Source organism: Anaerococcus kampingae (assembly GCF_046365475.1).
Classification (GTDB): Bacteria; Bacillota; Clostridia; order Tissierellales; family Peptoniphilaceae; genus Anaerococcus; species Anaerococcus kampingae.
This window is the reverse complement of record NZ_JBGMEF010000011.1, coordinates 1-57,671: the sequence shown is the minus strand read 5'-3', so window position 1 is coordinate 57,671 and position 57,671 is coordinate 1. Positions and strand designations below refer to the sequence as shown.

The following is a 57,671-nucleotide window of genomic DNA, read 5'->3' as shown; positions in this document are numbered from 1 at the left end:
GTAGGTCGTGCTCCAAAGATGAAAAGAGCAGGCTCTGCTGCTAAATCAGGTCCAATCGCAGGCGTTCGTAAAGGCGAAATCTTCGAAGGAGACCCAAAAGAAGCAGTTAAAAACCTAGTAGCGGCCCTCAAAAAAGATGGCTACGACTTTACAATAGGCATCGACCCAATGACACCAATTGGCGAAGCACAAAGAGTAGTAGTAGCAGGCCGTGGTATAGGTGAAAAGAAAAACATGAAGTTAATAGAAGACTTAGCTTATCAAGCAGGAGCAGCTATTTCATCATCTAGACCAGTAGCAGAAACATTAAAATACGTACCACTAGATAGATACATCGGTATGTCTGGACAAAGCTTCAGAGGCAACCTATACATCGGTGTAGGTGTATCAGGAGCAGGCCAACACTTAAAAGGCATGAAAGATGCATCAACAATAGTAGCAATCAACAACAGCAAAAACGCTCCAATCTTCAATAACTGTGACTACGGTATAGTAGGCGATGCAATGGAAATTCTTCCACTATTAATCAAAGAACTTGATAATGGCCAAGAAAAGAAACCAGCACCACCACAACCAAAAATCAAAAGAAGTAAACCAAGAAAAATGGCTCCAAAAGAAGACGTTTATCTAGACCTAGGTTCAGGATATGAATACGACCCAGAAGTAGGCGATCCAAGCCAAGGAATAGAACCAGGAACACCATTTGACAAACTACCTGACAGCTGGGTAAGCCCAGTATCTGGCGAAGCAAAAGAAGAATTCATCAGAATGGAATTCCCAGAAGATAGAAAGTAGTAGGAGGAAATAATGTATACAGTTAGAAAAGTAACAGATGATTTATATTATGTAGGTGGCGATGATAGAAGACTTGCCTTATTTGAAAATATATTTCCAATACCTGAAGGCGTATCTTATAACTCCTACCTATTAATGGATGAAAAAACAGTTTTAATCGATGCAGTAGACTGGGCAATCACAAGAGAATACATGGTAAACGTAGCAAGAGTATTAGATGGCAGGGACCTAGACTACTTGATTGTTCACCACATGGAACCAGACCACTGCTCATCAATAGAATTGATGCTACAAAGATATCCAAACCTAAAGATAATTTCTTCTGAAAAAGGAGTTATGTTCATGAGACAATTTGGTTATCACGTAGACGATAGATACATCGAAGTAAAAGAAGGCGACACAGTAAGCTTTGGTAAACACGAATTCACCTTCGTAGAAGCACCAATGGTACACTGGCCAGAAGTATTAATGTCATATGACTCATACGACAAAGTCCTATTCTCAGCAGATGCCTTTGGATCATTTATCGCAAACAACGGTAGACTATTCGCAGACGAAGTAAACTGGGATAGAGACTACCTAGATGAAGGACGTAGATACTACACAAACATCGTAGGTAAATACGGTACATTCGTACAAAAGGCCCTAGCAAAAGCAGGTGGTCTAGACCTCAAATATATCTGCCCACTACACGGCCTAGTATGGAGAGATAACTTCGGCTACATCATCGACAAATACGTACACTGGGCAACCTACGAACCAGAAGAAGAAGGTGTCCTAATCGTATATGCATCAATGTATGGTAACACAGAATTTGCAGCCCAAGCCCTAGCAAGCAAGCTATGTGAAAAAGGCATGACCAACATCTCCCTAAGAGACGTATCAAGCACTCACGTATCAACCCTAATAGCAGAAAGCTTCAAATACTCAAACATAGTCCTAGCATCTGTAACCTACAACCTAGGAATCTATCCAGTAATGCTCAACTACCTAGAAGACATGAAAGCTCTAAACCTACAAAATAGAGCAATCTCAATCATAGGTAACGGAACATGGGCTCCACAAGCAGCAGAAAAAATGGAAAAATTCATAGACGAAGAACTAAGACTAATGGACGTTCTACCAGAAAGCTTAGACATAGTATCATCACTAAAGAAAGCAAAAGAACCAGACATGGATGCCATAGTAGATGGAATCTTCGACTCAATGAAGAAGAGAAGAGAAGAAAAAGCAAAAGCAGCTTCTCAAAAGAAGGGCAAAAAATAAGTAAAAATCTAAAAGGCGGGGAAATCCTCGCCTTTTTGCGTGGAATTTTTTTTCAAGCCTACTTATAGGAAATTGAAAGAAGGCTTGAAAAAATCAATCTTCTCCTTATAATGGTAAAAAGTAGAAGATGTCAATTACAATTTAAAATTAATAGTGATAAGTCAACATAAAATCATTTTAAAATTATAAATAGGAGAAAAAATGAACTTAAAATCACAAGAATCTAGAAAAATAGCGCCTGAGCTTGACCCCTTAAGAATAGGAATGGGCTGGGAAATTGATGACTTAGCCAAGGCTCAAATCTACATAGGCTCAACCTTTGGAGACTCCCATCCAGGATCAGCACATTTAGATAGCTTGGTTGAAATAGCTAGGAAGGAAATTTACGATAGAGGTGGATTTGGGTCAAGATATTATTACACAGATATGTGTGATGGCCAAAGCCAAGGAACAGACGGGATAAATTATTCCCTAGTCAGTAGGGAGATGATTGCAAATATGATTGAAATCCAAGCAAGTGCCCTACAATTTGACTCTGCAATTTTTGTAGCATCTTGTGATAAGGGAGCACCCGGCTCCTTGATGGGCATGTTAAGGGTAGATTTGCCAGGAGTATTTCTTCCGGGTGGAGTCATGGCGGCAGGGCCAGAAATGCTAACCTTAGAGCAACTTGGCATGTATTCTGCTCAATATGAACGAAGAGAAATCACCGAAGATAGACTAAACTGGGCCAAGCATAATGCCTGTCCATCTTGTGGGGCCTGCTCTTTTATAGGCACAGCCACAACCATGCAAATAATGGCAGAAGCCCTAGGTCTTGCCCTACCAGGAAGTGCAGTCTTACCTGCCATAGGAGATGATATAAAAAAATACGCTCAGATGGCAGGAGCTAGAGCCTTTGAAATAGCAGGCGATGAGTCTATGAGGCCGTCTAATATTTTAACAAAGAAAAGCTTTGAAAATGCCATCCTAATCCACGCAGCCATATCAGGATCAACCAATGCCATGATGCACCTTCCAGCCATAGCCCACGAACTAGGCATAGAAATAGATGGGGATGACTTTGATAGAATCCATAGAAAGGTAAACTTCCTACTAAATATAAGGCCAGCTGGCAGATGGCCTGCAGAATTATTTTATTACGCAGGAGGCCTTCCAGTCGTGATGAAAGAATGCTATGATCTACTAAATCTAGATGAGATGACCATAACAGGTAAAACAATCAGAGAAAACCTAAAAGATTTAGAAAGATATGGATATTTTGAAAAATGCCAGGACCTTCTTGATAAATTCAATGAGAAATTTAAGCTAAATATCAAAAAAGAAGATATAATATTTCCTTATTACAAACCAATAAGTGTGGGTGGGTCAGTCGCAGTTTTAAAGGGCAACCTAGCCCCAGAAGGAGCAGTCATAAAGCATACAGCCTGCCCAAAAGAGATGTTTGTGGCAGAACTTATCGCAAGGCCTTTTGATAGCGAAGAAGAATGCCTAAAAGCAGTCTTAAATAAAGAAATCAAAAAGGGTGAAGCAGTATTTATCAGGCACGAAGGTCCAGTTGGAAGTGGCATGCCAGAGATGTTTTACACATCAGAAGCAATTTCATCAGACAAGGACCTTGGAGCATCAATTGCCCTAATAACAGATGGTAGGTTTTCAGGAGCCTCAACAGGCCCAGTCATAGGCCATGTAAGCCCAGAAGCAGCCAAAGGAGGCCCTATTGGCCTAGTAGAAGAGGGAGATATAATCGAAATAAATATCCCTGAAAGAAGGCTAAATATAATAGGAATAAATAGGCAAAAATGCAGTAAGGAAGAAGTCGAAAAAACTTTAGAAAAAAGAAGAAAGAATTATATAAGCAAAGATCCAAAATACAAGAGGGGAGCCATCAAAATTTTGATGGAACATTCAGTAAGCCCAATGAAGGGTGCTTATTTGGAATTTGATGATTAGGAGTTTTCAAATACTTACAAAACTTGTAATTAAATTTTTTCTGATTTAATGTTACTATTTAATTAACAAAAATGAGGAGGATATTATGAAAAAAATATTCAAAATCCTAGCCCTAATTTTAATACTTGCTTCCTGCTCATCCCAAGGCAAAGTCAAAAATCCAGCCACCCAGGAATATATAGTAGGAACAGGTAATATAAAGGGCAATGTAGATGTAGATAAATATTTGAAAATAGATCAGAGATTTGAAATAGGGGCAGATAAAGAAGGCATGGCAGTATTCAAAGACCCCCACAAAGCCTACCAGGCCCTCATAGAAAAATACAAAGCTGGCATAAATCTAATCCAAAAAGAATTTGACCTAGAAGACTTAAGCGAAACATCCTATGAGGCCTACAAAACCTACGGCTGGCAAGTAGAAACAGGGACTCCAGAAGAAAAAGACCAAGCAAATTTTGTATCGAGATTTTTTGATATATATGAAAATAGTTTTGAGTAATATTTTTATGAAATTTTTGTTTTAATCTATGTAAAATATATGAAAATATAATATTTAAAAAAATGACCTCTAAGTCAAGTTGTAGAGGTCATTTTATGGTTTTGAAAAAAATATTTCCCAAAAATCATCTATGTTAGATGATTTTATAGATTTTAAAATCCTATTGTCATCATTTAGAAAATCACTCAGATATTTATAAAAATTCTCAATAGTGGATCTTTTTGCCTGATCATTTAAATTTAATAAAAAGACTATGTTTACTGGTTTTCCTTCCCAATCAATCTCACTAGGACTAATATACAAACCAAGGAAATTATTATCTATTACCTGGTTAAGTGGATGAGGAATAGCAACTCTATTTTCTAGGCCTGTACTAGCAAATTCTTCTCTTCTAATTAATTCTCTAAGAAAAATTTCCTTATCAATTATAACATCAATTTTATCGACCATTTCTTTAAGAAGTTCTCCTCTAGTGAATTTGTTGCATTTGTTAGGATTAAAGAAAATATTATTAGCAAAAAGATCCTTTATTTCTTGGATAGATTCTTCGCTTTTTAAAGCCATGAGGATCTTATCTACATCTTTTTTATATAGATAAGCACTTACCTCTATAATTGGGACCTCTGTTTTAAGTTTTATGGGAATTGTTGAAACTATTAAATCGTATGAACTTAAATCCATGCTTATTGCCATTAGATAGTCACTTGTATCCAGTATATTTATATATTTTGAAAATTCATGCATAAATCTATACTTTAGCACTCTTGCTGTAGCTCTACCACTAGCACAAATAAGAAGAATGTTCTTTTTGTTTAGATTATCCCTTATCTTAGCTAGGGAAGCGCTGAAGTGTAAGGCTATGTAACCAAGCTCATCTGGATTTATATTAATTTTGTAAATATCGTTAATATAGGATGCACAGAGTTTTGCACATTCCATAGCTATGTGATCTCTTTTTATATCATCTAAGAGAGGATTTTTAAGTTTGATACCGTATTTAATTCTCTTAATCATTGGTGTTAGGTGAATAGTGAGTGATGATTTTAAATCGGTATCGTTTGATAAGTCAATAGAGAGGGTGTTTCTAATTGCCATTAAGGATCGTTCAATGATTTGTTCAATGTTTTCGTTATATTCTGATGGAATATAGGAATCTATTTTACTAAGGAGATTTATATATAAGTACTCAATTTCTTTATTATCAAGCTTAAGATTAAAAAGTTTTTCTGCTTCTTTTGCTATACTTAGGCTCAATTTATATATTGATGAATATTTTTCATAAATTGGTTCATTTTTATTATCATTAGATATTAAAAATCCCATATTCACTCTTGAAATTGATATTATTAAATAGTTAATAAAGTTATTGTATTTAACGAGGTTTGTATCGAATCCATATTCCTTAAATTTATTTAGGACAAAGGAACTTATTTGATTAGTTCTATAAGTGCTTATTTTACTAACTTCTTGTAAGATGTTACTATTAAATTTAGAACTTTCTTCTATATATTTTACAATAAAAGATCTTACATCTATCTCTTGCGCTTCTATCTTCATTCCATAATGAGGTTTAGAAATTATATTTATGTTGTTTTCAGATAGAATTTCTCTAACAATTTTCAAATCTTGGTTTAATTGAGACCTGCTTATATATAATAAGTCTAGAAACTCATCAGATTTAAAATAAGATTTTTCTCTTGCCAAGGTTAAAATTATTTGATTAACTCTATATTCTTGATTGTTCAGATCATCATTAAAGGCATAATTAGGCCATTCTTCTTTGACAAACCTATAGAATTTATTTTTATCACTTAATATAAACCTATAACCAACACCTGATTTGGATTCAATACGTGCTCCGTTATTTTTTAAAAGTAAGTTTAATTCTTTGATATCTTCCCTAATCGTTTTACTAGAATACCCGACAAATTTAGAAATATCGTTTGCAGTATAAGCTTTAAAATCATCGGTTAGGATTTCAAATATCTTTTTAATTCTATTTTCTTTCATTTCCATCCTCTCTTTAGATATAAATAGCTCATTTAATCCTATTATATCATCTTTTTACTTATTTATTATTTACATTTCTTCCACAAGTCTACTTAACTTGTGGAAGAAATGAATAAGGACAAATATAAGTATTTGATATATGATATAAGCAACAGGAAAAGGTATTCTTAATCAGATATCATTTTTCAAAAAGTAATATAAGGGGGCGATATTTTAGAAATGAAAAAATATGAAGGGAGGTATTTATGTGTCTTATATTGAAAAATCAAATATCATATACAATCTAGAGGCTAAAAATAAGTATGAAGCTATCAAAGCTCTAGCAAAGAAATTAGATAATAACGGTTATTTAAATGATTTTGATGTATTTTTAGAAGATGTAATTGAAAGAGAAAACCAAATAACTACAGGAGTTGGTAATGGGATTGCTATACCACATGGAAAAAGCAAGGCTATAAAAAAATCAGCTATAGCAATGGCAACTTTAATCAATCCCATTAACTGGGAAAGCCTAGATGGTGAAGAAACAAAATATGTTTTTTTATTGGCCATAAAGGATGGAGATGGAACAGAACATTTAAAGGTTTTAGCGAACTTATCAGCTAAATTGATGGATGATGCTTATATATCATCCATAAAAGAATCAAAAAGTTTAGATCAATTATATGAAGCAATTAATATTTAGGGGGTAATAAATGAAAATAGTAGCAGTAAGTGCATGTATAGCAGGAATAGCTCATACTTATATGGCAAAGGCAAATCTAGAAAAATTTGCAAAGCAATTAGGTCATGAAATAAAAGTTGAGACCCAAGGAGCAATGGGATTTGAAGATAAGCTATCTGAGGATGATATTAATCAAGCGGACGTAGTGATTTTTGCTGTCGATACAGTGGTGAGTGAAAGAGATAGATTTGATGGTAAAAAAATTTATGAATTTGGCACTAATGAAGTAATTAAAGATGGTAAATCAGTTATAGAGAAGGCAACAAGCGAACTTTAATTATTAGGAGGAAAATTTATGAAAAATAAAGGTAAGGAAATTTTAAGGCATTTACAGACTGGCGTTTCTTATTTAATTCCACTTTTAACAGCGGCAGGTTTGTTAACATCAATTGCTGTTATATTTGGTGGCTTAAGCGTTTGGGATGAAACAGAAACATTCTGGGGAGTTCTCAGAATGATTGGACAAACAGGTTTGAATTTTATCGTTCCAATGATTTCAGCTTTTATAGCATTTTCAATTGCTGATAGACCGGGCTTAGCACCAGGATTTGTTACTGGTATTATAGCTTATAATATGGGAACAGGATTCTTAGGCGGAATGATTACTGGTTTACTATGTGGTTATCTAGCACAAGAATTAAAGAAAATTCCTATTCCAGCTAGAGTTCAAACTCTTAAAGTTTTATTTATTATCCCTATAATTACAACCTTCGTAACAGGTTTGCTTTTATGGTATGTAATAGGTACTCCAATTTCAATGATGACAGAAGGGGTTTCTAATTGGTTAAATGGACTCTCTGGTGTAAATAATGCTATTTTAGCAGCTGTAATCGGTGCAATGATGGCTTTTGATATGGGTGGTCCTATAAATAAAATAGCCTATGCTTTTGGAATGGCAGCATTTACTGATGGAAACTACGCTATAAGTACAGCTATGCTTATTGCAATAGGCCTACCTCCATTTGGTATGTTCTTAGCTACTCTTTTAGCACCAAAACTTTATTCTGACTCTGAAAAAGAAAATGCAAAATCTGCTATAGTAATGGGAATAGTAGGAATTACAGAAGGTACTATACCATTTGCTGTTGCAGACCCACTAAGAGTTATACCAAGCATAATGATTGGTACTGCTATATCAAGTAGTATGAATGCTCTATTTGGAATTACTCATGCCACAACAATGGCAACATTCTTTGCGATTCCATTTGTTAACAATATACCTTTATACCTAGTATCTATAGCAGCTGGTGGTATTGCTACAGCTCTAATAGTTAATTTCTTAAAAGGTAGAAGTCAAAAGAAGGAAGCTTAATGAAAAAAATACACTTAGTAAATCATACTCATTGGGACAGAGAGTGGTATTTTACTCTCCAAGATTCACTGGTATTAAGCGATATAGTTTTTTCGAAAGTTATAAATGAACTAGAAAACAATCCAAATATGAAATTTGAGATAGATGGTCAAGCGTCTGTAGTTGAAGAATATTTAAGATGTAATCCTAATGATATAGGAAGGGTTAAGAAGTTAATAGAGAATAAACAATTGTTCATCGGACCTTGGTATACACAAACTGATTGTTTATTAGTTACTGATGAATCTATCTTAAAAAACCTATTGATTGGTATTAGGGAAGCAAATAAAATGGGTGGGTCATCTATGTGTGGATATTTGCCGGATACTTTTGGCTTTAATGCTCAACTTCCTAGTCTATTAAATCATGCTGGAATAAACAACTTTTTCTCATGGAGGGGAATTGACTATGGTGTTAATGTTGATGCACCATATTATATTTGGAAGGGACTTAGCGGCAAAAAAGTAGTTGGTGCAAGCTTCCCATATGGATATTCTATTGGTGCTATTTTTAAAAAGGATTATGAAGATCCAGATTATTTTGCAAATACAAGAATAAAAAATTATGTGGATTTCATATGTCAGTGGAAAAATTTTAATAACATTTTAATGCCTGTAGGTGGAGATCAAAAAAATATTACACCGAATTTTGAGGAATATGTGGAAAAATTAAATGAACTATCTGATTATGAAATATTAATAAGCGATTATCAATCTTTTGCAGATGATTTAATTGAAGAGGATTCTTTAGTTGAATATGAAGGAGACTTAAGAGCACCTAGATTTTCTAGAATACACCGTACAATTGGTGGAATAAGAATGCCTCTAAAATTAGAGAATTTTGATATTGAACAAAAAATGATAAGAAGAATTGAGCCTTTAGCAGTAATAGCAAAAAGTTTAGGTATCCATTTATCAACTGAAATAATAGTTGAAATTTGGAAAAAAATTCTTCAAAACCATGCTCACGATAGCATTGGTGGATGCGTATCGGATGATGTTACAAAAGATATTTTGCAAAGGATAAAAGAAGCAAATGAATTAGCTGATGGCGTTGAAAATTATATTAAAAAATATATATCAGAATCATTAAAGTTAGAATATAATGAAATATTAGTATTTAATACTGATCCAATCCCTTTTGAGGGCTATAAAGAAATAGAATTCATTAGTAAAGAGGAAAATATAAGATTTTTAAACCATGGAAAATCAATCCTTATAGATAAAGAGTATATACCAGGTAGAAACAATATAAAGTTATGGAATTCTGATGGTGACACATATATTAATGAAGATGGATATTATAAAATAAAAGCTAAAATCTATTGTAAATTACCAGCTATGGGCTACAAAGTAATTAGCTTTGAAGAGTCAGATTCAAGTTTAGATAATCTTCAAAAAGTGACAGGTAAGAATTATATTGAAAATAGTAAATATAGATTTGAATTCAATGATGGATCTATAGATATGATCTGTGAATCAAATGTATATAAAGATTTTATTAGGTTAAAAGATATGGGAAATGGAGGAGATACATATGACTTCTCGCCTATACCAGAAGATAAAGAGATAATATTATCTTGGGAAAACTTTGAAGTTTATGAATATGATGATTATAAGATCATGGTGGTTAGAGGAAGTGAGAAACTTCCGAAAAATCTAGAAAATAGATTAAGTAATAACGAAATGGAAGAAGTTTCTTATGAGTTAAAAATCACCTTGATAGAAGGAGAAAATGCCAAGTTTAACTTAGTCTTCGATAATACTATATATTCTCATAGGCTAAGATTATCTGTTAATACTAATAGTGATTGTGGCAATTCTTATTCTCAAATTCAAAATGGATTCTATGAATATGATAATAAAATCATTGATGAAAATTGGAAAAATATTTATGAAGAAAAGCCAGTTAATATATACAATATGGATAAATCTGTATCTTGTACTAACGAAGAACAAACAGTAACCATATTTACTAATGGTTTGAAAGAATATGAAAAAAATGAGGATAGAATTGATATAACATTATTATCAACCACTAATCAACTTGGAAAACCAAATTTATTGTGGAGACCTGGAAGGGCCTCAGGGGATACAACAAATGCTGGTCACATCATGATGCCAACCCCATTAGCAGAAGAAATAGGATTAATTGAGTATAAGTTTGGCATTTTAGTAAATGATGGACCAATAGATGAGGAGTTAATATCAAAAGAAAGTGCGCTAAGGCTGTCACAAGATATAAGCTACCAAAAACAAGAACTAAATAAATTTGTAAATAGGTTAGATAATAAGATATGGTATGATTTTGAGTATTTAGAACTGCCAAGAGAGTATTCACTATTTGAAAATATAGATAATGTATTAATGACTTCAATATATCCTGCCTTTACAAATGATGATGGTTTTGTAATAAGATATTCTAACCCAACAAATAAAGATAAGAATCTTAAGTTCGAAGGGCTTGAAGATTACGAAATAAAATATTTAGATGCTGTAGAAAATGAAATAGAAACAGATTCAATAATTAGAGCTTATGACTATAAGACAATTTCTATATCTAAAAGAGTTTGATAAAAATCAATCTGATAAATAGTTTATAATCAATTAAGATCTCTAGAAATAAAAATAAGCAAAAACCAGAGCTAAAGTATTATAAGCTCTGGTTTTGTATTGGTAGAATTTTTAGAATAAATCAAGGATTTACATTACCTTCTTATTGATAGCATTAACAATGATTTCCTTGCCATCTTTTAATTCAAATTTGTATTTTTCGCCTTCGCCGTCGTTATAGAGTTTCCATTCTTCTATTTCTCCGCCGCCATTTGATTCTAGGGCTATGTGCATGGCTTCTTCTGGTGGGATGGCCTTGCCTAGGTCTACTGGGTTTTCCTTATCGGCTGCCTTTTCCATTTCAGCTTCTGTTGTTTCTGCTGAGTTGGCATTTACTTTTAGCTTATATTCATCGCCATTTTTCTCGCCTTCAAAGGTATAGTAAGCTTCTCCATCTTCAACTTCGTAGCTTACCTCTGTAAGATTGTAAGGAGCACCACCCACGTGGCTTTCAAATTTGTAGCTTGCTGCCTTTAGGGTAACCTTGTTGTCTGGCATTACCATTTCAGCTGTAGTTTTTTCTTTATTGTCATCTGCTTGATCAGTAGCTTGTTCTTTATTATCGTCAGCAGGAGCTTCTGCTTTTTCTTCAACTTTAGTTTCTTCTTTGGTATTAGCTTTTTCACCATTGCATCCAGCAAAAACAAAACTTGTTGCTAGAAGTAGAGCTAGTATTTTTTTATTCATATTTTCCCCCTTATAAAAGCTTTGAACATTAGTATTATACCAAAAGGCCTATGTTTTACAAATTATAGAGTTTAATGTCTATTCTATATCAAAAGCTTTTTAGACTTGATAAATCAATTAAATTGTAGCAGGATTTTTTAGTCTATTTTATTATCTCTCCCGTTGACCCGTTGATTTTTATATCTCTGCCTTCTGCTATATTTATGTAGTAAACTGCCTTTTTATCTTCGATTTTTAACTCGTATCCCTTTACCCAAGCGCCTTTACTTTGCTTCTCTAGGGCCTTTTCCATTGCATCAACGCCAGAAATAATATTTTTGAAGTCTAGGGCGAGTTTTTTATTGGTAGTGTCTTTTTCGATTTTTTCTTCTAGGATTTGGGCATTGTCATCGATTTTTAGCTTATATATCTTTCCGTTTTTAAATCCCTCAATATTTAGGATGAAAAGCTCATTGGTAAATTCCATTTTTATTTTATCTATATTTATTGAATCCATGTCTGCCTCACCAAAGTTGTGGTTGTGGAATATTTTTAGGGCGTCATCTAAGCTTTTTGCAAAATCTGGGACAGGTTTCTTTTTTATTTTGGAAATTTTCGTATTTTTATTTTCAACTTGCCTTATACCTGTTTCACTATTTTCCTTATTTGTATTATTACATCCCGTTAGCAAGAAAACAAAGGCTAATAAACCTATCAACACTTTTTTATTCATCTATATCTCCATAAGAATCTCTTTGTTATTGAGATTATACTAAATAGCTTTGCCTTATCAATTTTTATTGGTTTGCTTTGATTTTAGCGAAAAAATAGACCCATTTGGGCCTATTAATTTTAGAATTTAGTTTCTTTTTATTATGTCGCCTGTTGTGGCGTCAATTTTTACGTCCTTGCCATTATCTAGCTCTATGTCGTAGACTACCTTGCCGTCTTCAATTTTTAGTTCATATTCTTTGACTTTAACATCTTCAGCTTGGCCTTCTAGGGATTTTTCCCAGGCGTCCTCACCAGAAATTATCTTAGTAAAATCTATGGCAAGTTTTTTCTTATCGTCGTCATCTTCGATTTTTTCTTCTAAAATTTTGCCATTGTTGTTTATCTTAAGCTGGTATTCTTTGCCATCTTTAAAACCTTCAATGCTATAGATTATATCCTTATCTAAGATTTCTACCTTAATTTTATCGAAATTAAAAGAATCAGCTGATGCATCTCCGAAATTATGTTCGTGGAAAATTTTGACTGCGTCTTCCATATTCATGGCCACTTCAGGAGCTTTTTCTTTATCTGTGTCATCAGTTTTTTTGTCATCTTCAGAAACTTCTTTTACACCTGTATTTGTATCTTCAACCTGGCTTGGTTTTTGCTTGGCATCTTCTACTGGCTTTGCATCTTTATTGCCACAGGCTCCTAAAATAAGGCTTGCTAAAAGAATTAGGCTTAAATTTTTGATTTTCATATTTTACTCCTCTTATATAATATTAGCTCAAAAAAGGAATTCCTGTTTTCTTAAATATATTGTACCAGAGATTAGAAAAGTTCAATATTTCTTACAAAAGTTTTAAGATTTGTAAGTATGATAATAAAAAAATAGACCCAACCGGGCCTATTTATAAAATTATTTGATTATTTCACCTGTCGCTGCATCAATTCTTACATCTTCTGCATTTTCTAAGTCTATGTCATAGACTGCTTTGCCATTTTCTACTTCTAGCTCATAGCCTTCGATATAAACATTTTCAGCTTGACCTTCTAGGGCCTTTTCCATGGCTTCTTTGCCTGTTATTATAGCTTTTCTATCTATGGCCATTACCTTTGTGTCATCTTCTGCTTCTGTTTTTTCGCTGATGATTTCAAGAGTATTGGCATCTAAAACGGCTTCGTATTCTTGACCATCTTTAAAACCCTTTACGCCATAGCAATATTTGCCATTTTCTTCGTCAAGTTCTGCACTTGTTAGCTCGATTGCCTCATCTTTATAGTGGGCATAAAAAGCGTCGATTGCTTCTTCTAGTGTTTTTTCTGTGGCTGGGATTGGATCTTTTGCAGCTGTGTTTGCATCATTTGCTACTTCCTTTACTGCATCATTATTTTCTGCTACTTGGCTTTCTTCTTGTTTTACTTCTTTTGCTCCATCATTAGCTGGCTTTGCTGCTTGATTGCCACAAGCGCTAAGGACTAGGCCTGCTGCTAGCATCATTATTAATTTTTTATTTTTCATTCTATCTCCTTCAATTTTCATCGTCTTATTTTACTTTATACCCAAGGATTGCAGGTTTTAAGCAAATTTTCCTTTTTTCTGTATGAGGACCATGTATATATTTATTTTTGTGGTAGAATCCAGGTAAGATTTGAAGGAAATTTTAGGGAGGTGGTTTTATCAATAGGTATTCAAAGATTACGAATAAGACTAAAAGGGAGATTGTTCTTTTAAAGGCTAGGCCTTGCAAGTGGGGCAAGTGTAGCTTTTGTGATTATATAGATGACAATGAAGTCGATGAAAAAGCGATTGATGAGGTCAATTTTGAGGTTTTAAAAAATGTGACCGGAGAATATGGGGTCCTAGAAGTCATCGATTCGGCTTCGGTTTTTGACCTGACTGATTCGACTCTTGCTGAGATAAAGAGGATTGTAGATGCTAAAAATATCAAGCACTTATTTTTTGAGGCCCATTGGATTTATAGGAATAGGCTAGATGAGATTAGGGATTATTTTAAAATTCCTATTACCTTTAAGACTGGCGTTGAGACTTTTGATAATGATTTTAGGGAAAAGGCCCTTAGAAAGGGTGCGACCTTTACAGATTATAGACAGGTTAAGAAATATTTTGATTCTCCTTGCGTGATGGTTGGAATCAAGGGCCAAACTAAGGAGATGATTGATAGGGATATGGAAATAATTAAGGAATTTTCTCATGCAACTGTCAATATTTTTATGAATAATTCCACTCCTATAAAGAGGGATGAAGACCTGGTTAGCTGGTTTGTCGAAAAGTACAGGTATCTTGAAGATGATCCAAGGGTTGATATCTTATTTGAAATCACTGATTTTGGAGTGGGTTGATCAAAATTTATTTTAAATGGCTTGTTAGCAAGTAAATAGGTCTTTTGACTTGATTTTACATCTAGCAAGCCATTTTTATTTGCTAAACTTTATCTAAATTTAACAAGGATTTGATATAATTATACTAGAAAGTTAGGAGGTTTTATGAAGGTTCTTATTGTTGAAGATGAACTCGACTTGCTTGATTCTGTTGCCGAAGGGCTCAATCTTTTGGGCTATGCGACTGATAAGGCAAGCGATGGAGACACTGCCATTGATATGGCTTATGTGGAAAATTATGATATCATCATTCTTGATGTGAATTTGCCTGTTAAGGATGGTTTCGAGGTTTTAAAGTCTATTAGGTCTTTTGATAAAGAAGTTGCAATCATCATGCTTACAGCCCGTTCTGATATAGAAGATAGGGTGGCAGGACTTGACCTTGGGGCTAGTGATTATATGACCAAGCCCTTTGCCCTTAAGGAGCTTGATGCCAGGATGAGAAGCCAGCTTAGGCGCAAGCAAGTTCACACTGAAAGTGAAATTGCCATAGCAGGACTTGTCTTTGATACGGCTAAGAGAGAGGCTTCCTATCAGGGCAACCCTATTAGCCTTACCAGCAAGGAGACAGGGATTTTGGAATATTTGTTCTTAAATTCTGAGCGTTTTGTCCCAACTGAGGAGCTTATCGAGCATGTGTGGGACTCTAATGTGGATGAATTTTCAAACTCGGTTAGGGTTCATATGTCATCTTTAAGGAAGAAAATCAAGAAGGTTTGCGGCAAAAATCTGATTGAAAATGTGATAGGCAGGGGCTATCGTATCCATGAAACAGAAGTTTTATGATTCGATAATTTTTAAACTCATAGCATCTGTTGTTATAATTTTTATAGTTATGCTCCTTGTAGTCATGTATCTTGTAAATCGCAAACAGTCCATGGTTATAGATGCTGTGATGGAGGAATTTCAGACCAATTTGCCCTTTAGGGACCATTCGGTGGTCCTCTTTGTGGATTCGTCCAAACTCCAATTTACCAGCGATTTTAAAATCTATCTTTTCTTCATAATCACCTGTGTGATCATAGTTGGGTCCTTTGTTTTCGCTCTAATTATCAGGAAAATCTTGGCACCACTTAAAAATCTCCAGGAAAAGATAAGTGATGTGGATATAGATAAGCCAGAAAGCTTTGAAAATCTGGCCCTAGTTGATTCTACATCGACAGAGATTGTCGAGCTTTCCCAAAGTTTTGACAAGATGCTTAGGAAAATTTACGCAGATTACAAGAGACAGAAGGATTTTTCTTCAAATGTGGCCCACGAACTGAGGACTCCTATTGCTGTTATGAAGAGCCAACTTGATGTCTACAAGCAAAAAATCCACACAGAAGACTCTATGAAGATGGTAAGGGTCCTTGAACACAATGTAGACAAGTTAAACGGCCTTGTCGATGCGATTTTGTCCTTGAGGAAGAAATCTCAGCTTAAGCTTAGCAAATTTTCCCTAGAGAGCTTGGTCGATGAGATAATCTTGGACTTAGAAGATAAGGCAAGTGATAAGAATGTCAGCCTTGCCTATGAGAATTTAGATCTAGATATCATAAGCGATGATTCCCTCATGCAGAGACTCCTTTACAATATTATTGACAATGCCATCAAATATAATAAGGAAGGCGGTTCTGTCAAGGTCAGCGGGGAAAAATCTGGTGATGAGATAAGGATTTTGGTTAAGGATACAGGTATTGGCATAAGCGATTCTGATAAGGCTAGGATTTTTGATCTTTTCTACCAGGTGGATAATTCTAGGGGAAGCGAGGGCTATGGGATTGGCCTTTCCCTTTCAAAAACTATAGCTGACATGCTAAGGGCGGATATTGATATCAAGGAAAACGAGCCTTGCGGGTCAATATTTATTATAAAAATCCCTAAGTCTTTATCATAACTTAACAAGGCCTATGTTATCATGATTAAGGAAGGTGAGAAATGAAAAAATATAAAAAATCACTGGCCATCTTAGCCCTAAGCCTTGCCTTCATTGGCTACGGGCTTTATAGAAAAGAGGCCGACACAGTCTTTATGAAGGCAATTAACTTATGTTTGGAGTGTATAGGAATTGGATAGAGTAAAAAATAAAAAGAGAATGATTATCCAAGCCCTATCAACCCTAGCTCACAACTTCCACTTACCCAACTTCCTAAAGGGAAAGATTTACCAGGGTCCTGGCAAGAAAATTTGCCTGCCAGGCCTTAACTGTTATTCCTGCCCAGGTGCTGCAGGATCTTGTCCTATAGGAAGTCTACAAGCTGTAATTGGCTCAGCCAAGTACAGGGTCTCCTTTTATGTGATGGGCCTTATGATGTTTTTTGGTGTCATGGTCGGTAGGCTTATATGTGGGTTCTTGTGTCCTTTTGGATTTTTCCAAGACCTATTTTATAAGATACCAACAAAGAAGTTTTCCACCAAAAAACTAAAGGTCCTAAGATCAATTAAATACATAATCCTAACTAGCCTATTAATATTTGTAGGCTTTGCCTTGAAGGGAAAATACGAAGTGGTTCCCCCTTATTTCTGCAAATATATTTGCCCCCAAGGCATAATGGAAGCAGCCCTTCCTCTAGCAAGCAAAAATGCCAACCTAAGGATGGCCCTAGGACCGCTATTTAGGATGAAATTTGTAATATTAATAATTACAATAATCTTATCAATCATATATTTTAGACCATTTTGTAAGTGGATATGCCCACTTGGAGCCTTTTATTCCTTGTTCAACAAGTTTTCCTTCTATCAATTGGAACTAAGCAAGGATAAGTGCATAAATTGCGGCAAGTGTGCTAGAGTTTGTAAGATGGATGTGGATATAAGACAGTCAACCAGTCACTTAGAATGTATAAGATGTGGCGATTGCCTAAAGGCTTGTCCAACAAAGGCAATCACAAGCGAATTTTTAAATATCAAAAAGAAAGAGGAAAAAGATGAAAAATAATATCAAAAAAGGCCTAGGAGCCTTAGCCCTAGTTCTAGTACTTGCAGGATGTGGAAACAGCGCACCAAAGGAAGAAGCTAAAGATAAGGGAGCTGAACAAGCCCAAGAAATGGCAGTTCCAGAAGGACAAATGCCAGAAGGAGCTCAAATAACAAAAGATACAACTACAAAAATCGAAGATGTAGACCAAAGCCAAAGACCAACAAACCTAGGCAAGTTTGAAGCGACAGACCAAGAAGGCAAGAAATTTACCAACGAAGATTTAGGAAAATATGATGCAACAGTCATCAACCTATGGTTTACAGGTTGTTCTGCTTGTATACAAGAAATGCCAGAGCTAAATAAGTTAGCAGATGAATTCAAAAAGGATGAAAAAGTAAACTTCGTAACCCTCTGCACAGACAGCGAATACGATGACTCAACAAAGGCAGCCTACAAGAGAATAATTGACGAAAACAAGCCAACCTACCAAGCCCTAGGCGTAAAACAAGAAGGCGACATCAAAAAATTCATCGACAACATTTTTGCCTACCCAACAACAATAGTAGTAGATAAAAATGGCAATGTCATAGGAGATGATGTAGTAGGAGCAATAGCAAATAAGGACCAACAAGAAAAATTGATGAAAAACATCGAAGCTGCAAAAGAAGCAAGCAATAAGTAAAAACTCAAACCCCTTAATAACTTTTTTCCCGGCAAGAGCCGGGATTTTTTTGCCCAAAGATTGCCTTATTTGATATAATAAACTTATGTAAAATGAAATCATTAGGTTTATTTTTATAAGTGAAAATTTTAATTACAAATGGAGAAAAAATGAAAAAGAAGGTTTTATTGCTAAGCTTAATATTAGCAGGAATTATGAATGCTAACACAGCCTTTGCTGCTGATATTATTTATTATGATGATTCTGATTTAGATGCTTTTCTTGAGGAATGTCAGGCAGGCACAAGTGATGAAAAAGAACAGGCGCCTACTCTAAAGGAAGAAGAACCTACAAGAGAAGATATTTATTATAAAAACCCAGACGGGACCCTTGCCAAGGGTTTGACAGATACAGGCGAGGTCCGCAGGTATTTTGACAAAAAGACTGGTCAAATGGTCAAAAATATGACAATCGCCAGTGAAAATATCCATGTTGATAAATCTGGAAAGGCCCATTACATCGGTTGGGATTATTTTAATGGCAAGCTCGGCTATTACGACCCTCAAACAGGATATGCCAAGGGCCTAAAAACTATTGGCAATATCACCTATGGTTTTGATGAAAATGGGACGATTTTTAGGAAGAAAAATAGGGTCTTTAATGGGCAAAATTATTATTTCAATAAATTTGGCGAAGCGACTAAGACCGATGGCAAGTATGCCAGAGGCTGGGTTGGGGATAGGTATTTTTTTGAAGATGGCAAGCCTGCTGAGGGCTTGGTAGAAATTTCTGGCAAAAAATATGCCTTCCACGAAAGAAGCCTAAGATTGCTTAGAAATACAGAAAAGGTTTTTAATCATAAGGTCTATAAGATAAATGATAGGGGCGAGGCCATTTACCAGTATGATCTGGCCCATGCCAACCTAAACAGGGGAACAAATGGCGAATTTAAGCCAGGCTTTTCTCAAAATCTTATGAGAAAGACCCCTTACTTTAGCCAGAAAGATGAGCGTTGGTCAAAAAGAGCCTACGCAACAGGTACCATGGCAGGTTTTGGATGTGGGCCAACAGCCATGGCCATGGTCCTAAATAGAAAGCTTGATACCAACGACATCTACCCAACCAACACCATGGCAGTAGCAAGTGATTATTCATCTTGGGATGGGACTGATTGGCAATATTTTATAGAAGGAGTCGAAGCCTACGGCCTAAAATCCTACGACATACCAGTCCAAAAAGATGCCTTCGTTCAGGCCCTTAAAAATAATCCAATAGTTGTAAGGGTAGGGGCAGGATCCTTTATAAACTCTGGTCACTACATGGTTGTAGATTCTTACCAAAACGACTACTTTGTCATAAATGACCCTTATAATATGAGAAGAAACACCCTTGATAATATCCCATGGCAGAGATTAAGGGGAGAAGTGACAGTAGCCTGGGAGATAAAATAAAAAAGTAAGCCCACAAAGCTTGCACTTTAATCAATTCCTAAAAGTAAATAGGAAAGGTATTTATTTTTTATCTTGTAAATAGCTTCAGCAATAATGTAGGAGGCAAGGATTGAAATTATTAGAATTCCAATATCCTCTATAGGCATCCTTGACTTAATTATCACAAAGAGGGCTGGATATATATAAATTAATCCAAAGATCAGATAATCACTAAAGCCCATAGATTCTTCCTTGCTAATGGTTTTAAGGGCCAGATAGGTCAGAGGGAAAATTGTAAGCATAAAGCCATAGTCGACTTTGACCAACCTTTCTTTCAGGTAGACTTCGCCAGCCACAAGTCCTAGGGCAAGGACTAGGAGTACTGGCCTGATATTTGATGCAGATCTAACCTTAATAGCCATTAGATAGAAGCTGAAATATAGGAAATAATCCTTAAAAGGACTAAGAGCGTCTAGCCTTTTTATAAAAATTATTGCAAAAAAGATTAAAAGAGAAAGCCCTGCAAGAATTGGGAATATTCGGCTTCCAAAAATTTGATTTATGATAAGCTCAAGGATAAAAAATCCACCCATCATGATCATTAACCTGTAAATGCTTGTGATAATTTTAAGCAGATCTGCAGGGATTTTTTCGAAACTTCTCCCATTTACAACAAAAGCCATGACCAGGCTATAAAAAATGAGAGGCACAAACATGATAAAGACCTTTTTTGTATCAATAAAGGAAATCTTAAAGGCCAGATAGGCGACGGTTAGGGATGTGAGAGTCCTTTCTATTAAATTTTCATCAATTACAAGAGCTTTTGCAAGAAAAGCCTTAAAAATTAGCCCGATAAGGGCAAGAATCGTAAAGCTTGCTGCAAAATTATTTTTAAAATACTTCATACTATTATCATATCATAAATTCATCGTAAATGGTATAATAAATAAAAGGAAGGAATTATGGCAAGAGATACAACAAGACAAAGACATGACAGACGTGAAAGACCTTCCCCTTCTAGGGAAAGAGTAGATAGGACCAGGCGTAGAAAAGCTAGGGAGAAGAAAAGAAAAAGAAGGACCTTTGGCCCTTATATCTTAATATTTATCCTCCTAATAGCAAGTGTGTTTTTTATAGCAAGGTCCATAAGCCACAATGTAGATAGGACTGTGGCAAGAATTGAATCAGCAATTAAAGGCGACGATGAGGTCTTCATGAAAGAAAACATGGATAGGATCGATCTGATTTTTGACGTGCTCAAAAAATCTTATTCAGAAGATGAAATCAAGCAAGAAGACTTTATAAAAAATAATTTCAAAAATCTTGATATAAAAGTTTTAAATAAATTAGACATAGACGGGGGTAAGGAAATAAGTCTAAGGATATCAAATGTGAACTATGTAGAGGAATTTGACAAGGTAAAAAATATAGAAGAAGCCAACCAGCACGAAGAATATATGAGAAAGCTCTCAGCATCAGATGCCAAGCTTAAAAACACCGATGCCAAGATATTTCTAAAGAAAAAACTATTTGGCTATGATATCTACGAATCAAGAGAATTTATAAATGGGATAATAGGCGGAGCCTTGGATTTAGTCAATGAAAGCAAATAGATCAATTAAGAGAACAAAAGAAGAAGCCCGTGACCTAAATCCGGTCCTAATCACCCTAATTTTGTCAATTCTTATCATAATTCCCCAATACCTCTTAGGCCTTATAGGAGGTTTTGGGAAAAATATCAAGGTCATAGATGATTTTTTCACCTACATGGACACAAATAACATGTCCTTCTTGCTAATAATTTATTCAACCGCCCTCACCCTATTTTTAGCCTATATATTTGCAAGGAAAATCCTAAAAAGAGATAAAATTTCCCTAGGACTCGTAGATGATAGGAAATTTATCTCCTATGCCAAGGGCATCCTCTTGGGATTTTCACTTTTAAGCCTCATAGTCCTAATCTTAAAATCATTAGGATTTGCAGAAATAGTAACAAACAAGACAGATCTTAATATAAAGCTCTTTTTAATCTTCATCCCAGCCTGGATGATCCAAGGTTTTGAAGAAGAATTTCTAATGAGGGCAATCCTAATGAACCAAATGGCAGGAAGGGGCAAAATCATCCTTGCAATGGCCGCAAACTCCCTAATATTTTCCATCCTCCACTTGGGAAACTTAGGTTTTAGCCTTATGGCCTTTATAAATATATTTTTAATTGGAATGATATTTTCCCTATTATTTTATAAAGAAGACTCAATATATATTTCAGCTGGGGCCCACTCCTTCTGGAACATGACCATGGCCAATATCTACGGTGTAGCTGTCTCAGGCTTTAGCCAAAGCGGGGCAAACATACTTAAAACCACCCTCAAGGGAAGGGACCTAATCTCAGGAGCAGAATTTGGCCTAGAAGGCTCAATTGTCACAAGCCTGGTATTAGCGATTGTTTTGATAATTTTAATAAGTAATATAAGAAAGAAATCTTGCCCAAAGTAAGCAGGATTTCTTTTTGTAAGGACGGACACTATGTCTATATATAAATTTGCAAATAATTTAATAAAAATTAGAGAAAATAAAAAACTTAGCCAGGAAGACTTGGCGCATCTTTCAGGAGTAAACCGCAGGTCCGTATTAAGGCTAGAAAATGGCCTAATAAAAGAGCCGACCATCGACACCCTCCTAAAATTATCAGCAAGCCTAGAAGTTGATCTAGTTGATTTATACATAAAAGATATCTATGAATCCCATTACTTATATAAGGACCTTCTATCAAGCTTTGACATTCTATGCGGTTTTAAACCTAAGGAAGAAATCCTTCTTTTAGAAAAAAAGTTAAATATATTAGAAGCTGACCCAAATTTCAAGGGAAAAGACTATGAACTAGCTCTAATGAGGCTTTTTATAAAAAACTTAAAAACACCCATCCTGATTAGCCTACAGGAAGAATTTGAAGACCTTACATCTACTAGGCTTAACAAAAATAATTTGCTGACTAAGGATTTGAGTTTTTTAGAAGCTAGATTGCTGCTTAATATTTGTAATAAAAATAAATCTTATAAGGAAATAGAAAGAGAAGATATTCTGAATAATTTAATTACAAAAAGAGACAAACCTATTATAGTTATAATGGCATATAATATTCTTATAAATAGAATGTATGTAAATGGGACATCTAAGGAAGCCTTAGAATTGGCGGATAAATCGATACAGTATGCTATAGATAATCATATTATTAATTCATATGCTCTTTTATATTACTTAAAATTTTTGTGTTTTTATGAAATAGGAGATGACAGATATATTAATTCACTTAATTGTGCAAATATGTTTTCATCACATTTAGATAATTGTATGTTATCAAAAATTATTGACAAGAAATCCAAAATTGTTTTTGGAGATTAATTATATAAATTTATATAACTAAATCAATAAATCCTAAATTTAATAAATTTTTTCAAAATAAAAATTTGAAGTAATTTAAAACATTTAATTATTGTTTTAATGGGTTTTTATAAAAGATTTATTTTAAATTTTTATATGACTTAATTTCTATTATAGTAGACTCTTTTTTATCATTAGCATAAGAAGTACTAACGTTTAGTGTTAATAATATTGCAATTAGAAGTAATATATTTTTTTTCATAAAGCAACTCCTTTTAATATCGTTTGTAATATTATATAGTTGAATTAATTATAAAAAAGTGACATGGATGTCACTTTGAATATTTTAATTTGCTTGTAAAGTTTATATGCAAATTATTTGAATAGTAAAGGAGAAACTTATGAAAAATAAAAAAACAAAATATTTTGCCTGCTTATTAAGTGCTAGCATATTAGCTAGCCCAATTGGCCAAGCTTTTGCTAGCCAATGTAATATTGGAATGAATAAAGATGATATAAAAATCAATTCGATAACTCAAAGCTCAACAAAAGTTACAAACCAGAGTATATTAAATAATATAGAAATTAAAGATGAAGGTGATAAAAGAATCGTAACAATAACTGATAGTAAAACTGGAGAAAAAAATCAATTAATTGCGAATTTTAAAGATAATACCCTCTATTCTACAATCACCAATAAAACAATAGATTTGCCAGCTGATTTATCATTTTATAGGGTAGAAACAACTTATGAGACAAAAAGGCTTACCTATAAGCAGATAAGTGATTCCCTAGGTGATAAGATTGATGTTGCTAGCCTAGTTGGTCTTGTTATGTCTTATGTACCAGGACTAGAAGGAGCTGGTGGTGTAACTGTTGTGATTAGTGAAATTGTAAGGTATTATAATAATCATCTGGCCAATAAGTCAACTGAGCATGGTCTTATATTTAAGATAAAAAAGGTAAGACATATAAGGCGTAGGGGATCAAAACATAATGTAGCGTATAGAACTTCAAAAACAATTGTGGGTGTGACTAAGTTCTAAAAAGTAAATATTTATACGGAGCAAAATTATGCAAGAAAATACAAATAAATTAAAGATAGTCAACATAATATCTATAGCATTAACAGCACTTATTCTTTTATCTATATTTGATATATTTAAATTAAAAGAGTATAGGTCAGTTTTTGTAGGAGCTTTTTTAGTGACGTTATTTTTAAAAATCTTATTGTCTGATTTAAACAAAAAGGAGAAAATTTATTCACTGGTAGCTTTAGTGATAATAGCAATAATTTTTGTTTTTATATTTGTTAAGTTTTCCTATCTATGGGTTTTGTAAAATAAGGGGATTTATAGATTTAATAGTTACTATATAAATGCATGTTGCTTGAGCTTGTAGTAAATAAGGATCAATTTTACTAAGTTAAGAAGCTCTATGATTAGGTGAATACTCTAAAATAGGTGATGATAAAAAGCTTATAAGAGAAATTTAAGGAGACCTCGGATAAAATGAGGTCTTTTTATATGACTAATTTTAATGTAGCTATCAAGTTAAGGTGGTATGATATAAGTCAAAACGAAAGGAGGTTCTATGTCTATATATAAATTTGGAAATGACCTTACAAAAATCAGGGAAAACAAAAGAATTAGCCAGGAAGACTTGGCGCATCTTTCAGGAATAAGCCGCAGGTCCATATCAAGGATAGAAAATGGCCTAATAAAGGAACCGAGCATTGACACTCTCCTAAAATTATCAGCAAGTCTTGATGCTGACATAGTTGATTTATACATAAAAGATATCTATGAATCCCAATATTTATATAGGGAACTTCTATCAAGTTTTGACATTCTTTCTAGCTTTAAATCCAGGGAGGAAATCCTATTATTAGAAAAGAAAGTCGATATTTTAGAAAAGGATCATAATTTTAAGGGAAAAGACTATGAACTTGCCCTTATGAAGCTTTTTATAAAATCCTTAAAAACTCCAATTTTACTTAGTCTAGAAGAAGAATTTGAGTATATCACAAGTTCTAGGATAAATAAAAATAATATATTGAGTGGAGATTTGACTTTCTTTGAAACAAGACTTCTGGTAAATGTTTGTAATGCAAATGGTGGATTTAAAAATATTGCCAAGGAAGATTTGCTAGATATAATTATTTCTAAAACAGATAACTGTACCTTAAAATATCTATCATATAATAGTTTGATAAATAGTATATATGTAAATAAAGAATGCAAAGACGCCCTAAATTTAGTTAATGAAGCAATAGATGAATCAAAGAAAAATAGGTTTATTGAAGGAAATAGCCTTTTATATTATTTGCAATTTTTATGCCGTTACTCTCTAGGCGATGAAAGATTTATACAGTCCTTAGATCATGCTATTTTATTTTCTACCTATACTGGATTAGATAATTTAAAAAAATTAATCGAAGAAAAATCAAAAAATGTAATAGAATAACAAATTGGGACACCCATGTCCCTTTTATTTTTGGCCAATACTAGTAGGCTGTAAGTAGAAATCATTTTATGATTGATAAGAATAACTATGTTGAACAAATAAGAGGCTATATATGAAAAAAGAAAATATAAAAAAATTATATAAAGATAAAGATATAATAAATAGAAAAGACCTAGTTAAGCTTGTCATTGGCTACGTTATATCATCCTTAGCCCTTCTAGCTATACCTATCTCTACAAAAATTCTTGTAGACGCTATTAGTAAGGGAGAAGCACTGGGATTTAATAAAATTGGCCTAATATTTTTAGCTGTGATTTTTTCTTCCTTGCTTATTTTTTATTTTGGATCTTATAAGATAAAAAAGGCGAATTTAAAATTTTATGAAAATCTGGTAAATAAAATCTATACAAAATCGGTTGCTATGTATCCTTCTGATTATGAAGGATTTGATGCTGGCTTTATCCATAATTTGTATTATGGTGAAAGCCAAACTCTTGCGGCAAATCTTACAAATATCTTCATAATCATGCCAGCTTCCCTTATTCAAGCACTGATTTTTGCAAGTGTCTTATTTAAAATAGATATTAAACTTAGCATTCTTGTCATGGTTAGTCTGCCTCTTTATATATTTTTGGTAAGCTTTAATGCTAAAAAGAGAACTGTACTAAATCAAGAAACTATAGAAACCAATGATCTTTTTGTTAAGACAACTAATAATTTTAAGGATAATATTTCTCAGATAAAATTATCTGGGGCTAGGGACTTTTTTGAAGATAAGTTTAGGAAGGCTACAAGTGACAATAGGCAAAGTCATGAGAGATTTTACTTTTACTATTTCTTTGGTGATAGGTTAAGCTCGCTTGTTACGAGCATCCTGCCGATTATTATCCTAGCCTTTGGGGCAAAGGATGTAATAAACAATAGGATAAGTCTAGGAACTATACTTATGTTTATAGAAATTGCAGCCTTCTTGTTTGAACCCTTGACTAATTTTTTCCATATTTTGACAGAAGCTAAGTCTATAAGGCCATATTTAGAAAGATTTGAAAGTTTTGCTTACAAGATTAGTGATGAATATGAGCTTTATGATGAAATTTTTGCTCCTACTAAAGTCCTTGCTATTAGGGATTCTAAGGTTTTATCTCAAAGCTCTGACTTTCTTTACAATGTAGATATGGACTTAAAAGAAAATGGTCTTTATATCATAAAAGGTAAAAATGGATCAGGCAAGTCCACACTGCTAAGGCTTTTATCAGGTCTTAATTCAGCCACAGGATTTGAAGGTGGAAAAATTTCGATTCCTAGAGTCTACAAGGATAATATAGCCTTCTTATTCTATCCCCTATTTAATTTTGAAGGGACAGGAAGAGAAAATATTATTTTTAATGAGGATATGAATATAAGATTTTCTGACCTATTGGAAGATGATCTTTATAATAAAAATATAAAAATAAATCCCTTAAACCTATCATCTGGTCAGGCTCAAAAAATATCCCTGCTTAGAATCCTAAATTCTGAAAAAAAGGCGATTTTTCTAGATGAGCCAACTACAAATCTTGAAAGAGAATCCGTAGAAGTATTAAAAAAATATCTGGTAGATTTAAAAAAAGAAAAATTAGTTATAATAATCATGCACAGCGATGAATATGATGATATAGCTGATGATATTTATTTGATTGATGATAATATACTTAGGAAAACAAATAAAAGCTTAGGCCTTACAAGATAAGTAAGGTCTTTTTTGCTGAGAATTTTATTATATTTATCAGCTTAAAGCGGTATATTATATTATAATTTGTAAAACAGAAAGGAGGTCCCATGTCTATATATAAATTTGCAAATAATTTAAGAAAAATTAGAGAAAATAAAAAACTTAGCCAGGAAGACTTGGCATTTTTATCTGGCATCAGCCGCAGGTCTATATCGAGAATAGAAAACGGTCAAATTAAAGAGCCAAGCATGGACACCCTCCTAAAATTATCAGTAAGCCTAGAATTTGACCTGGTTGATTTATACATAAAAGATATCTATGAATCCCACTATTTATATAGGGAACTTCTATCAAGTTTTGACATCCTCTGCGGTTTTAAATCCAGAGAAGAAATTCTATTATTAGAAAAGAAACTCGAAATTTTAGAAAAGGATCAGAATTTCAAGGGAAAAGATTATGAACTAGCCCTAATGAAGCTTTTTATAAAATTTTTAAAAACTCCAATTTTACTTAGTTTAACAGAGGAGTTTGAGGAAATCACGAGCGCTAGGATAAATAAAAACAATATACTAACTAGAGATTTGAGCTTTTTAGAAGCAAGACTTCTTATAAATGTTTGTAATAATAAAGCTTATTTTAAAAATATTGATAGGAAAGAGATTTTATCATCTATAATAGATAAAAACGACGAAAGTCTTATAAAATTAATTGCCTACTACTCACTTGTTAACGTTATGGATATGGAGAGGGATTCTCTTAATGGCTTAGAAAAAATTAACGAAGCTATATCTTTTGCAAAATATTCTAATCATAGCGAGATGTTTGTATTTTTATATTATCTGAAATTTCTATGCCAATATGAATTGGGAGATGAAAACTATAGAAATTCAATAAAATTATCGAGAATTTTTGCAAGCCACCTTGACAAAGATGGGGCACTAAAGTTAATAAATCAAGTCATAGGAGATGTTTTGGGAAATAATTAAAATCGGGACACCCATGTCCCTTTTTTATTTGCTGAATTTAAGTATATTGAAGCCATAGAAAATTTGAAGGAGGTAGCCTATGTTGAGATTTTTTTATTTGACTGATAAGAAAGAATTTGTAAAACTTTTGATAATTAGGCTAATAGTAATCGGTTTGGGATTGTTAATTCCTATTAATACAGCAAAGGCCATTGACTTTGCTATTGCTAAGGACTTGGACCAGACAATCAAGCATATAGGGATCATGGTTTTACTTGATATTGGCATCCATATTTTTTATGTCCTCGAAGATTATCTTTTTGGCAAAAACGACGCCAAGGCCTATCTAAAGCAATTTGCAAGTCTTGATAGGGCCCTAAAATCCTATGATAGTAAGGTTTACAATATCGACCAGGCAAGGATTAACCAAGAACTTGGCCAAAATTTTGAAATTGTCCAGCCCTTTATCTACAAAAATACCTTGAGGATATTTTTAAACGCCCTTAAGTTTGTAGCAATTTGTATAATTGTATTTTTTATCTCTCCCTATCTTTTGATTTCATTTTTAATTATAGCCCCAATAGCAGCTGTGGTTTCCTATAAGAGTGAGGAGAAGATTTCGGATTATTCCTCAAATCATTTGGACGATATGAAAAATATCAAGGGTTATTTGCTAGATGCCAATAGCCTTAGCAAGGAAGAGAGGTTTTTGGAAGATAAACAGCTTCCACCTATTAAGGACTTCTTTAAGGGATTTTTTGCAAATCTTATGAAAAAGGTCCGCTATGAAAGTGTGATTTATAATATTTTTGTCTATGGAACCCTAAATATGGCCATCACCCTTACAACCATTATTTCAATTATCCTTATCATAAAGGGCAAGATGACCCCAGGCTCCTATGCAGCTGTGTCAATCTACATCAGCTCCCTATGGGATCCCATGCTTGATACTTTTAATACAAGAAGAGAATACGTCTCAGGCAAGCCTGCCATGGACTCTTTCTATGAATTTATAAATATGACTCCTGTAAGCTTTGACAAGGCTAAGATAAAATCTTTAGAAATAAAAGATTATATAAGTCTTGGAAGCAATGGAGAAAGTCTCCATGTACCTTTTAGCCAAAATATAGAAAAGGGGAAAATCAACCTAATTGTAGGTGATAATGGGATAGGGAAAACCACTCTCGTAGAGGCCATAATGAATCTAACGACCAGGTATGAGGGAGAAATTTTCATAAATGGTAAGGTCCTTGATAAGAAATCAGGTATTTTATTTGATGACCTGGTCTATATTCCTGCAAATCCACTCATAAGTGAGTATGGCAAGCTAAAAGAAAGGCTTAAGGGCTCATCAGGTCAGAAAAAACTAGCCCAAGTAGAATTTGCTACAAAGACTGACAAGTCCCTTTATATCTTTGACGAACCGACAAACTTTTTGGATAAGGAAGTTAAGGGAAGGGTCTTGGATTTGATTAAAAGGCTTACTAAGAAGGAAAAACTTGTTCTTGTAATAAGTCATGACCCGATATTTTTAGAAGATAAGCAAGTAAATATAATAAGGATTTTAAAGGACGATTTGTCCAATGGTATTTGCAGATGTAAATAATACATCTGTAAGTACTATTTATTATATACATTTTAAATCAAACTAAGCTTCCAAGTTAACCTGAACCCCAAAATCTGGAATACAGATGGAGGGGTTTTTGTATGATTATATAGATTTATTGATTCATCAGAATTGATAAAAGATAGGATGTTAGTAGATATTACGGTCTAAAATTCTAATAGATTTTTATAGAATTTTAAAATAAATTTTCGTCGATTATTTAGATAACTTTTATAAAATTTAAATGAATATGACAACCTTGTCCTGTTTAAAATCAATTTTATCTGTTAAAATTAATATAAATCAAGCAAACGTTTATCAATAGAAGGAGGGTTTTATTTTTGGCAAAAGATAAAAGAATGGTAATAGATATAGAAGGATTAGAAAAAAGCTATGGGACCTTTAAGTTAAATATTCCTAGATTAAAGATAAGAGAAGGTGAATTTGTAGGGCTTGTAGGAGAAAATGGTGCAGGCAAAACAACGCTTATAAAGTTAATTATGAATCTAGTTAAAAAAGATAAGGGACAAATAAAAATTTTTGGTAAAGAAAGTTTTAGCTATGAGCTTAAAAAGGACATAGGAGTTGTTTTTGATAAAGATAGTTTTTCTGGCTTACTTACTGTTAGGGAAATCGCTAAGATTTTAAAGTACATGTACAAAGACAAGTGGAATCAGGAATTATTTTTTAAGAAGATTAATAAATATCAGTTGCCAATTGATAAACCTACTAAATCGTTTTCTACAGGTATGAAAGCAAAGTTAAACCTATTTAAAACTTTTGCGTATTTGCCTAAACTTATGATATTAGATGAGTCGACTAGTAATCTTGACCCAATAGTAAGAAGGGAGATTAATAATGAATTAAAAAGCTTTTGTAAGGAGACCTTCTCTACAATTATTTTCTCATCTCACCTTGTCACTGAACTAGAGGATCTTAGCGATAGGATGATTTTAATAGATGAGGGGGAAATTGAACTAGATGTAGGGAAAGAAGATGTTAAAAATTACTATATCATAGATTTAAATGATAAATCAAAGCATAAATCGGAGATTATAGCTATAAAAGAAGAATCGGAAAAAAAACTTGCCTTATCATACTTGCCATCAAACTCAACTGATATGTTTTATAGAAATAATAATATAAGGGTTGAGGATATAATGTATTTTCTAAAAAAAGGAGAGCGCATACAATGAAAGGGATTTTATTAAGAGATTTTCTGATTTTATATAAAAAGTATATAAAGACCATTGCCATAGCGATTTTAGGTGTGAATATTTTATCTACACTTTTTATTGGATTTATTGGAAATAGTTTATTAAGTTTAGCTCTTCCCGCTGCAATTTCTGCTGTAGTAGTAAACCTATACGTAGAAGATGAAAAAGATGAGCGGAATAAATATCTTAAAATGTTACCTATATCATATAAAAATATAGTAATTGCCAGATTTTGTATATTTGTAGGTATAGTTATATTTTTTGGCTTAGCTAGTCTACTTTTAAATACACTATCTTTTATGATTCACCAAGACCAACCCTTAAAATATTACCTGATGTTTAGTCTGGTTGGACTCATTTTCGCAATTATTAATGTATATTTATTACTCCCAGCTTGTTATAAATTTGGTATAAAGGGTGCAAATAATGTTTCTGTAGGAGTTTTGATTTTAATAGGTTTTATTTCTATAGCTATAGTTAAATTAGATATAAATCCTATTATAAACTTATATTTATCAGCACCAGCCTATGTGCCTATTTTATTTGGACTACTAATACTTATTCTTCTAGGATGTGGTTCAATTTACCTATCTATATATATATTTAGTAATCAAGAAGTCTATTGATTAAGAAAGGAAAAATGATGAATATTAAATTAATATTAAGAATACTAAGTGTGATACTTTCAGTAATTGCTCTCATATTATTGGGATATTTATGGAAAAAAGGCTATAAGGAGTATTCGTTTATACCTCTTTTAATCGTTGCCGTAGCTCTATTGTTATCTCGATTTAGTCAAAATAAATAAAAGATATTTAGCTCATCTATTATAGTACATTTTAAAATGGAGGTTATACTATGACAAATAAAATGACTATCAAAAAAACATTAAAAACCGTGTTTTTTCTTGCACTAGCACTTATTCTAATGCCTAATATTTACTTTATAGCAAATAAGTTGGGTATTACACTTGCACCAGGGTGGTATCAGAATATGGTAGATTGGGTCTCATCAGGAGGAACAATTGCAGGAGCATTTGCGGCTATTGCGGGTGTAACAGTTCCAGCATGGCTTTCAGTAGCAGTAGCAGGATTTGGTTTAGCATCAGCATAATTTATTTAGAAAACAAGTTGTAATAAATTAACTATATTGTAGATGAGTTTGAATATAATGTATTGTAGGGGATTTAATAAATCCTCTACGATATTTTTTAAGGTGAAATTATGAAAAGTTCTAATAGAAGAAGTAAAATCATATTAAAATATTTTGTAAGATATTTAATGTTATTTATATTGTTGATTATAGTTAGTGCTATACTAAACATGAATACACAAAAGCAAACCATTAATCTAGATGTAGATTTAAATAATATAAAATCTTTTGGAATAATTATTTGTAAAAACTCATTGGTTTTTATGTATATATTTTCATCATTATTTATAGGTCGTTTAAATATATATGTTATGCTGATATCAAACGCAATTAGGATAGGTTTATTAATTTCGAGCTTCAAATATCCTATATATATGCTGATGATTCTACCACATGGGATTTTTGAATTTTTTGTTTTTATTTTATTATCTGCATATATAAGTGCTCATATATATTTAAAAGAAGAGGATAAGATTTTTATATTTAAAAAATCTGCCATGTTATATATTTTACTAATTATATGTGCAATTATAGAAGCTTGGGTAACTCCATATTTGGTTTTTAAATTTTGCTGATTTTATACTATTGCATAGAAAATATACATAAGAAATGAATTTATTTGATATTAGAAAAAATATTGATCATATATAAATTAAAGAATGGTCAAGTTAATATAAACTCAGATTAAACTTTATCGAAGGAGGTTAAATTGAAAGGGCTAGATCTATTTGGTGAAGATTTAAAAAAAATCAGAAAAAGAAGAAAATTATCGCAAGAAGATGTGGAGTTTTTAACAGGAATCAGTGTTAGAAATCTTTCTAGAATGGAAAATGCCAGAGTTAGTTCCATTTCTATAAGCACACTTTTTAGACTATCGTCCGTATATGAAAGAGATTTAATAGACCTATATAAAAAATATATACATCAAGCCTATAGAATTTATGATGAGATTAAAAATTCTCTAACAATTTCGATATTCTTTAAGGATAGAGACTATAAGCATGATTTACTAAATAAGCTAAGCGTATTAGAAGAAGAAAAGGAGTTTATCAATAGGTTCAATGAGATAAATTTGATTAGGATATTCTTAGAATATTTATTGGATGAAGATGCTTATAAATTAAAAGATAATTATCAAGAGTTAACAAGGTTAAGGGTAACAAATAATAATATATTAAAGTATAAATACACCTCGATAGAAGAGAGAATTCTACTTAGTTTATGTGAGTCTTTTAGTCATTATAATGGATATTTTAAAGAAGATATTATTGATTATATTACGAATACTTCGAGCAACAATTATATTAAATTTTTAGCTACTAATTCAAAAATTATTAATTTATATAAAAAGGGTCATTATGAAGAATCTATTTGTTTAATTGACAGAGCTATTAGACAAACTGAGAATTTTCTTGATACAGAAAGATTGCTTTATCTGTATTATAATAAGGCTATATGTGACTATTCGAGAGGAGATGAAAATTTCAAATCCCCTCTTAGAATAGCTTGTAAATTTGCTTATAACTTAAAATTAGACAAGCTTCACCAAATAATTGAAAGAAATAGTAAAAAAATGCTTAACTCTTAGTATAATTCTACATATACTTTAGGAGAGATTATAAGATCTTCGTTATCATCATCAGATGCAAAAACCCTTGAGCTCATTACTAAAGACAAAATCATCGCTGATATTAAAGCTATTTTTTTATTCATAAAATCACCCCTTCTTTGTATTTGTTTAAATTATACAACAGTTTTTTATTATATAACAGGACAGACTTGGCCTATCATATGAAATTATTTATGAATAGTAACGACGAAGCTACAAAAATAAGTGATTAATCGATATCTTAGATAAGTCGATATTCGAGGATAATATTCACTTAATGGGCCTTTAGAATATTCATAAATCTCTATATGCCATAATGCTACAAGAACTGACAAGTCCCTTTATATCTTTGACGAGCCGACAAACTTTTTGGATAAGGAAGTTAAGGGAAGGGTCTTGGATTTAATTAGAGGACTTACTAGCAAGGGCAAGCTAGTAATAGTAATAAGCCATGATCAAGTATTTATGGATACAAGTGATGTGAATTTGATTAGGATTAATAAGTAGAGATCTCGTTTTAAAAGCTAGGTCTTTTTTAATTGGGAAGGGCCAGTTTGGTGGATTTCTTATTGGAAATTAGGCTTTTGGGGTATTTATATAAAAAGAATATTGTGCGCCAAAGGAGAAGATTATGTACGAACTTAAGAAAGTAAGAATTCCATCAGGGGAAACTATTGCTTATAGAGAGGCTGGTAGGGGTGATAAAAATATTTTATTAATCCATGGCAACCAGTGCTCTTCTACTATCTATGATAATTTTATGAAAAGATATGAGGCAAGGGCGAAGCTTTATGCCATAGATCTTGCTGGTTTTGGGGAGTCTTCTTATAATAATCAGCACATAAAGATCGAAGATTGGGCAAGGGATGTGGATGAATTTATGGAGGCCCTTGGCCTAGATAAGGCCATTATCGTGGGCCATTCTGCTGGCGGCGGTGTGGGCCTTAAGCTTGCTACAGATTTTGGAGAAAGGGTAGACCATCTTATCCTCATCGCATCTGTGGGGGTAAAGGGCTTTTATCTTCCAAAATTAGATTCATTTTTCAAACCGATTCCAGGCCAATTTGCCTACACTTATGAAGAAATTGCTGGCCACCCTTCAATTTTATTTGTCGAAAAGCTTATTAGGGACGGGTCAAGGCTTTCTGCCAAAAATATGTGGATGCAAAGCCTTTACAACCTTAGGTCTCCAGAAAAATCTCACTTTGAGACCTATATCGATGAATTTTTCAAGGAAAGGTGCTTTACAGACATAAGCGTAGCCCTTTGTCAGTTTAATATTACAGATGAACTAACCTACCAAAAGGGAGATGGATCTATTTCAAAGATTAAGGCTCCTGTAACTTGGATAGCTGGTAAAAAAGATATGGTAGTCCCATTTCTTATCGCAGAAGATTCCATCAAATATTTCCCTGGCAAGGCAGAGCTTATCGCTCTTGACCAAGCAGGCCACATGGTTTTTAATGACGCTCCAGAAGAATTTTATGGCCATGTGGATAGGATATTAAAAGAAAGTGGGATATAAAATGACAAAGTATAAAGATATTTATGATAAAAAAGTGATGACTGCAAGTAAGGCTTTGGATTTGATAAGAGATGGGGACTATATTTTCTCAGCCCAGGCTACAGCTGAGCCAATTGAAATCATGTCTAATCTCGGGCACTTAAAAGAGACTGGAGTAAGGGGTTGTGTCCTTGTGACTTGCCTACCCCTTAGGGATTATGATTATTTTCACGACCAAGATATGAAGGGAATTTTGGACCACCACGCCTGGTTTATGTCTCCTGGTCTTAGGAAGGCCTATGAGGAAAAGTTGGTAAGCCCTGTCCCACAAAGGTCTACGACTATTTTAAAAAAGACCCTAAAGAGGATTGAAAAGGAAAATAGGAGGCCGGTTGTAATTTGTACTGTATCACCAATGGATAGGCACGGGTATTTTTCCTTGTCCGTGTCAAATGTTTATGAAATGGACCTTATAGAAGCCGGGGCCCTTACCCTTCTTGAGGTAAATCCAAATTTCCCCAGGACCTTTGGTGACAATCAGGTCCATGTGTCAAGGGTGGATGCCATAGTTGAGGCAAATCATCCGATACCAACTGTAAAGCTTGCCCCTTATGGAGAAATAGATGCCAAGATCGGAGCCTATATAGCAGATTATATAGAAGATGGGTCTACAATCCAGCTTGGTATAGGCAATATTCCAAATGCTGTGGCCCATGAATTAAAAAGCAAAAAGCACCTGGGCATCCACACAGAGATGTTCACAGAAACTATGATAGATTTGATAGAATGCGGGGCGGTTGATAATTCGCAAAAGGGCCTTTTAAATGGATATTCTGTAGCATCCTTCACCCTAGGTAGCAAAAGGCTCTACGATTATATAGATAATAACCCAAGTGTCCTCTTTAAATCATCTACTTTCACTAATGACCCCTACACAATCGGCCTAAATAAGAAGTTTGTATCCATAAATGCGGCCCTAGAAATAGACCTCTACGGTCAGGCGGCCTCAGAAACTGTTAATGGCCTGCCTTTTTTTGGCACTGGGGGCCAGTCAGAAACAGTAAATGGGGCCCAAAGGTCAGAAGGGGGCAAGTCTTTCCTAGCTATGCACTCAACCTACACAAAAAAAGATGGTAATGGAAATGAAAAGACCTATTCAAAAATAGTTCCTTATCTTTCAAAAAATCAAGCAGTAACAACATCCAGAAATGATGTAAATTACGTAGTTACAGAATATGGAGTGGCTGATCTTACAGGCCTTACCTTAGGAGAAAGGGCCAGGGCCCTAATAAAAATAGCTCATCCTGACTTTAGGGAGGACCTTATTAAAAAAGCAGAAGACCTTATGATTTGGTAAAAAGTAAAAGACCTCGGTTGAGGTCTTTTCATGTATAAGGTTCTTCATCAATTTCTGCTGCGGTGCTCTGCATCTTGAGAAATTGTGAAGACCGCAAAAATTTTGCTTACAAAATTTTTGCTACCATTAATATCCAGGTTTACCTAGTAGTTTAAACATTGCTTTCTTATATGCTTCTACTCCTGGTTGGTCGAATGGGTTTACTCCTAGCATGTAGCCTGATACTCCTACTGCTATTTCGAAGAAGTAGAAGAGTTCTGCTAGAGTTCTTTCGTTTACCTTGTCTAGTTTAATCCTAATATTTGGTACATTTCCTTCTACATGGGCCATTGCTGTACCTTCCATGGCTTGTTTGTTGACGAAGGACATTTTTTTGCCTGCTAGGTAGTTTAGGCCATCTAGGTTGTCGGCATCTGTTTTGATTTTTATGTCTTTGTCTACATTTTCGACTTCTATTACTGTTTCAAATAGGTTTCTCTTTCCGTCTTGGATCATTTGGCCTACAGAGTGGAGGTCTGTTGTGTTATTTACACTTGCTGGGAAGATTCCCTTGCCATCTTTTCCTTCGCTTTCGCCATAAAGTTGTTTCCACCATTCAGCTACATATTTTAGCTTTGGTTCGTAATTTACAAGGACTTCGATGTCTTTGCCAGATTCATGGAGCATATTTCTTACTGCTGCATATTTTATAGCATCATTTTCCATGGATTTAAGAGTGTATTTTTCTCTACCATCAGCAAAACCTGCCATAAATTCGTCTATATCAATTCCTGCTACAGCTAGTGGGAGTAGGCCTACAGCAGATATTACAGAAAATCTTCCACCTATATCATCTGGCACTACAAAGGTTTCGTAGCCTTCTTTTGTAGCTAGGTCTTTTAAGGCACCCTTGGCCCTGTCTGTTGTGGCAAAAATTCTTTCTCTTGCACCATCCTTGCCATATTTTTCCTCAATAGCTTCTTTTAGGAATCTAAAAGCTATGGCTGGCTCTGTGGTTGTACCTGATTTTGATATTACATTAAGGCTGTAGTCCTTATCCTTGAGGTAGTCAAGAAGTTCTACCATGTATTGGCCAGAAATTTGGTTGCCTGCATAGATTATTTGAGTTTTTCTATTTGAGTTAAAATAAGAATCGCAAGCCACATCCACAGCCTTGATACCTAGGTAGGATCCACCTATACCAATGGATACAAGAACATCTGAATTTGCTCTAATTTTTTCGGCTGCCTTTTTGATTCTTTCAAATTCTTCCTTGTCATAGTTAACTGGTCTATCAATCCAGCCTAGAAAGTCGTTGCCCTTGCCTGACTTATTAATAAGAGTATCGAAAGCATCAAGAGCTCTTTCTTCATAGTCTTTTAAATTTTCTAAGTTAACATTTTTTAAATCTAATTTCATGTTTCCTCCTATCCTTCTTTATATGATTATACCCTTAAAGGAAATTTCTTATAACAAATTATATTTCCTATAAAACACTTTAATCACTAGTTTGCATAATGTTTCAAAATGAAAATCATTATCAGTATCATAAGAGTAGGATTCATTATAAAAACAATTCTTCTACTTACATCTAAACAATCTATGGAAATATGTATTTTAAAAGAATTTTGGAATTAATGCCTGCAAGTGATAATGATTATACATATCATACTTAGAAAGAATAAAACTTTAGAATCATTCTTGACATTTGTATAATTAATGATATAGTATGAATAACAGGTGATATGAAGTCACAAAAAATATAAAGGAGATTATTATGGCAGAATTAAAAGGAACAAAAACAGCACAAAACTTAATTACATCATTCGTTGGTGAATCACAAGCTAACATGAGATATACATATGCTGCAAAAACTGCAGAAAAAGAAGGCTATAGACAAATCGCAGCTATCTTTAGAGAAACAGCAATGAACGAAAGAGAACACGCTGCAAGATTCTATAAATTCCTAAAAGAAGAATACAAACTAGAAACAATCGAATTAACAGAAGGCTATACAGCTTGGCCAGTAATTTGGCATGACACATTAACAAACCTACAAGGTGCTATCGATGGTGAAAACGAAGAATGCGAAGATATGTATCCAGCATTTGCTGACGTAGCAGAAGAAGAAGGATTTGACGAAATCGCTAGAGCATTCAGAAACATAGCAAAAGCTGAAGGAGCTCACAGAGATAGATACCAAAAACTACACGACAATGTAGAAAATGGCACAGTATTTGAAAAAGAAGAATCAGTAATCTGGAAATGTGGAAACTGTGGCTTCCTATACGAAGGCAAAAAAGCTCCAAAAATATGCCCAGCATGCCACCACCCACAAGAATGGTTCGAAGTAGCAGCATTTAACTATTAATGGTAGCAAAAATTTTATAAGCAAAATTTTTGCGGTCTTCACAATTTCTCAAGGTGCAAAGCACCGCAGTAGAAATTGATGAAGAACCTTATGTAATTTTTTATGAAAGTCGCGACGAATAGGAGCGACTGTAATAAAAATATTACGTTCTTTAACCCCGGCTATGGCCGGGGGTTTTTATTGCGAAATTTTTATGGTTTTCACAATATAACCGAGTGCGTAGCACGAAGGTTAGATTGATGAAAAAATTTATGTAATTTTTTATTTATGATGCGACGAATAGGAGCATTATAAATAAAAAGATTACGTTCCTCACAAAATTTAACTTGTTAAATTTTGCAATATTAGCAATACTAATAAAAACACCAAACCCGGCCTCGGTCGGGTTTTTAATTTCGAAATTTTTATGGTTTTCACAATTTTCCAAGCTGCGTCAGCAACACAGTGGCAATTGATGAAAAAATTTATGTAATTTTAAGCAAGCCTGCCCGGCTCTTTGAGGACATGCGACGAATATAATGGTAGTAAAAAAATCGTAAGCGATTTTTTGCGATTCTCACAGTTTTTCAAGCAAGCACAGCTTGCGAAGTTAAAACTGATGAGAAACCTTATGTGACTTTTTATTTTAATTACGACGAATAGGAGTAATTTAAATAAAAATCACTGAGCATTATAAATAAAAAGATTACGTTCCTTATGAAGACCTATCACAATCCGATGAAATCGGATTGCATGAAGGTCTGATGCTTTAGCACAAAATTTAACTTGTTAAATTTTGCAATATTAGTAAGACTAAAATAAATATCAAACCCGGCCTCGGTCGGGTTTTTTATTTTGCCTATGATGGTAAAAATATTTAAAATGGGTATCTATATAACTATAAGGAAAGTAAGGCTTCCAGTTCGTTTTTCTTTGCACTTCGTGCTTGAAAAACTGTGAGAACCATAAAAATTTTATCTATAAAATTTTTATTACCATTAAAGGAGTTATATATGAAAGTTATAGTATGCAAAGATTATGATGATATGAGCAAGAAGGCTAGTGAGCTTGTTATTAGCAATATGATTGAAAAGCCTCAAATAAAGTTTGGTTTTGCGACAGGTTCTAGTCCTATCGGTCTTTATAAAAACTTGATAGCTGCCCAAAAAGAAGGGGAGATTTCTTTTAAATATGCTAAGAGTGTGAACTTAGATGAATATGTAGGAATTGATAAGGCTAATGAACAATCCTATTCTTATTTTATGGATGAGAATCTTTTTGATCATGTAAATATCAATAAAGAAAACACCCACCTACCATATGCTCCAGAAAATGATGAGAAATATGCTATCGAATACAGAAAAATCTTGGATGATTTTGGCCAAAGAGATATTCAAATCCTAGGTCTTGGACCAAATGGCCATATAGCCTTTAATGAGCCTGCTGATAAATTAAATAGACGCGCATCTATTATAAAATTAACAGACTCTACTATCGAAGCCAACTCAAGATTTTTTGAAAATGAGGATGAAGTTCCAAAATACGCCCTTTCAATGGGGGTTGAAGAAGTATTTGATGCCAAGACCCTAATAGTACTTGCTAGTGGCAAGAGCAAACATGAAGCTGTAAAAAGACTCTTAAATGATGATACAATTTCAACTGAGCTTCCATGCTCTCTTCTAAACCTTCATCCAAATGTTTATCTATTTGTAGATGAAGAAGCCTACAATGGTTAAAATTTCATAGGATTATAATAAAAAATCGCCTCTAAGAGCTTATGCTTATATTTTCATTTGCTAATAGGGGCGTTTTTATTTATGATTTTTAGATTATTTTTACTACTGGTTAGTTTTTCTGTAGGAACTTGGGCTTAGGCCTGTGAAATCCTTGAAAGCTCTGGTAAAGTTGGATGGATTTTTGAAATTAAGGTCATTGCTTATTTCAATAATGCTTAAGTTACTTTTTAGAAGTAGTTCTTGGGCCTTTATCAATCTTAGTCTTTGTATATATTTCATAGGTGTGTATTGAAAGGTTTTGCTAAATTTATCATTTAGACTTGATTTTGAAATTTTAAATTTCTTAGAGATTTCTTCTAGGCTTATATCATTATCAAGATTTTCTCTCATATATATTTCAATTTCATTAACGAGTTCAGTGTGATTCATATTAAAATAGTTCATCTTATTTGGATTTATTCCTATTTTTCCAATCCTATAAATTAGCTCTAGGGTTAGCAATTTTATTAGTAAAAAATCTTCACTTTTTAGGGCTAGAATTAAGTTGTCGGCAAGATTTATTAGGCTTTTTTCTCTCATTACATAGCCCATATTCTTTATATTTTTAAAGTTATAGAGGAATTTGCCAATGTAAGGGAAGAGCTTGGAGTTTTTATCTAGGACTTTATCTAAGATTATAATATTAAAGGCCCTAGTTCTGTGGCTAGTTGTGAAGGAAAATTTCGATTCTGGTATAGATCTGCCTATAAAGAGTTCATTAGTTGTTATTAAGACCTTTGAATCTTTTATATAGGTAAAGTAGTTTCCCTCATAGCAATAGCCTATCCTATAACCTAAGCTGCCTTTTGAGGCTGAATTTTTGGCTTCATATTTTTTGTCAAGGCTAATATATAAGACAAAGACGCCAGGTATAAGCTCATAAGAAGTCATCTTATTTTCGGCATTTTCTATGCCCATGTATTTTATAATCCTAGGATCACTTGTTGGGAAGGATTCAAAACCCCAAGATTTTAATCTAGTATCTTTCATTTATAAACTCCACTATATTTTCGTCAGTATTTTTTATAAATTCATAATCGTGGCTTATGATTATTATAGTTTTTCCAGCATTTTTCATTTGCTTTATTATTTCAATAAGCCTTTGCATATTTTCATAGCAAAGACCAGATGTTGGTTCGTCTAGGATGACTACTTCTTTGGGACTTGCCATAGCAAGACCTAGGGCAAGCCTTTGTTTTTCTCCGCCAGATAGCCTTTGGGGATGGCGGTCTTTTTTATCGGCTAAGTTTAAAGCTAATAGGATTTTTTCTATTAGACTCTTATCATCGCTTACAATTGCCATCTCCATTTCAACTGATTCTGTAAAAAGCTGATAGTTTACATCTTGCATGACAAGGGAAATATAGGCTCCATGATTTTTTATAAGCTTATTTTTATAATAGATTTTTCCATTTTGTTTTTTATTTAGACCGCATAGGTTTCTAATAAATGAGCTTTTGCCTATACCATTAGCCCCAATTATAAAATATATACCAGGCTCAAAAGAAATGGAAAAATCAAAAATTTGGGGAGAGTCTTTGTAGGCACAAGAAAAATCCTTGCATAATAGACCTTGCGTATTATCACAATTTTTGTCAAAGAGATTTTTTATTTGGTACTTATCAGACTTTAGGTCTTCTTTTCTTATTTCATCAAGAGTCCTTAATTTGTGGTCTTTTATGATTTTAGGAGTCAGTTGGTTTTTCGTGTATGTGATGGCCTTTTTATTTTCTATTACTATTAACTTGTCCAGAATGTTTTTAAGATAATAGAGCCTATGCTCAGCTATGATTATAATTTTGCCCATGCTTTTTAGGACCTCTAAGCATGAGGAAAGTTTTTTTATCGACTCTTTATCAAGGGATGCTGAAGGCTCATCAAAGATATAGACCTCATTATCCATAACAGCTACAGAAGTTATTGCAATTAGCTGTTTTTGACCACCTGAAAGGGTGAATAAATCTCTATTAAGTAGGCTATCGCTTGAGAGAAGCTTGCTATAGTAAGAAATCTTCTTATATATATTATCCCTAGGCTCGTTTCTATTTTCCAGAGCAAAGGCTATTTCATCAAGAGAATTAACAGCATAAAACTGGTTTTTAGGATTTTGAAAAACTGTTGCTATGAAATTTGATCTACTACTTATATCCTTATCCAAAAGTGACTTGCCATTTAATAGTAAGTCGCCAGCAAGCTTTGCCTTATCAATTTCTGGTATTATCCCATTTATACTTTTAATTAATGATGATTTGCCAGCACCTGATTTTCCGGTGATGACGTTTATTGTTCCTTTTTCAAATTTTATATTTATTTGATCTAGTATTTTATTTTCCTTGTCACTTTCCTTAAAGCTTAGGGAAAAATTTTTAAATTCTAGCATAATTTTATCCTTATAAATAAGCTAATTATAAATATTCCAAAGGCAAGAAATATATAGTCTATGCTTCTTAGCTGAGCACTTGAAATTGATGATCTCTCGCCATCTACTTTCATTCCCCTGGTCATGGCTGATATAGCGACATTGTCGGCAGTTTGGGATGTAATCATAAGCAGCGGAACAAACTTGTATTCGATAAATCTTGATGGGCTTTTGAAAAAATTTTTTAGGGTTAAATCGTGCATATACATGGCTTCTCCTATGATTTTGTAATCTTGCTTGATGGAGTAGAAAAACCTAAACATGACAGAAATAGGGATTATGATTGTATTTGGAAATTTTATCTTTTGAAGGGAGTAAACAAGGTCGCTCATCTTTGTGGTGGTCATAGTATAATAACCCATAATAACTCCTGGTAGTATCTTAATTACTATGCCGGCATAGAGATTTAAAATCATTGCCCAAAAGCTATTTGGGAATTTTTCCATTATATTTTGCCCAAGAAAGGCTAAGCCAGTATAAAAAATACCCTTGGAGACAAGGGATATTTTTCTATCATATAGGGCAAAAAGATAGGGGAGGAGCGCTAGGAAGATACCCAGATAGTAGTATCTCCTAGCTAGTGAGCCTTCCATAGTGCTTATACCTATTATTAAGGTCAAAAAGAACTTGGTCCTAAAATCAATTTTCATTAAGCCATACCTGCTTTTTTGAAATGTTTATTTAAAATCTTTATTCCTATAGTGCAACCCAGATAGCCACCAATCATTCCTAAGATTACAACAGGTAGGAAGGACCATGTAGGCATTACTGAGAGTAATTTTTCTGCATAAGCTTCTCCATATCCTTGGTCTATTAGGGATTTAGCATAAGAATCTCTAGCTAGATACATAGGAATTAGATTTGCGGCTGCAAAAATCATAAAGACTGTATAGGTAACTCTTGCGGTTTTGATTGACTTATAGGAGCCAGTTTTTAAGATAAATTCACAGATTATTGATAAGATAATTATGGCTGGTAGAACAATTGCACCATGGCCAGACATAGAAAATACAAGGCCAAAAATTATACCCATAATCAAAACCATGCCAAACTTATTTATCTTTGTAGAATAAAGCATAAAGACAGGACCTGAGACTAAGCCACAAGCAAAAGGGACAAGAGGCATTAAGACTGGCACAAAGCCAATCATACCTCCGCACCAAGTGGCCATTACAGTAAGTAGTGAAAAGACTCCTGCATTTACTAAATCACGTATTCCAAATTTATTCATTATTTCCTCCTAGTAGATAAATTCTTCTGATTTTTTGGAAGATTCTATCATTTTTTTATAAGTTTTGCTGTTTTTAAGAAGGTCATCGTGCTTGCCGAAGGCTTCTATTTTGCCATCATTCATAACAATTATCTGATCGACATTTTCTATTGATTTCATCCTGTGAGATATAATTATTACTGTCTTATTTTTTGTCAATTTGTTAAGGGATTCTTGGATATATTTTTCATTTTCTACATCAAGGCTTGCTGCTATTTCATCTAAAAGAATTATTTCTGCGTTTTTTAGAAAGGCTCTTGCTATTGATATTCTTTGCCTTTCTCCTCCAGATAGCTTGCTGCCATTTTCCCCTATTTCTGTTTGGTAACCATCCTTAAGCTTGTTTACAAATTCATCACAATTTGCAAGCTTAGCGGCTTTTAATACTTCTTCATCACTAGCATCAGCTTTTCCGATTCTAATATTATCCATGACAGAACCATTAAAGAGAATTACATCTTGAAAGACCATGGAAATATGCTTGAATAAATCAGCTGTATCTGTAGTTTTTATATCCTTATCACCAATAGAAATTATTCCTTTATCATAGTCGTAGAGTCTAGCTATCAGCTTTATTAGGGTAGATTTACCACAACCAGATGGGCCAACTAGGGCGCTTGTCTTAGCTTGAAGGGCCTTAAAGGAAATCTTATCTATTACCTTTTTATCATCAAGGTAGGAAAATTCCACATCTTTTCCTTCAATATCAAATGATTTTATATCAGCCCTATTTCCTTTTTTGATTTTTTCATTCCTAAGGGCCTTAATTTTCTCTATAGGGCTATCCATATACATTAATTCCCCGTAGGCTTGGTTAAAGGCTGCCACTCCGTCAATAAGTCTTGCTCCTGCAAACAAGTAGCCTGCAAAGTATAAAATATTAATTTCTCCTGCCATAAGCTGTCCAAGTCCGACAAATATTACAAGGGCTATGGATAAGTTTGCAATAATAGTAGCTGATACTATCGGTATAATTTGTCCTAGTTCAGTCTTTATATGCTTTTTTTCAAGGTCTTTTACAAAGGTTGTTGCCTGTTTTTCCTTTTCATCTGATAGCTTGTAGGATTTGATTTCTGTAGACAAATCAATTAATTCTTGAAAAATTTTTGAGGACTTTCTTTGCTCTTGGTAATAGGTCCCGGTCGCCTTTATTTGCATTTTCCTTGAAAATAAATTTAAAATAATTGAAAAGCCAATAGGAATAATAACAGCAAGGCCTAGTTTGAAATTGCCAAGTAAAAGTAATATGGAAATAAGAGCGAAATTGATCAAAAATCCATAAAAACTAGGTAGAGAATGACTAAGGCCATGCTCAATTGTATCTACATCCTTCATAATGGTTTGAGAAAGATCGGTTATATCTCTTCTTGAGTAGAAGGAAAGGGGCAATTCCTTGATGATTTCTATAAGCTCTATCCTTAGATTAGCTGATTCCTTGTAGGTTTCGTTGTAGGTTGTGATATAGTCCTTATTAATTATAAAAAGCATCACTAGGCCTATTATGAAAAATGCTAGAATTGAAATTGCTAGCTTCATATCACCAAGACCAAGCAAGCCCTGGAGGACATACATCAAAAGCATAATAGGTAGCATGTAGGAAAGGCTTTTGAGGGTTGAATATTTAATTGCAACTATAGCTCCTTCTGCGCCCTTATCTGTTAGAGCGAAGCGGTTTTTAAGATATTTTTTCATTAGTTTACCCTCCATTCGTTTGCAGTCTCATATAGGTCTACGAAGTTCTTGTATTTACCATTTTCTTTTAGCAAGTTATCATGACTAGCTCTTTCTACAATCTTGCCATCTTCTACAAGGAGAATTTCGGAAGCTCCTCTAATAGAAGAAAGCCTATGGGCAATCATGATTGTAGTCCTGTTTTTAATTAGAGATTTAAAAGCGATTTGAAGTTCGTATTCATTTTCTGGGTCGGCAGCAGCTGATGCCTCATCTAGGATAATAATTTTAGGGTTTTTTAGGAAAATCCTTGCAATAGATATTCTTTGTTTTTCACCACCAGATAAGTTTATCCCATCTGCACCAATAACTGCATCATACTTATCCTTAAATTTTTCTATAAAATCATCGCATCTTGCAAGCCTTAAAGCCTCATAAACTTCATCCTTACTAGCATCTTTTTTTGCTAGCCTTACATTATCAAAAATTGAAATGCCAGAAAAAAGTTGAGGATTTTGAAAAACTATGCCTATCTTATCCATTAAGGCATCTTTTTTATAAGAAGAAATATTTTTGCCTCCTATAAGAATTTCCCCGCAATCAACTGGATATAGGCCTGAAATAAGCTTAGCTATTGTAGACTTACCAGATCCAGAAGAACCAACCAGTGCATAGACATTATCTTGGTCAAATTTGACAGAAAAATCCTCGAGGATTTTATGAGAGCCGTCATAAGAAAAATCTACATTTTTAAATTCTATATCGTAGGATGAAAAGTTTTCTTCCTTGCCAAAAGAGATTTCTTTGATTTTCATTTCTTCAAATAAACTCTCAAGATTGTCAACTGCAGAATTTGCTTGGAATATGTACATGGATACATACATAATTTTCATAGTGTTAGCAAAATACATCCCCATAAAAAGGGTGAAAAATAAAATTTTAGCCGCCCATATATGAGGATCTGCTCCCTTGCTTACCATAAAAATTGCAAGAAAAACTGGACTTATGATGAAAATATTTAAAATCCATTGGAATAAGACGAAGGGAATCCTGCAAGACATAGAATATTTGTAGACCATATCCTTGTAAGTAAGGATTGATTGGTGAAGTTTCTTAAAACCTACAAGAGGGGCGTTAAAAATTTTGACAACTGGCATATTTCTAACATATTCCACAGCTCCTGCATTCATTTGATCAAGCTTATCCATATAAATCTTCATAAAAGATTGGTCACCCATCATATTTTTGATTAGAACTAAGGATATGCCTATAATGATTAGGAAAAATATTCCCAAATACATATCGATAATAAAAGTTAAAATAATCATAAAGATGGGAGTGAGTATTGCACAAGTCTGATCTGGTATAAGGTGGGCAACAATCATATGGGTCTGTTCGACATTGTTGTCAATGATTTTTCTGACCTGGCCAGAATCGTGGGTGTCAAAAAAGCTATTAGAAGCCTTTAACAAATGTCTTATTCCCTTTTCACGAAGGCGAGTTTCAAGCCTAAAACCAGCTAAATGACTCATCCATGTACCGGAAAAATAAAAAATTCCATAGCTGATAAATAGGATTAAGATTTTAGTAGGAAAATTTGCTAAGTTTTTTAAATCTTGTCCAATAAAAACGTTTTTTAGCAAAATCCAAATGAGGTAATAAGCGTAAAATTCTAAGACTATGCCAAAAGCTGATAATATCACAGCTAATAATCCGTGGAATTTTCGCTCAGGCATATATGAAAATAATTTTTTATATAAGGTCATATCAAGCTCCTTTCATACTGATAATCAATATCATTATATAAGAAATTAAAAGTTTTGTCTTATCATAAAAAATAAATATGTCATAAATTTCAAAGAATATAGGATTAGTTAAAGAAAATAAGACTAAGTGCAAGTATTCTTAATTTACACTTGTAAGAAGAATATAGTGAACCTAGTAATTTCTAAGTAAATTTTAGTTTTTAAGACTTAAAAAAAGAGAACAAATGTTCTCTCAGAGTGTAGACTTATTAATATATTTTTAAATACTTAAATTTGGAATCCTGAATTCATGTCATTCTTCCTCACTTCGTTCGTCTGAATGACATCAGAAAATGATTTTGTCGATGGCTCGAGAGAAGATATGTTCTCTTTGAATTGATTATTAAATTTTATTCAAGGCTCATCTTGTATTAAGCAATTGAAAATAAGCTCGTAGATACAAATTCTAATATGGGTTTTTAAAAATATAATAATTTTATTTTCTATTTTATCTCATCTCCCAAGTGCCTTAGTTTTTCTACTTGCTCTTCGTGGCCTAGGACTATTAGGACATCGCCAATCTTAAAGCTATAGTCTATAGGTGGATTAAAGAGCATTTTATTGTCTTCTTTCTTTTTTATAGCAAGGATGGTAAGGCCTGTTTTGTTTGGGATTTGGGCTTCAAGGAGATTTTTATTTTCTAGGTAGGATCCCTTGTGGACTATTACTTCTTCTAGGTCTAGCTCTAGATCGCCCACCTTGGTTACTACATCCAAAAAGGCCATTATATTTGGCTTGGTTATGAGAGAGGCCATCCTCTTTCCGCTTATTTCTATGGCTGAGATGGTCTTGTTTGCACCGACTTTCATTAGCTTCTTGCTGCCTGATTTTGTGATGGCATTTGAGATTATATAGATATCCTTATTCATGTGTCTAGCTGTAAGGACTGTTACAATATTATCTACCTCTGTATCAAGGGTTGAAATTAGGCCCTTGGCCCTAGCTATCCCTGCCTGGTCAAGGATGTCTTCTTCTGTAGATTGGCCCTCGATTACGAGGATATCGTGGTGACTGTAATCGTCTAGGTCCGCATGATCATTTGTTATTACAACGAAATCCTTATTTTTCTTTATAAAATTATCTATGATAACTTCTGCTAGCTCCCCTGAACCGCATATTATGTAGTGGTCCTTTAGGGCCTTGATTTTCTTTTCCATCTTATTTCCCTTCCATAAATCTCCGATTTTTCCTTCTACAAACATGGCTACAACTGTTGTGAAGGTGTAACCGACTATACCTACTCCCATAAAAATCATAAATATCGAAAATAGCTCAGAGGCATCATTTGTTGTGCCCAGCTCGCCAAAGCCTACTGTAGATATAGTTATAACTGTCATGTAAAGGGCATCTATCATGTCTACCTTGGATAGGGACATATAGCCTGTAACCCCTACAATTAACAAGCTTATGAAAGCTATTATTATAAGCTTGAATTTCCTTTTCTCATCCATAAGAACCTCTCCTTTATTTGATTATAGTATATTTTTAAACAAAAAGCTAGAGGAGGAAGTTTTTGGGTATTAATTAGTAAAAGAGAGGTGCATTTATGAAAAATTTTAAAAAGATGCTTCCATATTTATTAATCGATGCTGTGGCATTTTATATATCACCAAAGCTTATGATTGATACAGGCTCTGCCATGTTTCTTTTGCTCTTGGTAATACCGCTAATTTGTCTTTTTACAGCTCTAATTTATAGCTACAAAAATAATTTTTCTTGGGCATATCCGATTCTTGTCATGGTGCTTTTTGTCCCATCAGTCTTTATTGATTATAATGACAGCGCCTTTATTTATACCTTTATTTTTGGTGGGATAAGTTTAATAGGTTCATTTATTGGCAAGCTTTTTAATAAGTATAAATAACACATAAGGATGGTAAATTAGAGAGTTTTTATGAAAAGAAAGGGCATATCAGCTGTAGCTATGTCTACCCTAGCAGGAGTATCAGCTTCTGTGCCAATGCTTATGGCAGGGTCAAATCCAGAACTTGTCCCTTACGCAGGATTAGCTGCTGCCATAGTGAGCCTTTGCGTGGTCTTATCGGCTATAATTAGCCCAAGCCTTGCCAAAAAACTTCATAAATAAGCAAAAAAATAACCTCTAGCTAAGCTAGAGGTATTTTTATACAAATAAGCTTGCTCCTGGTCCTAGTGGAATTTTGAAAATCATCCACACTATTAATAGGATGGTCCAGAAGATTAAAAATGCTATGGAATAAGGAAGCATGGTTGATATTAGGGTACCAAGGCCTCTTTCCTTATCGTATTTTTGCATGAAGACTACAATCATGGCAAAGTAGCTCATTAGCGGGCTTATGATGTTGGTTGATGAGTCTGCAATCCTGTAGGCCATCTGGCTAAGCTCTGGTGATAGGCCCAGGCCATAAAACATTGGCACAAAGATTGGAGCCATGATTGCCCATTTGGCTGAGGCCGAACCTATGAAGAGGTTGATAAAGGCTGATAGGATTATAAATAAAATTATAAGTCCAATGCCTGATAGGCCGATTGATTCCAAAAATTCTGCACCCTTGACAGATAGGATGGTACCAAGATTAGTATAGGCGAAAAATGCCACAAATTGAGCTGCAAAGAAGGAAAGTACCAAGAAGCTTCCCATAGATTCCATGGACTTACTCATTGATGCCACTAGGTCTTTTGAGTTGTTGATTTTTCCTACAGTCTTACCAAAGATATAACCTGGTATTAAAAACATTAGGAAGATCGCAGCAATTAGCCCCTTTGATAGGAAGGCATCTAGGGTCATCTTGCCATGAGCGTCAGCTTCTCTTAAGATAGCCCCTTGTGGGATTGTCAAAAATCCAAGGACTAACAAGAAAACCCCAAGGCCTATAAGAGAATTTTTGAGTGCCTTTTTTTCAAGGTCTGTAAGAGGGGCATCTTCGTGGACATAGTCTCCTGTGTAGGTACCCAGGTTTGGTATTACGATTTTTTCTGTAACGACAGTTCCTACTATAGTTAGGATAAAGGTTGAAACAAGAAGGAAATACCAGTTGCCAGCCACATCCACGCTTGCAGAAATATTGGCCGCCCTTAGGGCCTCGTTGGTAATGCCTGAAAGAAGGGCATCGGTTGGGCCAAAGATGAGGTTGGCTGAAAAGCCTCCAGAAACACCTGCAAAGGCAGCAGCAAGACCTGCAATTGGGTGCTTGCCAGCTTGGGCAAAGATCATAGCCCCAAGAGGGATTACAACTACATATCCCGCATCAGATGCGATATTTGATACGATTCCTGCAAAAACAACAGCCCCTGTAAGGATGAGGGATGGGACATTTGATAGCATCCTTCTAAGACCTGCATCAAAAAATCCAGCATCTTCAGCCACACCTACCCCAAGCATAGCCACAAGGACAATTCCAAGGGGTGCAAAGGATGTGAAGTTTGGCACAAGTGATGAGAACATATAGCGGATGCCCTCAGGAGTTAAGAGGCTTACAGCTGCAATAGTTGCCTCGCTTTCTGCCTTGGCATCATAATAATTCACGGTAACTCCTGCAGATGCACAAATTTGTGCAATCACTGCAAGAATTGCAATCATGATTACAAAGATAATAGCCGGATGGGGAAGAGCGTTGCCCACCCTTTCTATCCTAGCTAAAATCCCGCCCGACTTCTTATCGGGAGATTTTTTTATTTTAGTCATATTATTTCCTTTCTATTATTATAAAAATTATTGAATAAATTCATACCCTTCTTTATACCAGTTATTAGCCTTTATGTCAATCTATTAGAATGTTTGGTAAATTTAGTCAATAAAAAACAAAGCTTAAGTTTAGGGTCATTTTGATAAAAAGGAAATATAAAGATAAATTTTTCAACCTCTTATCTTTCAATTTTAACCTTTTATCAGAAAATTAATGCATAGTTTTGAAATTGATATTATTATATAAGCAGGAGGTAGGGATGAAAGTTGACATAATTATTGACGAAACCATTGAAGAAACGAGGGTAAAAATATTTGCCAAGGAGTATTCTAAGGAAGTCGAAACCATAAAAGATTTACTTGCTGATAGATTAGTAGACAAGCTTGTGGCTTTTCGTGATAAGGAAGTTTTTATACTTTCACATGAAGAAATTATAAGAATCTTCGCCCAAGATAAAAGTGTTTTTATAAAAACAAAGAACGGAACTTTTTCATCAAGACTGGCTATTTATGAATTAGATCAGAGGCTTGATAAGAAAAAATTTATAAGAATATCCCGTTCAGATATTGTAAATCTCGACTTTGTCAAAAAGCTTGACTTATCTTTTACAGGAACAATCGCTGTTGAACTTAAAAACGGAGATGTTGCTTATGTTTCTAGGAGAAATTTAAAAGAATTTAAGAAGGCTCTCGGCCTTTAGGAGGACTTATGGAAAAATTTAAAAATTTATTAGGTGGATTCTTGGCTGGTGTAGGAATAGGTTCCTTAATTGAGGCAATTTTATCTATGATAATTAAAGAAAATTTAGTTGGTGTTCCAGACTTTGTAGCAAATCAAGCGCCAGGTTATGCAAAAATTATCCAATGCCTTGTTTACGGTGGCTTTGGTTTGATATCTGTCCTAATGTCGAATATTTTCGAAAACAAGAATAGGGCGGTTTATTTAAGACATGCCATCCATTTCTGTGCAATGCTTATCTATTTCATTTGTGCAGGACTTTACCTAAAGTGGTTTAATTATGATTTCTCTATTGTAATTTCCGCCATCTTCTTTGTTGGAATTTATTTATTAATCTCTTTCGCTTTTTATATTTCTGAAAAAAATATGATAGGAAAAATCAACAATAAATTATAAAAACACAAAAATGGTCCCAGATTCGGGATCATTTTTACTTTTAAATTTAATTGTCTTATAGTATTAGTTTAAATTCAGGTTTTAGCTCCTAGATTTATATGGGAAAAAATAGGACAGGCAAGCGCACAGCTATCAAACTTATCTTGCTTTCCTTAAGATTAATTGTTGGAGCGATTGAAATACAAATAGAAGAAGCCCCATAGTCGGGGCTTAGCAGTTTCCTAATTCTTATATCTTTATAAATTTAAATCTATTTCATAGGCCCTCTTGGCCTTTTTAAATAAAAATTCACTACATCTTACACTGGCTAGGCACTCTGCCCTATTTCTGATGGCTTCATATGGGCTATCTGCATCTAGGATGATGAAGTTGGCTGACTTTCCTATATCTAGGCAGTAAGTTTTTTGATGTTCATTGCCCTTGCCCCATTTATGGTTACAAGGTCAAGGTCCTTGTCGAAATCTTCTTCCTTCATGAGTTGGGCCATGTGGATGCCATTATCTAGGGTATTCATGAGCTTGCCATTGCCGGCTGGATACCATAAATTACTGCGTTTATAAATTTCTTTTTCAATTTTATCACTCTAATTAAAAGTGTTTACATATATTATATAACAAAAGAGCGAGCCTATGCTCGCCCCTTTTTTAGTATTTTGGCCTAGCCTTATAAGAAGTGTGTAAAAGCTTGTGGGCCTTTTCTGAGCCTGGCTTTTCTAAGAATTCTTGGTAGAGGATTTTTATGGATGGGTTTTCGTGAGACTTTCTTAGGGTCTTTTTCCTATCGATTCCATAAAGGCCCTCGGCTCGTTTTTTGATAATGCTTAGATCACCCTTGTGGAAAGGCTGGCCGCCCCCTGCTACGCATCCTCCAGGACAAGCCATAACTTCGATGGCATGGATATTTTCCTCGCCAGCTCTTATCTTTTCTAAAAGCCTTCTGGTATTGCCCAGACCGCTTACTACTGCTATGTTAAGCTCTTTTTCGCCGATTTTTACGCTAGCCTTCTTACTTCCCCTAAGACCTCTGAGGTCTTCAAATTCAACTTTTTCAAGAGATTCGCCTGTGATGGTGTCGGCAGCAGTTCTTAGGGCTGCTTCAATCACACCACCGCTTGCTCCAAAGATGGTTCCTGCTCCTGTTGATTCTCCCAAAGGATTATCAAAGTCGTCTTCGTCTAGATTTACAAGGTCAATCCCGCTTTCCTTGATCATGCCCGCAAGCTCTCTGGTACTTATGACTATATCAACATCAGAAAGGCCCTCGTTATAAAGCTCATCCCTCTTTGCCTCGTATTTTTTGGCTATACATGGCATAACTGAGACAACTGTCATGTTTTCAGGCCTTATTCCGATCTTCTTAGCATAATAGGATTTAGCAATGGCCCCAAACATTTCGTGCGGACTCTTGCAGGATGATGGGATGTCGATTAGGTCTGAAAATTGGCTTTCCATGAAATTTACCCAGCCTGGACAGCAAGAGGTAAGGATTGGGAGCTTGCCATGACCATTAAGCCTTTCGACAAGCTCGTTGGCTTCTTCCATGATGGTTAAGTCTGCTGCAAAATTTGTATCAAAAACCTTGTCAAAGCCTAGTTTTCTGAGAGCTGTGACCATTTTTCCTGTCATAGGTTTGCCGGGTTCTTCTCCAAATTCTTCTCCAAGAGCCACTCTAACAGCTGGAGCCACCTGGACAATGACCATCTTCTCATCATCCTTCTTATGTAAGATTTTCCAGAGGTCGGCCACATTTGACTTTTCTGTAAGGGCACCTGTTGGGCAGACTGCCAGGCACTGGCCGCAGAAGGTGCAGGTTGTCTCAAACATTGGTCTGTTAAAGGCAGAGCCCACATGGGTCTTAAAACCACGGCCGATTTCGGCAAGGGCACCTACAGTTTGGACCTCGTTGCACATGGTTTCGCAGCGCTTGCAAAGGATGCACTTGTTTGGGTCCCTGACTAGGGAATAGGAAGAGGCATCTATTGGAAGATTTTTCTTCTCGCCTGGATATTTTATTTCTCTTATATTTAAGTCGCTAGCAAGCTTTTGGAGCTGGCAGTTGAGGTTTTTGGCACATTTTAGGCAATCATTTGGATGGTCGGAAAGTAAAAGCTCGACAATTACCCTCCTAGCCCTGACAACTCTGCTTGAATCTGTAGAAATTTCCATCCCGTCCTTAACAAAGGTCGCACAGGAAGGTACTAGCTTATCTTTTTTCAAATCTTCCACCAAACATACCCTGCAGGAGGCGATTTTATTTACAAAATTTACCCCGGATAAATCCATGTGGCAAAGGGTAGGAATCTTTATATTTAGCCTTCTAGCGGCCTCTAAGATGGTAGTTTTTTCTCTGACTTCTATTTCTTTATTATTTATTAAAATCTTTGGCATATTTCCTCCTATCCTAGGCTAATGGCAGAAACTGGGCAAGAGGCCATACAAGTTCCACACTTGATGCAGACATCTTGGTTGATTAGGTGCTTAGTCTTTTTCTCTCCACTAATAGCTCCTACTGGACAAAGCCTAGCACACTTGCCACAACCTATACACTTATCTGTGATCTGGTAGTTTAAAAGGTCTTTGCACCTGCCAGCAGGGCAAGTTTTATGGCCTGTAACATGGGCAAGGTATTCATCGTAGAAATAATGTAGTGTAGATAAGACTGGATTTGGACTAGCTTGGCCAAGGCCGCAAAGGCTAGCATCAGAGATAATTTCTGATAATTCCTTAAGCTTATCTAGGGTTTCGATACTTCCCTTGCCAGATGTGACCAAATCAAGCATTTCAAGGAGTCTTTTGTTTCCAATCCTACAAGGGGTGCACTTGCCGCAAGATTCATCACAAGAAAATTCTAGGAAGAACCTTGCCACATCGACCATACAGTCGGTCTCATCCATTACAACCATGCCACCAGAGCCCATTATTGAGCCGATAGCCTTGAGGGATTCAAAGTCACAAGCTGTGTCAAAAAGTCTTTTAGGTATGCAGCCTCCAGATGGGCCGCCGGTTTGGACAGCCTTAGCCTCTCTATCACCTGTGATCCCACAGCCTATGTCATAGACAATGGTCCTAATAGGAGTGCCCATGGCTACTTCCACAAGACCAGAATTTTTGACCTTGCCTGAAAGGGCAAAGACCTTGGTGCCTGGAGATTTTTCTGTCCCGTAGGCCCTAAAATAATCTGCTCCCCTTAGGATAATTTGGGCCACATTGGCCAGGGTTTCGACGTTGTTGATTACAGTTGGCTTGCCCCGAAGGCCCCTGACAGTGGTCCTATATTCCTTATTTCTAGGCTGGCCACGCTTGCCTTCGATAGATTCCATAAGGGCGGTACCCTCGCCACAAACAAAGGCCCCAGCCCCTAATCTTAGCTCTATATCAAAGGAGAAATCAGTTCCCATTATATTTTCGCCCAAGAGATTTAAGTCCTTGGCAGCCTTGATGGCTATATCTAGAGCTTTGACAGCCTTAGGATATTCGGCCCTGACATAGATAAATCCCTTATTTGCCCCGACTGCGTAGCCTGCTATGGCCATAGCTTCAAGGATGGAGTGGGGGTCATATTCAAGGACAGACCTATCCATAAAGGCACCAGGATCGCCCTCATCGGCATTGCATATTATGTATTTGGTAGGGTTATCTTGCCTAAAGGCTGTATCCCACTTGCGTCCAGCTGGAAAACCAGCCCCACCACGACCCCTTAGGCCAGAATCTGTAATGACCTGGATAATTTCCTTCCTATCCATTTCAAAAAGTGCCTTAGCAAGGGCAAAATAGCCATCACGGCCTATGTATTCTTCAATGTCAGCAGGATTGATTATGCCGCAGTTTCTAAGGACAAGCCTTACTTGTTTTTCGTAAAAATCTCCCCTAAGCCTTATATCTTCGCCATTTATATCGAAAGAGTCATCGTCTTTTATCCTGGAAATGAGCTTGGCAAAGCCCTTTTCCTTTATATTTTTAAGGTCAACTTTCATAAACTTCCCCCAAGGTCTCCGCAATTATTTCATCTGCCATAGATGGGTCAGCCTGGCTAATAATCCTGTCATTGTCGATGCTAACAACAGGTGCCTTGCCGCATTCGCCAATACATCTGGCCTCCACAAGCGAAATCTTGCCATCAGGTGTAGTCTCGCCCACTCCTATGCCAAGTTTTTTAGAAAGCTCTGCCAAAATCTTATCAGAACCCTTGACATAGCAGGCAGTGCCAAGGCATACACAAATCTCATGGTCTCCCTTTGGGATGAGGGAAAATTGGGAATAGAAGGTTGCAACTCCGTAGATTTCTGAAGAGTGGACCCCCATATTAAGGGCCATCATGTCAACGATTTCTTCAGGTATGTAGGTAAAAAGCTCCTGGGCCTTTTGAAGGATTGGCATAATAGCTCCCTTCCTATCTTTGTTATCTTCTAAGAAGGTTAAAAACTCATCGAGCTTAGCCTGATCTTTTTTTAAACAAAATCCCATAGACAAACTCCTTTCATCATATTCTTAATTTCATTGTATCATATTAAAAGTCTTATGAAAACTATTTCATTATATATTATTTTAATCACTAGGATTGTTATTATAATAGAACCTTAGAATACATAGATAAATAAATAACGATTTCACAAAAGGAAAAGAAAGGGGCTGTTGCAAAAGTCCTAACAT

Annotated in this window: 59 protein-coding genes (1 of these 59 running past the window's edge); 38 read left to right on the top strand and 21 right to left on the bottom strand. The window is 34.5% G+C overall.

Translation table 11 applies throughout. The features are described from left to right. The 4 genes from ACCQ42_RS02200 to ACCQ42_RS02185 all read left to right on the top strand — a co-directional run. On the top strand, positions 1-795 hold the 3' end of the coding sequence (locus tag ACCQ42_RS02200; RefSeq protein WP_106461301.1) for an acyl-CoA dehydrogenase family protein. Its footprint begins 1,131 nt before the window's first position; the window shows 795 of its 1,926 coding nt (coding positions 1,132-1,926); the start codon falls outside the window, past its left edge; the stop codon is at positions 793-795. A 12-nt stretch (positions 796-807) separates the two neighbouring features. Further along, positions 808-2,061 carry an FprA family A-type flavoprotein gene (locus tag ACCQ42_RS02195; RefSeq protein WP_106461302.1) on the top strand — a complete coding sequence of 418 codons (1,254 nt, stop codon included), beginning with the start codon at positions 808-810 and terminating at the stop codon, positions 2,059-2,061. Between the two features lie 201 nt (positions 2,062-2,262). Then, a complete protein-coding gene (gene ilvD / locus ACCQ42_RS02190; RefSeq protein ID WP_410035222.1) occupies positions 2,263-4,014 on the top strand; it encodes a dihydroxy-acid dehydratase in 1,752 nt (583 codons plus the stop codon). An 85-nt stretch (positions 4,015-4,099) separates the two neighbouring features. Next, entirely contained in the window at positions 4,100-4,513 is a 414-nt protein-coding gene (locus ACCQ42_RS02185; RefSeq protein WP_410035221.1) for a hypothetical protein, read from the top strand. Between the two features lie 93 nt (positions 4,514-4,606). Here the strand turns inward: ACCQ42_RS02185 and ACCQ42_RS02180 are convergent, their stop codons facing one another. Then, a complete protein-coding gene (locus ACCQ42_RS02180; protein ID WP_410035220.1) occupies positions 4,607-6,523 on the bottom strand; it encodes a BglG family transcription antiterminator in 1,917 nt (638 codons plus the stop codon). Positions 6,524-6,770: 247 nt separating this feature from the next. Here ACCQ42_RS02180 and ACCQ42_RS02175 point away from each other — a divergent pair, with 247 nt between their 5' ends. The 4 genes from ACCQ42_RS02175 to ACCQ42_RS02160 are packed head-to-tail and all read left to right on the top strand — an operon-like array spanning position 6,771 to position 11,171. After that, positions 6,771-7,208 (top strand): PTS sugar transporter subunit IIA, encoded by a 438-nt coding sequence (locus ACCQ42_RS02175; RefSeq protein WP_410035219.1) that lies wholly within the window; start codon positions 6,771-6,773, stop codon positions 7,206-7,208. 10 nt (positions 7,209-7,218) lie between these two features. After that, positions 7,219-7,524: a PTS fructose transporter subunit IIB gene (locus ACCQ42_RS02170; protein WP_106461306.1), complete on the top strand. Its 306-nt coding sequence runs from the start codon at positions 7,219-7,221 to the stop codon at positions 7,522-7,524. A gap of 18 nt (positions 7,525-7,542) precedes the next feature. Further along, positions 7,543-8,559 (top strand): PTS fructose transporter subunit IIC, encoded by a 1,017-nt coding sequence (locus tag ACCQ42_RS02165; RefSeq protein WP_106461307.1) that lies wholly within the window; start codon positions 7,543-7,545, stop codon positions 8,557-8,559. Continuing rightward, the gene (locus ACCQ42_RS02160; protein WP_410035218.1) at positions 8,559-11,171 is read left to right on the top strand and encodes a glycoside hydrolase family 38 N-terminal domain-containing protein; all 2,613 of its coding nucleotides are present in this window, start codon (positions 8,559-8,561) and stop codon (positions 11,169-11,171) included. The genes ACCQ42_RS02165 and ACCQ42_RS02160 overlap by 1 nt, the downstream gene beginning before the upstream one ends. Before the next feature lie 129 nt (positions 11,172-11,300). Here ACCQ42_RS02160 and ACCQ42_RS02155 read toward each other — a convergent pair whose 3' ends face one another. The 4 genes from ACCQ42_RS02155 to ACCQ42_RS02140 all read right to left on the bottom strand — a co-directional run bounded on the left by ACCQ42_RS02155 (position 11,301) and on the right by ACCQ42_RS02140 (position 14,112). Continuing rightward, entirely contained in the window at positions 11,301-11,897 is a 597-nt protein-coding gene (locus ACCQ42_RS02155) for a PepSY domain-containing protein (protein WP_410035217.1), read from the bottom strand. A 142-nt stretch (positions 11,898-12,039) separates the two neighbouring features. Continuing rightward, complete coding sequence (locus tag ACCQ42_RS02150; RefSeq protein WP_410035216.1) at positions 12,040-12,609, bottom strand: PepSY domain-containing protein; 570 nt, start codon at positions 12,607-12,609, stop codon at positions 12,040-12,042. A 126-nt stretch (positions 12,610-12,735) separates the two neighbouring features. Further along, complete coding sequence (locus tag ACCQ42_RS02145; RefSeq protein WP_410035215.1) at positions 12,736-13,350, bottom strand: PepSY domain-containing protein; 615 nt, start codon at positions 13,348-13,350, stop codon at positions 12,736-12,738. Between the two features lie 159 nt (positions 13,351-13,509). Next, complete coding sequence (locus ACCQ42_RS02140; RefSeq protein ID WP_410035214.1) at positions 13,510-14,112, bottom strand: PepSY domain-containing protein; 603 nt, start codon at positions 14,110-14,112, stop codon at positions 13,510-13,512. Between the two features lie 320 nt (positions 14,113-14,432). Between ACCQ42_RS02140 and ACCQ42_RS02135 the strand changes: the two genes are divergently transcribed. The 7 genes from ACCQ42_RS02135 (at position 14,433) to ACCQ42_RS02105 (ending at position 20,007) form a co-directional block, all read left to right on the top strand. Then, the gene (locus ACCQ42_RS02135) at positions 14,433-14,954 is read left to right on the top strand and encodes a radical SAM protein (RefSeq protein WP_410035213.1); all 522 of its coding nucleotides are present in this window, start codon (positions 14,433-14,435) and stop codon (positions 14,952-14,954) included. Positions 14,955-15,098: 144 nt separating this feature from the next. Next, positions 15,099-15,779 (top strand): response regulator transcription factor, encoded by a 681-nt coding sequence (locus ACCQ42_RS02130; protein ID WP_106461314.1) that lies wholly within the window; start codon positions 15,099-15,101, stop codon positions 15,777-15,779. Beyond that, positions 15,760-16,872: a sensor histidine kinase gene (locus ACCQ42_RS02125; RefSeq protein WP_410035212.1), complete on the top strand. Its 1,113-nt coding sequence runs from the start codon at positions 15,760-15,762 to the stop codon at positions 16,870-16,872. The genes ACCQ42_RS02130 and ACCQ42_RS02125 overlap by 20 nt, the downstream gene beginning before the upstream one ends. A 41-nt stretch (positions 16,873-16,913) precedes the next feature. After that, positions 16,914-17,051, top strand: a complete 138-nt coding sequence (locus ACCQ42_RS02120; RefSeq protein ID WP_199792195.1) for a CD1871A family CXXC motif-containing protein — start codon at positions 16,914-16,916, stop codon at positions 17,049-17,051. After that, entirely contained in the window at positions 17,044-17,913 is an 870-nt protein-coding gene (locus ACCQ42_RS02115) for a 4Fe-4S binding protein (RefSeq protein WP_410035211.1), read from the top strand. Before ACCQ42_RS02120 ends, ACCQ42_RS02115 begins: the two co-directional genes overlap by 8 nt. After that, the gene (locus tag ACCQ42_RS02110) at positions 17,903-18,577 is read left to right on the top strand and encodes a TlpA family protein disulfide reductase (RefSeq protein WP_410035210.1); all 675 of its coding nucleotides are present in this window, start codon (positions 17,903-17,905) and stop codon (positions 18,575-18,577) included. Before ACCQ42_RS02115 ends, ACCQ42_RS02110 begins: the two co-directional genes overlap by 11 nt. Before the next feature lie 149 nt (positions 18,578-18,726). Then, positions 18,727-20,007 carry a C39 family peptidase gene (locus ACCQ42_RS02105; protein WP_410035209.1) on the top strand — a complete coding sequence of 427 codons (1,281 nt, stop codon included), beginning with the start codon at positions 18,727-18,729 and terminating at the stop codon, positions 20,005-20,007. A 26-nt stretch (positions 20,008-20,033) separates the two neighbouring features. On the opposite strand, the gene ACCQ42_RS02100 is transcribed toward ACCQ42_RS02105, so the two are convergent. Continuing rightward, positions 20,034-20,891, bottom strand: a complete 858-nt coding sequence (locus tag ACCQ42_RS02100) for a hypothetical protein (protein ID WP_410035208.1) — start codon at positions 20,889-20,891, stop codon at positions 20,034-20,036. 57 nt (positions 20,892-20,948) lie between these two features. Between ACCQ42_RS02100 and ACCQ42_RS02095 the strand changes: the two genes are divergently transcribed. From ACCQ42_RS02095 to ACCQ42_RS02085, 3 genes are read left to right on the top strand one after another with little or no spacing between them, the layout of a single operon-like run. Continuing rightward, positions 20,949-21,599: a hypothetical protein gene (locus ACCQ42_RS02095; RefSeq protein ID WP_410035207.1), complete on the top strand. Its 651-nt coding sequence runs from the start codon at positions 20,949-20,951 to the stop codon at positions 21,597-21,599. Beyond that, positions 21,586-22,482 carry a CPBP family intramembrane glutamic endopeptidase gene (locus ACCQ42_RS02090; protein WP_410035206.1) on the top strand — a complete coding sequence of 299 codons (897 nt, stop codon included), beginning with the start codon at positions 21,586-21,588 and terminating at the stop codon, positions 22,480-22,482. Before ACCQ42_RS02095 ends, ACCQ42_RS02090 begins: the two co-directional genes overlap by 14 nt. A 30-nt stretch (positions 22,483-22,512) precedes the next feature. Further along, entirely contained in the window at positions 22,513-23,388 is an 876-nt protein-coding gene (locus ACCQ42_RS02085) for a helix-turn-helix transcriptional regulator (RefSeq protein ID WP_106461322.1), read from the top strand. A 118-nt stretch (positions 23,389-23,506) separates the two neighbouring features. Here ACCQ42_RS02085 and ACCQ42_RS02080 read toward each other — a convergent pair whose 3' ends face one another. Beyond that, positions 23,507-23,629 carry a hypothetical protein gene (locus tag ACCQ42_RS02080; protein WP_265213392.1) on the bottom strand — a complete coding sequence of 41 codons (123 nt, stop codon included), beginning with the start codon at positions 23,627-23,629 and terminating at the stop codon, positions 23,507-23,509. 139 nt (positions 23,630-23,768) lie between these two features. Between ACCQ42_RS02080 and ACCQ42_RS02075 the strand changes: the two genes are divergently transcribed. The 12 genes from ACCQ42_RS02075 to ACCQ42_RS02020 all read left to right on the top strand — a co-directional run bounded on the left by ACCQ42_RS02075 (position 23,769) and on the right by ACCQ42_RS02020 (position 34,072). Then, positions 23,769-24,413, top strand: coding sequence for a hypothetical protein (locus ACCQ42_RS02075; RefSeq protein ID WP_106461323.1), 645 nt, complete (start codon positions 23,769-23,771; stop codon positions 24,411-24,413). A gap of 28 nt (positions 24,414-24,441) precedes the next feature. Beyond that, the gene (locus ACCQ42_RS02070) at positions 24,442-24,708 is read left to right on the top strand and encodes a hypothetical protein (RefSeq protein WP_106461324.1); all 267 of its coding nucleotides are present in this window, start codon (positions 24,442-24,444) and stop codon (positions 24,706-24,708) included. A 252-nt stretch (positions 24,709-24,960) separates the two neighbouring features. Beyond that, on the top strand, positions 24,961-25,833 hold the full coding sequence (locus ACCQ42_RS02065; RefSeq protein WP_410035205.1) for a helix-turn-helix domain-containing protein: 873 nt from the start codon (positions 24,961-24,963) through the stop codon (positions 25,831-25,833). Between the two features lie 112 nt (positions 25,834-25,945). Further along, positions 25,946-27,562, top strand: a complete 1,617-nt coding sequence (locus ACCQ42_RS02060; RefSeq protein WP_410035204.1) for an ABC transporter transmembrane domain-containing protein — start codon at positions 25,946-25,948, stop codon at positions 27,560-27,562. A gap of 89 nt (positions 27,563-27,651) precedes the next feature. Next, complete coding sequence (locus ACCQ42_RS02055) at positions 27,652-28,530, top strand: helix-turn-helix domain-containing protein (protein WP_410035203.1); 879 nt, start codon at positions 27,652-27,654, stop codon at positions 28,528-28,530. 79 nt (positions 28,531-28,609) lie between these two features. Then, positions 28,610-30,115 (top strand): ATP-binding cassette domain-containing protein, encoded by a 1,506-nt coding sequence (locus tag ACCQ42_RS02050; protein ID WP_410035202.1) that lies wholly within the window; start codon positions 28,610-28,612, stop codon positions 30,113-30,115. A 341-nt stretch (positions 30,116-30,456) separates the two neighbouring features. Further along, entirely contained in the window at positions 30,457-31,311 is an 855-nt protein-coding gene (locus ACCQ42_RS02045) for an ABC transporter ATP-binding protein (RefSeq protein WP_410035201.1), read from the top strand. After that, the gene (locus ACCQ42_RS02040) at positions 31,308-31,958 is read left to right on the top strand and encodes an ABC-2 transporter permease (RefSeq protein ID WP_410035200.1); all 651 of its coding nucleotides are present in this window, start codon (positions 31,308-31,310) and stop codon (positions 31,956-31,958) included. The genes ACCQ42_RS02045 and ACCQ42_RS02040 overlap by 4 nt, the downstream gene beginning before the upstream one ends. A gap of 17 nt (positions 31,959-31,975) precedes the next feature. Further along, positions 31,976-32,140, top strand: a complete 165-nt coding sequence (locus tag ACCQ42_RS02035) for a hypothetical protein (RefSeq protein WP_410035199.1) — start codon at positions 31,976-31,978, stop codon at positions 32,138-32,140. A gap of 50 nt (positions 32,141-32,190) precedes the next feature. Continuing rightward, on the top strand, positions 32,191-32,445 hold the full coding sequence (locus ACCQ42_RS02030) for a class IIc cyclic bacteriocin (protein ID WP_410035198.1): 255 nt from the start codon (positions 32,191-32,193) through the stop codon (positions 32,443-32,445). Between the two features lie 110 nt (positions 32,446-32,555). Then, positions 32,556-33,059 (top strand): stage II sporulation protein M, encoded by a 504-nt coding sequence (locus ACCQ42_RS02025; RefSeq protein ID WP_410035197.1) that lies wholly within the window; start codon positions 32,556-32,558, stop codon positions 33,057-33,059. A 134-nt stretch (positions 33,060-33,193) separates the two neighbouring features. Continuing rightward, complete coding sequence (locus ACCQ42_RS02020; RefSeq protein ID WP_410035196.1) at positions 33,194-34,072, top strand: helix-turn-helix domain-containing protein; 879 nt, start codon at positions 33,194-33,196, stop codon at positions 34,070-34,072. Here the strand turns inward: ACCQ42_RS02020 and ACCQ42_RS02015 are convergent. Continuing rightward, a complete protein-coding gene (locus tag ACCQ42_RS02015; RefSeq protein WP_410035195.1) occupies positions 34,069-34,197 on the bottom strand; it encodes a hypothetical protein in 129 nt (42 codons plus the stop codon). The genes ACCQ42_RS02020 and ACCQ42_RS02015 overlap by 4 nt on opposite strands. A 527-nt stretch (positions 34,198-34,724) precedes the next feature. Here ACCQ42_RS02015 and ACCQ42_RS02010 point away from each other — a divergent pair. Next, on the top strand, positions 34,725-35,618 hold the full coding sequence (locus tag ACCQ42_RS02010) for an alpha/beta fold hydrolase (RefSeq protein ID WP_410035194.1): 894 nt from the start codon (positions 34,725-34,727) through the stop codon (positions 35,616-35,618). Position 35,619: 1 nt separating this feature from the next. After that, positions 35,620-36,954 carry an acetyl-CoA hydrolase/transferase family protein gene (locus ACCQ42_RS02005; RefSeq protein ID WP_410035193.1) on the top strand — a complete coding sequence of 445 codons (1,335 nt, stop codon included), beginning with the start codon at positions 35,620-35,622 and terminating at the stop codon, positions 36,952-36,954. A 126-nt stretch (positions 36,955-37,080) separates the two neighbouring features. On the opposite strand, the gene ACCQ42_RS02000 is transcribed toward ACCQ42_RS02005, so the two are convergent. Continuing rightward, on the bottom strand, positions 37,081-38,352 hold the full coding sequence (locus ACCQ42_RS02000; RefSeq protein WP_265213397.1) for a glucose-6-phosphate isomerase: 1,272 nt from the start codon (positions 38,350-38,352) through the stop codon (positions 37,081-37,083). A 358-nt stretch (positions 38,353-38,710) separates the two neighbouring features. Between ACCQ42_RS02000 and rbr the strand changes: the two genes are divergently transcribed. Both rbr and nagB read left to right on the top strand, forming a co-directional pair. Then, on the top strand, positions 38,711-39,304 hold the full coding sequence (gene rbr / locus ACCQ42_RS01995; RefSeq protein WP_106461328.1) for a rubrerythrin: 594 nt from the start codon (positions 38,711-38,713) through the stop codon (positions 39,302-39,304). 992 nt (positions 39,305-40,296) lie between these two features. Then, positions 40,297-41,019: a glucosamine-6-phosphate deaminase gene (nagB, locus tag ACCQ42_RS01990; protein WP_106461329.1), complete on the top strand. Its 723-nt coding sequence runs from the start codon at positions 40,297-40,299 to the stop codon at positions 41,017-41,019. A gap of 102 nt (positions 41,020-41,121) precedes the next feature. Here the strand turns inward: nagB and ACCQ42_RS01985 are convergent, their stop codons facing one another. The 7 genes from ACCQ42_RS01985 to ACCQ42_RS01955 form a co-directional block, all read right to left on the bottom strand. Further along, positions 41,122-42,048, bottom strand: coding sequence for a helix-turn-helix domain-containing protein (locus ACCQ42_RS01985; protein WP_410035192.1), 927 nt, complete (start codon positions 42,046-42,048; stop codon positions 41,122-41,124). Then, on the bottom strand, positions 42,035-43,438 hold the full coding sequence (locus ACCQ42_RS01980) for an ATP-binding cassette domain-containing protein (protein ID WP_410035191.1): 1,404 nt from the start codon (positions 43,436-43,438) through the stop codon (positions 42,035-42,037). The genes ACCQ42_RS01985 and ACCQ42_RS01980 overlap by 14 nt, the downstream gene beginning before the upstream one ends. Next, positions 43,432-44,127, bottom strand: a complete 696-nt coding sequence (locus ACCQ42_RS01975; RefSeq protein ID WP_410035190.1) for an energy-coupling factor transporter transmembrane component T — start codon at positions 44,125-44,127, stop codon at positions 43,432-43,434. Before ACCQ42_RS01975 ends, ACCQ42_RS01980 begins: the two co-directional genes overlap by 7 nt. Then, positions 44,127-44,708: an MptD family putative ECF transporter S component gene (locus ACCQ42_RS01970; RefSeq protein WP_410035189.1), complete on the bottom strand. Its 582-nt coding sequence runs from the start codon at positions 44,706-44,708 to the stop codon at positions 44,127-44,129. The genes ACCQ42_RS01975 and ACCQ42_RS01970 overlap by 1 nt, the downstream gene beginning before the upstream one ends. 9 nt (positions 44,709-44,717) lie before the next feature. Beyond that, complete coding sequence (locus ACCQ42_RS01965; RefSeq protein ID WP_410035188.1) at positions 44,718-46,439, bottom strand: ABC transporter ATP-binding protein; 1,722 nt, start codon at positions 46,437-46,439, stop codon at positions 44,718-44,720. After that, positions 46,439-48,184: an ABC transporter ATP-binding protein gene (locus ACCQ42_RS01960; protein WP_265213409.1), complete on the bottom strand. Its 1,746-nt coding sequence runs from the start codon at positions 48,182-48,184 to the stop codon at positions 46,439-46,441. Before ACCQ42_RS01960 ends, ACCQ42_RS01965 begins: the two co-directional genes overlap by 1 nt. Before the next feature lie 482 nt (positions 48,185-48,666). After that, a complete protein-coding gene (locus ACCQ42_RS01955) occupies positions 48,667-49,674 on the bottom strand; it encodes a potassium channel family protein (protein WP_410035187.1) in 1,008 nt (335 codons plus the stop codon). Between the two features lie 95 nt (positions 49,675-49,769). Here ACCQ42_RS01955 and ACCQ42_RS01950 point away from each other — a divergent pair, with 95 nt between their 5' ends. Then, positions 49,770-50,087, top strand: a complete 318-nt coding sequence (locus ACCQ42_RS01950) for a hypothetical protein (RefSeq protein ID WP_106461337.1) — start codon at positions 49,770-49,772, stop codon at positions 50,085-50,087. A 30-nt stretch (positions 50,088-50,117) separates the two neighbouring features. After that, positions 50,118-50,309, top strand: coding sequence for a 2-keto-3-deoxygluconate permease (locus ACCQ42_RS01945; protein WP_410035186.1), 192 nt, complete (start codon positions 50,118-50,120; stop codon positions 50,307-50,309). Positions 50,310-50,345: 36 nt separating this feature from the next. Here the strand turns inward: ACCQ42_RS01945 and ACCQ42_RS01940 are convergent, their stop codons facing one another. Continuing rightward, positions 50,346-51,887, bottom strand: a complete 1,542-nt coding sequence (locus ACCQ42_RS01940) for an AbgT family transporter (protein WP_410035185.1) — start codon at positions 51,885-51,887, stop codon at positions 50,346-50,348. A 260-nt stretch (positions 51,888-52,147) separates the two neighbouring features. Here ACCQ42_RS01940 and ACCQ42_RS01935 point away from each other — a divergent pair, with 260 nt between their 5' ends. Together ACCQ42_RS01935 and ACCQ42_RS01930 are read left to right on the top strand one after the other, a co-directional pair. Then, positions 52,148-52,588 (top strand): LytTR family DNA-binding domain-containing protein, encoded by a 441-nt coding sequence (locus ACCQ42_RS01935; protein ID WP_265213416.1) that lies wholly within the window; start codon positions 52,148-52,150, stop codon positions 52,586-52,588. A gap of 8 nt (positions 52,589-52,596) precedes the next feature. Continuing rightward, on the top strand, positions 52,597-53,022 hold the full coding sequence (locus ACCQ42_RS01930; protein ID WP_410035184.1) for a DUF3021 domain-containing protein: 426 nt from the start codon (positions 52,597-52,599) through the stop codon (positions 53,020-53,022). A 388-nt stretch (positions 53,023-53,410) separates the two neighbouring features. Here the strand turns inward: ACCQ42_RS01930 and ACCQ42_RS01925 are convergent, their stop codons facing one another. The 4 genes from ACCQ42_RS01925 to ACCQ42_RS01910 form a co-directional block, all read right to left on the bottom strand. Next, positions 53,411-53,536, bottom strand: a complete 126-nt coding sequence (locus ACCQ42_RS01925; RefSeq protein ID WP_265213420.1) for a hypothetical protein — start codon at positions 53,534-53,536, stop codon at positions 53,411-53,413. A 130-nt stretch (positions 53,537-53,666) separates the two neighbouring features. Then, positions 53,667-55,409, bottom strand: coding sequence for an NADH-dependent [FeFe] hydrogenase, group A6 (locus tag ACCQ42_RS01920; RefSeq protein ID WP_410035183.1), 1,743 nt, complete (start codon positions 55,407-55,409; stop codon positions 53,667-53,669). An 8-nt stretch (positions 55,410-55,417) separates the two neighbouring features. Then, complete coding sequence (locus ACCQ42_RS01915; protein ID WP_410035182.1) at positions 55,418-56,995, bottom strand: NADH-ubiquinone oxidoreductase-F iron-sulfur binding region domain-containing protein; 1,578 nt, start codon at positions 56,993-56,995, stop codon at positions 55,418-55,420. Continuing rightward, positions 56,985-57,485, bottom strand: coding sequence for an NADH-quinone oxidoreductase subunit NuoE family protein (locus ACCQ42_RS01910; RefSeq protein WP_410035181.1), 501 nt, complete (start codon positions 57,483-57,485; stop codon positions 56,985-56,987). Before ACCQ42_RS01910 ends, ACCQ42_RS01915 begins: the two co-directional genes overlap by 11 nt. Positions 57,486-57,671: the final 186 nt, after the last annotated feature.

Excerpts from the sequence above, each read along its gene's own strand:
- ACCQ42_RS02195 (WP_106461302.1), top strand. The coding sequence starts at position 808 with ATGTATACAGTTAGAAAAGTAACAGATGATTTATATTATGTAGGTGGC.
- ilvD (WP_410035222.1), top strand. The coding sequence starts at position 2,263 with ATGAACTTAAAATCACAAGAATCTAGAAAAATAGCGCCTGAGCTTGAC.
- ACCQ42_RS02185 (WP_410035221.1), top strand. The coding sequence starts at position 4,100 with ATGAAAAAAATATTCAAAATCCTAGCCCTAATTTTAATACTTGCTTCC.
- ACCQ42_RS02180 (WP_410035220.1), bottom strand. The coding sequence starts at position 6,523 with ATGAAAGAAAATAGAATTAAAAAGATATTTGAAATCCTAACCGATGAT.
- ACCQ42_RS02170 (WP_106461306.1), top strand. The coding sequence starts at position 7,219 with ATGAAAATAGTAGCAGTAAGTGCATGTATAGCAGGAATAGCTCATACT.
- ACCQ42_RS02165 (WP_106461307.1), top strand. The coding sequence starts at position 7,543 with ATGAAAAATAAAGGTAAGGAAATTTTAAGGCATTTACAGACTGGCGTT.
- ACCQ42_RS02160 (WP_410035218.1), top strand. The coding sequence starts at position 8,559 with ATGAAAAAAATACACTTAGTAAATCATACTCATTGGGACAGAGAGTGG.
- ACCQ42_RS02155 (WP_410035217.1), bottom strand. The coding sequence starts at position 11,897 with ATGAATAAAAAAATACTAGCTCTACTTCTAGCAACAAGTTTTGTTTTT.
- ACCQ42_RS02150 (WP_410035216.1), bottom strand. The coding sequence starts at position 12,609 with ATGAATAAAAAAGTGTTGATAGGTTTATTAGCCTTTGTTTTCTTGCTA.
- ACCQ42_RS02145 (WP_410035215.1), bottom strand. The coding sequence starts at position 13,350 with ATGAAAATCAAAAATTTAAGCCTAATTCTTTTAGCAAGCCTTATTTTA.
- ACCQ42_RS02140 (WP_410035214.1), bottom strand. The coding sequence starts at position 14,112 with ATGAAAAATAAAAAATTAATAATGATGCTAGCAGCAGGCCTAGTCCTT.
- ACCQ42_RS02130 (WP_106461314.1), top strand. The coding sequence starts at position 15,099 with ATGAAGGTTCTTATTGTTGAAGATGAACTCGACTTGCTTGATTCTGTT.
- ACCQ42_RS02125 (WP_410035212.1), top strand. The coding sequence starts at position 15,760 with ATGAAACAGAAGTTTTATGATTCGATAATTTTTAAACTCATAGCATCT.
- ACCQ42_RS02120 (WP_199792195.1), top strand. The coding sequence starts at position 16,914 with ATGAAAAAATATAAAAAATCACTGGCCATCTTAGCCCTAAGCCTTGCC.
- ACCQ42_RS02110 (WP_410035210.1), top strand. The coding sequence starts at position 17,903 with ATGAAAAATAATATCAAAAAAGGCCTAGGAGCCTTAGCCCTAGTTCTA.
- ACCQ42_RS02105 (WP_410035209.1), top strand. The coding sequence starts at position 18,727 with ATGAAAAAGAAGGTTTTATTGCTAAGCTTAATATTAGCAGGAATTATG.
- ACCQ42_RS02100 (WP_410035208.1), bottom strand. The coding sequence starts at position 20,891 with ATGAAGTATTTTAAAAATAATTTTGCAGCAAGCTTTACGATTCTTGCC.
- ACCQ42_RS02095 (WP_410035207.1), top strand. The coding sequence starts at position 20,949 with ATGGCAAGAGATACAACAAGACAAAGACATGACAGACGTGAAAGACCT.
- ACCQ42_RS02090 (WP_410035206.1), top strand. The coding sequence starts at position 21,586 with ATGAAAGCAAATAGATCAATTAAGAGAACAAAAGAAGAAGCCCGTGAC.
- ACCQ42_RS02085 (WP_106461322.1), top strand. The coding sequence starts at position 22,513 with ATGTCTATATATAAATTTGCAAATAATTTAATAAAAATTAGAGAAAAT.
- ACCQ42_RS02080 (WP_265213392.1), bottom strand. The coding sequence starts at position 23,629 with ATGAAAAAAAATATATTACTTCTAATTGCAATATTATTAACACTAAAC.
- ACCQ42_RS02075 (WP_106461323.1), top strand. The coding sequence starts at position 23,769 with ATGAAAAATAAAAAAACAAAATATTTTGCCTGCTTATTAAGTGCTAGC.
- ACCQ42_RS02070 (WP_106461324.1), top strand. The coding sequence starts at position 24,442 with ATGCAAGAAAATACAAATAAATTAAAGATAGTCAACATAATATCTATA.
- ACCQ42_RS02065 (WP_410035205.1), top strand. The coding sequence starts at position 24,961 with ATGTCTATATATAAATTTGGAAATGACCTTACAAAAATCAGGGAAAAC.
- ACCQ42_RS02060 (WP_410035204.1), top strand. The coding sequence starts at position 25,946 with ATGAAAAAAGAAAATATAAAAAAATTATATAAAGATAAAGATATAATA.
- ACCQ42_RS02055 (WP_410035203.1), top strand. The coding sequence starts at position 27,652 with ATGTCTATATATAAATTTGCAAATAATTTAAGAAAAATTAGAGAAAAT.
- ACCQ42_RS02050 (WP_410035202.1), top strand. The coding sequence starts at position 28,610 with ATGTTGAGATTTTTTTATTTGACTGATAAGAAAGAATTTGTAAAACTT.
- ACCQ42_RS02040 (WP_410035200.1), top strand. The coding sequence starts at position 31,308 with ATGAAAGGGATTTTATTAAGAGATTTTCTGATTTTATATAAAAAGTAT.
- ACCQ42_RS02035 (WP_410035199.1), top strand. The coding sequence starts at position 31,976 with ATGAATATTAAATTAATATTAAGAATACTAAGTGTGATACTTTCAGTA.
- ACCQ42_RS02030 (WP_410035198.1), top strand. The coding sequence starts at position 32,191 with ATGACAAATAAAATGACTATCAAAAAAACATTAAAAACCGTGTTTTTT.
- ACCQ42_RS02025 (WP_410035197.1), top strand. The coding sequence starts at position 32,556 with ATGAAAAGTTCTAATAGAAGAAGTAAAATCATATTAAAATATTTTGTA.
- ACCQ42_RS02015 (WP_410035195.1), bottom strand. The coding sequence starts at position 34,197 with ATGAATAAAAAAATAGCTTTAATATCAGCGATGATTTTGTCTTTAGTA.
- ACCQ42_RS02010 (WP_410035194.1), top strand. The coding sequence starts at position 34,725 with ATGTACGAACTTAAGAAAGTAAGAATTCCATCAGGGGAAACTATTGCT.
- ACCQ42_RS02005 (WP_410035193.1), top strand. The coding sequence starts at position 35,620 with ATGACAAAGTATAAAGATATTTATGATAAAAAAGTGATGACTGCAAGT.
- ACCQ42_RS02000 (WP_265213397.1), bottom strand. The coding sequence starts at position 38,352 with ATGAAATTAGATTTAAAAAATGTTAACTTAGAAAATTTAAAAGACTAT.
- rbr (WP_106461328.1), top strand. The coding sequence starts at position 38,711 with ATGGCAGAATTAAAAGGAACAAAAACAGCACAAAACTTAATTACATCA.
- nagB (WP_106461329.1), top strand. The coding sequence starts at position 40,297 with ATGAAAGTTATAGTATGCAAAGATTATGATGATATGAGCAAGAAGGCT.
- ACCQ42_RS01985 (WP_410035192.1), bottom strand. The coding sequence starts at position 42,048 with ATGAAAGATACTAGATTAAAATCTTGGGGTTTTGAATCCTTCCCAACA.
- ACCQ42_RS01980 (WP_410035191.1), bottom strand. The coding sequence starts at position 43,438 with ATGCTAGAATTTAAAAATTTTTCCCTAAGCTTTAAGGAAAGTGACAAG.
- ACCQ42_RS01975 (WP_410035190.1), bottom strand. The coding sequence starts at position 44,127 with ATGAAAATTGATTTTAGGACCAAGTTCTTTTTGACCTTAATAATAGGT.
- ACCQ42_RS01970 (WP_410035189.1), bottom strand. The coding sequence starts at position 44,708 with ATGAATAAATTTGGAATACGTGATTTAGTAAATGCAGGAGTCTTTTCA.
- ACCQ42_RS01965 (WP_410035188.1), bottom strand. The coding sequence starts at position 46,439 with ATGAAAAAATATCTTAAAAACCGCTTCGCTCTAACAGATAAGGGCGCA.
- ACCQ42_RS01960 (WP_265213409.1), bottom strand. The coding sequence starts at position 48,184 with ATGACCTTATATAAAAAATTATTTTCATATATGCCTGAGCGAAAATTC.
- ACCQ42_RS01955 (WP_410035187.1), bottom strand. The coding sequence starts at position 49,674 with ATGGATGAGAAAAGGAAATTCAAGCTTATAATAATAGCTTTCATAAGC.
- ACCQ42_RS01950 (WP_106461337.1), top strand. The coding sequence starts at position 49,770 with ATGAAAAATTTTAAAAAGATGCTTCCATATTTATTAATCGATGCTGTG.
- ACCQ42_RS01945 (WP_410035186.1), top strand. The coding sequence starts at position 50,118 with ATGAAAAGAAAGGGCATATCAGCTGTAGCTATGTCTACCCTAGCAGGA.
- ACCQ42_RS01940 (WP_410035185.1), bottom strand. The coding sequence starts at position 51,887 with ATGACTAAAATAAAAAAATCTCCCGATAAGAAGTCGGGCGGGATTTTA.
- ACCQ42_RS01935 (WP_265213416.1), top strand. The coding sequence starts at position 52,148 with ATGAAAGTTGACATAATTATTGACGAAACCATTGAAGAAACGAGGGTA.
- ACCQ42_RS01930 (WP_410035184.1), top strand. The coding sequence starts at position 52,597 with ATGGAAAAATTTAAAAATTTATTAGGTGGATTCTTGGCTGGTGTAGGA.
- ACCQ42_RS01925 (WP_265213420.1), bottom strand. The coding sequence starts at position 53,536 with ATGAATACCCTAGATAATGGCATCCACATGGCCCAACTCATGAAGGAA.
- ACCQ42_RS01920 (WP_410035183.1), bottom strand. The coding sequence starts at position 55,409 with ATGCCAAAGATTTTAATAAATAATAAAGAAATAGAAGTCAGAGAAAAA.
- ACCQ42_RS01915 (WP_410035182.1), bottom strand. The coding sequence starts at position 56,995 with ATGAAAGTTGACCTTAAAAATATAAAGGAAAAGGGCTTTGCCAAGCTC.
- ACCQ42_RS01910 (WP_410035181.1), bottom strand. The coding sequence starts at position 57,485 with ATGGGATTTTGTTTAAAAAAAGATCAGGCTAAGCTCGATGAGTTTTTA.